The following is a 54,410-nucleotide window of genomic DNA, read 5'->3' on the forward strand; positions in this document are numbered from 1 at the left end:
CCGAACAGATTCGCCGATATCAGGCCCGTTGGGAATCCGACAGGCTGCTAGAGCATTTCCTGTGAGACCCTGTGAATCGGGCAGGCTCTAGCTCCCCACCATGCAGGCGAAGGCCTTCAGCGCTGCGTCGTTGGCCGCCTTCGGCGTGTCGGCGCGGCGCTCGATCAGCGGCTTCTTGTCCAGGCCGTTTACTATCGCCCATCGGGTCGGGTAGGGCAGGTCCAGCCCCACCGCACCGTTGCTGCAGTACACGGCAATCTCGTATCGAACGGGCGTCCACGCCGGACACAGGGATTGCATGGTCAGGCACCTCCACGGGCGGTTGGCGCTGAAGATCCGGCGAGGCCGCGGACGAGACCGAACGCCCTCACCATGTCGCCCGTGAACTCGGGGACCGCGGTCCAGCGCAGGTGGATGGCATCGAAGAAGTCGGCGGCATCCACCGACTGCGAGGAGTTGCCGTCCCAGAACTCGGCCCCGCTTCCGGCCAGGGCTTCGGTGATGGCGGCGTTGAGGCGCCCGAGATACTCGCCCCTGGGGTCGTAGAGCCTCCGCCATTCCGGGTGGAGCGGGGTGGACACCACCATGAAGCGGCGGCCCTCCTGCCGCGACGTCCTGGCGAGCTGCGACAAGGCCCTCAGGCAAGCCGGATCCGCCTCGGCGACCTTGCCGTAGAGCAGGGTTCCCCTGACGCCCTCGCCTCCGAGCGGGCCGCTGCCGTATTTGTCGAAGACCAGCGGATCGATCCTGTCCGCGCCGGAGCGCTTGTCGGCGATCGACAGGGCGTTGCGCGCCAGCGAGACCAGGGAGAAGTAACGGGTGTAGTACAGCCAGGGATTCGCCTGGCCGAAGACGTAGTCGTCCACGTCGCGGCGGTCGAAGAAGGCGGTCGAGGAGGCGGGGCAGCTGTCGAAGTCCTGCGGCGACGCGATGAGCAGCACGTCCCGAACCGTCCCAAAGTGACTGAGCAGCCAATCCGTGGCGTAGGTGGTCTGGTTGATGCTGCGGCCGCACATGCCGCCATTAAAGGGTACCGTCCCAGGCAGGGCGCGCTTCATGGTGTCGCCATCGAAATGGCGCCATGCGACCGATGATCCGACCACCAGCATGGTCGGGGCCTCGGGAGGCTCCTGCCGCATCGAGGCGAATTTCTCATCGATGCAAAGGGAGTTCGTGATGGCCGGGGGCGGCAGGTTGCCGGTGGCCGACAGGCCAAGCAGCGCGCCGTGATAGAGCGCGAACATGGCGACGAGCGAGCCGAGGAAGGCGACCAGGTAGGCCGACCACGTCGGAGCGACATCCGCCTTCGCCAGGGCGGTCATGGTCGCTTCGCCGTCACGCGGCGGTCTTGCTTGCTCACGCATTGCCCGGGCTCCCCGCATAAGCAGCGCCGGCAAGCGGAGTGGGTCCGGTGCTCCTGGCGGCTGCTCCTGCTTCGATGCGGTGCGGAGCCTCGCCGCCGTTGGCCGGAAGGGCGAGCATCCGGCAGGGGCGGCGTGAAGCGGGGGCGTTCGCGGAGACGGGCAGCAGGCACGAGCCGCCGAAGGGCAGCAGGGAAAGCGAGAGCACGGACATCAGGCCAAACTCCGTGCGGATCACCACATGCGGGCATGTGGCTGAACCGGGCAACGGGACGTGGAAGCGCGACCGCTCATCCCGCGAAACGCGGGACGCACGCGCCCTCGGCCGCGAGCGGCACTAGGGCGACAGGAAACCGGGATCTATGGCGGCGCGGATGTCATGGCTGCTGCAGGCTAGGTGAACAATTGCCCAACTCATAATCACAAGTCCGCAGGAGGCCGAGTCGGTTCACAGCCATGGTATCCTGCAACCGCCACTTGCCGCGTGCGGCGCGCTTGGAGTCAGCTTTCCTCGTGACGCACCTGCATTCCTCCATTCGCGGATGGTTCTCCTGCGCCCGCGGCGAGGTGTCGCGCGACTCGTGGTTGCTCTCGCCTTGATGCTGGATGCGATCGGCTTTTCGGTCATCGCCATTGCTCATAGTTCTGATCAGTGCTTTCTCTCGGGGCTCCACCGTTGGGCAGCCCCCTTTGAGGCTGAGTGAGCGAATTGCCTCCCCAGCTCTCCCTGCACCGGCGTCATTGCGTGGCCTGGGCCGCCGTCTTGCACAAGCCCTTGACCACGACCTACGCCGCCTCGAACCAACATCGACATGCGGGCTTGCTCGTTTGCCTGAATGCTTGGCTTAAATACCCTGGATAGTGATGGCATGGAGTTGCGGACAATGAGAAATTTTATCGCTGTGCCTATAATAGTGCTCGGCGTCTCCATAACCGTAATCGCCGCATTATTGGACTACATCGGCGGGCTCGTGATGGGGCTCGGCTGTATCGTCGCTGGCGACTCGCCCAACGATAAGTTTTGGCTGAAAAGGACGCATCAGGAAGACCGGCACTTCAACTCCTAGCCTGCGGCGCCGGCAGCGCCTTGCATGGCGATCGGCGGCGCTGTCGCTGGGGCTGGCGATGCCGGCAGCCCACGGTGCTCCACCGCCATCTTGCTGGAGCGCAGGCGCGACACCGATTGGCGGCCGCTCCCGTTGGTTGTCATGAAAGGAGGCCGCATCGTCTTCCTGGCGTCGCCAATTGCCGGGCCAACGGGGTGGGGGAACGAGCCCATGGCGGCAGGACGCGCGTTCGGGCGTAAGCAAGGATAACACGCGTGCCCTTTGAGGGCCGGCAGCATGGCGTCGCAGCGGTCCGCGACTGCATCTGTAGAGCGCTGCGCACGGCATAGGCGCCCTGCATATGCCTCTCCCTGCAAACCATTCTCATTTCGGCCGGACCAGATCACCCGCGGATCGCTTCCGTGCGGTCGGATTGAGGTCGGCGGCGTGATGGATGGCCGTGGCGGAGAAGCGACAGGGCGGATCGGTGGCGGCCTCGGTGGCCACCCGGCTGGCACGGCCATGCCTGTTCATTCCGGCGGAGGACATGCGGCGCGGCAACGCCCTTCTCAGATTTCCGTCGCCTGCGTTTTTTTTGGCTCACTGCGGAACATCCTTTCTCGCCCGTTGTTGTCTCCGGATTACCCAAGCCGCTGACGTTGGACCAAGAGGCTGCGATAACAGGGAGGCGTGGATGAGCGACACCGTAAGGTCAGAAGGACCCGGCCGAAACTCAGCGACGTCCGATGGGAATCCGTTGCGGCATGCGGCGGAGCAGGGCCAGGTCGCTGCTGCCGAGATCGGCTCGCAGGCGAGCGCCACGGCCAGCCAGATCCGTGACGTGGCCCGCGACGCGGCGTCCGACATCAAGGCGGAAGGCGCTGACGTAGCCGAGGCTGCGAAGGACCGTGCGCTCGGCTTTGCCGAAGAGCAGAAGCGAGTCGGCGCCGACCATGCGGAGGGCCTCGCACGCGCGGTCCATGGCGCTGCGGACGAGCTGGAAGGCACCTCGCCGCAAATCGCGCAGTACGTGCACGACGCTGCCGCCGCGATGGACGGCTTCGCCCGAACCTTGCGGGACAACAGCCCGGGTCAGCTCATGGGCTATGCGGAGGATCTCGCCCGGAACCGTCCGGTCGCCTTCTTCGGTGCCGCGGTCCTGGCCGGCTTCGCGCTGGCTCGTTTCGCCAAGAGCTCGGCCACCGACGCCCAACAGGCCCGGCTGGGACCCGAGCGGCAAGCTCCGGGGCGAACCGCGGCGAGCGGCCGGCCGACGATGTCGGGCGCGCCGGGCTGGGTCCCGCCGGCCCCTGGACGCTCGAGCGACGATGCGATCCAGCCCGCATGGCCTGCCACCACGGCTGCCGCATCTCTCGGCGGCGCTGCGGCTCGGCCCGCTGCGCCAGCGGGCAACCGCGACCCGCTTAACGAAACCGGCTAACGAGGGGCAGGCCATGCAAGACAATACCCGTTCCCCGGATCGCTCGATGCCGGAACTCTTCAGTAGTGTCATCGGCCAGATATCGACGCTGTTCCGGAAGGAAATTCAGCTGGCCCGGGCTGAGGTCGGCGAGAAGGTCGGTCATGCCGCCGGAGCCATCGCGCCGATTGCTGCAGGCGGCGGCCTGTTGCTCGGTGCATTGATCCTGCTGCTTTTCGCGTTCGCCTCCCTGCTAGTCTACTTCGACATCCCGATCGGCTGGGCGCAGCTGATCACCGGCGTGGTCGCGGCGCTTGGGGGATACATCCTGATCCGCAGCGGGATCTCCCGGCTGCAGGCATCCAGCCTCACCCCCAACCGCACGGCACAGCAACTGTCCAAGGATGCCCAAGCGGTAAAGGAGCAGGTGCAATGAGCAGCGCAACAGACCCGAACGGCCGCTCCAGCGCCGAGATCGAGCGCGAGGTCGAAGCCACGCGCTCCAACCTCACCAGCACCTTGGAGGAGCTGCGCGATCGCGCCTCGCCGGGCCAGCTGTTCGAGCAGGCCCTGGATTACGCCCGCACATCGGGCGGTGCGGAGCTGGTCCGCAATCTCGGCCGGTCGGTGCAGGACAACCCGCTGCCGCTTGTGCTGATCGGTGCGGGCATCGGCTGGCTCATGTTCACCGGCAACAACCGCGCCGCCGCGGCGCAGCCCGGTCCGGGCTACAGGGCCGACCATACGCCGCGTTCCAGCTCGCGCTTCCGGGTCTATGAAGGCGTGGAGCAGAACCAGGTCATGGGCGATTACGGCGACGCTCCCCTGTTCGAACGCGCATCCGATGCGAAGGATTCGATCGGTGAGCGGGCAAGGTCGGCCGCCGGCGGGGTGGGCGACAGCCTCGCCAGCGCCGCCGGCCAGGCCGCTGATCGTGCGAGCTCGACCTACAACAAGATCACGGGGGCGGCGGACCAGGTTGTCGACAGCATGCAGGGCGCCGCGACCACGGCCATGAACCGGGTGTCGGTAGCGGGACAGAACGCAAGGGACCAGATCGATGACTTAGGCACCAGCGCCCGGCAGGGCCTTGGCTGGCTGATGCGCGAGCAGCCCCTGGTTCTGGGTGCCATCGGCGTGGCGCTCGGGGCTGCGATCGGTTCGTTGATCCCCGCTACGCGGGCGGAAGATCGCCTGATGGGCGAGACCCGCGACGCGGCGGCAGGCCGTGCCCAGGCCGCTGTTCAGGAAGGCTACGAGAAGGCGAAGGAAGTCGCAGGCGACCGCCTGGAAGCCGTCACGGCTGCGGTGAGTGAGGCGGGCGGTCAAGCCAAGCAACAGGTGACCGGCAATGCCGGTGGGCAGGTGGGCATTACCTTGACCGAGGCCGCGCAGCAGGTCCGACACGCGGTACGGGAGGCAACCCACGACGTCGCGGAAGAGGCCCGCAATACCTTGGCCGCCGGCGAGGCCGGCAAATCCAATCCGACGGCAGACTCCGGCGAGCCGCGGCGAAGCGGGATGCCCGGCAGCGAGCCGATGTCCACGCCCTCCCGTTCCGGACCGGTCTGAGCTTTCGGCACAGGACTGGAATCGGCAGTATGTCGGCCGGGCTCACGCCCGGCCGAATGCCGTTTTTGAGGTTCTGACCGGCCGGTCGTTGGACCGCACATCCCAGTCACACGGTCGGCAGCGGACGCGTTGACCGTGTGACTGGGATGGCGGCGAGCACGAAGCAATCGACGGGGCTGGACGGCGGAGCCAAGTGGCCAGCTTCGGCCCAATCAATCCGGCGCGGGTCTGCGCGGCCGGCAGGGACGCGATCTGGATAGCCTAACGCGATCGATGGTTACGGATACTGCGAGGCCTGCGCCACTGCGGCTCCGCCACGGCCATGGTGCAACTCCGGCAGGCGGGGCGGCGGCTCGCAGCAGGCATCCGCTAGCGCCTGGCGCCCGGCCAGCCTGCGGTCGACCGCGCCGCCGTCGGCCAGACGCCGGGGCCAGCGCGGAGTGGCTAGCCAGGGCGGGAGGTCGTGCGGCTGGTCAGCCGCAGCCAGATACGACCAGTGGGCCACCCCGTGGCGGGCACCATGACGGAGCCGTCACCGCTCCGCCTCGGGAAGCGGTGGCGGCGCGGTGCCGGCCAGCAGCGCATTGCGTGCGGCGGCGAGGATGGCGCCGCCGCCCCGCTCGGGCCGCAACACCAGCAACAGCATCGAGCGGCCCGTGACGATGTAGGGATGGCCGAATTCGAATGGCTCCGGCTCCTCCAGCTCCGGCCGGTTCGTGTCGATGAGCAGAAGCCAGCGTTGGCCGGCAGGGGGTTCGGGCAGCGAGAATTCCACCGCCTCGTGGTACGCGTTCAGGACCAGGAGCAATGTCGCATCCGAGGCGGGGCGGCGGATGCCGGAGGCCTGGGCGCGCCCGTCGAGCAGCATGCCGAAGCAGCGGGTGTTCGGGTCGTCCCACTGCTCGCCTTCCATCTCCGTCCCATGTGGCGTCACCCAGGTGACATCCTTGACGCCCAGCTCCTCGTTGCTGGCGCCGGACAGGAAGCGGCTGCGGCGCAGCACCGGGAAAGCCTGCCGCAGGGCGACCAGCTTGCGGGTGAAGGCGGCGAGATCCCGGCCCTGGGCGTCGATGCCGGCCCAATCTATCCAGTTGAGCTCATTGTCCTGACAGTAGGTGTTGTTGTTGCCCTGCTGGGTGCGGCCGAATTCGTCGCCCGCGAGCACCATCGGCGTCCCCTGCGAGAGCAGCAGCGTCGCCATCATGTTCCGTTTTTGCCGCTCGCGCAGCGTCCTGATCTCGGGGTCGTCCGTCGGCCCCTCGGCGCCGTAGTTCCAGGACAGGTTATGCGAATGGCCATCGCGATTGTCCTCGCCATTGGCCATGTTGTGCTTGTCGTTATAGGAAACGAGGTCGTTCAGCGTGAACCCGTCATGGGCCGAGATGAAGTTCACGCTGGCCCACGGCTTGCGGCCGCGACGGTTGAATTTGTCGCCGGAGGCAGTGAGCCGCGCGGCGAGTTCCGCCGCCATGCCCTCATCGCCCTTCCAGTAGGCGCGAACGGTGTCGCGGAAGCGGTCGTTCCACTCCGCCCAGCCTGGCGGGAAGCCGCCGACCTGGTAGCCGCCCGGCCCGCAGTCCCAGGGCTCCGCAATCAGCTTCACGCGCGACAGCACCGGGTCCTGCCGGCAGGAGTCGAGGAAGCCGCCGCCCTCGTCGAAGCCATGCGGCTCGCGCCCGAGGATCGTCGCCAGGTCGAAGCGGAAGCCGTCGACGCGCATCTCGGTGGCCCAGTAGCGCAGGCTGTCCGTCACGAGCTGCAGCACGCGCGGATGCGAAAGGTTGACCGTGTTCCCGGTGCCGGTATCGTTGATGTAGTAGCGCTTCTGGTCCGGCAGCAGCCGGTAGTAGCTGGCGTTGTCGATACCCTTGAACGACAGGGTCGGCCCGCGCTCATTGCCTTCGGCGGTATGGTTGTAGACTACGTCGAGGATCACCTCGAGCCCCGCATCGTGGAGGCGCGCCACCATCTCCTTGAACTCGGAGAAGGCGAAGGCCGGGTTGCGGGCATAGCGCCGCGCCGGCGAGAAGAAGCTGATCGTGTTGTAGCCCCAGTAATTCGTCAGGCCCTTGTCCACCAGCGGGCCGTCGTTGACGAAGGTATGTATGGGCAACAACTCGACCGAGGTCACGCCGAGGCCGCGCAGGTAATCCACGACCTCGGGCGCGGCGAGGCCGGCATAGGTGCCGCGCATCTCCTCCGGCAGGTCGGAGCGGAGCTTGGTGAAGCCCCTCACATGGGTTTCGTAGAAGATGGTGCGGTCCCAGGGAACGCCCGGGCTGCGCTCCCGCCCCCAGCTGAAGGCCGGGTCGATGACGCGGCCCTTCGGCATCAGGCCGGCGCTGTCGCGCTTATCGAAGGTGAGGTCGTCCCCGGTCTCCAGCGTATAGCCGAAGATCTCCGGCCCCCATTGGAGCTCGCCGACAATGGTCCGGGCGTAGGGGTCGAGCAGCAACTTGTTGGGGTTGAAGCGATGCCCGGCCTCCGGTTCGTAGGGGCCGTGGACGCGGTAGCCGTAGATCGTGCCGGGCCGGGCATCGGGCAGGTAACCATGCCAGACCTCGTCCGTATATTCCGGCAGTTCCAGCCGCTCCAGCTCCGTTTCGCCTGCGTCGTCGAAGAGGCAAAGCTCCACCTTCGTGGCATGGGCGGAGAAGATGGCGAAGTTCACGCCGAGCCCGTCCCAGGTCGCCCCCAAGGGGAAAGGTGAGCCCTCCCTGACGCGGGATTTCCGCATGATTTGCGGCGCCGGAAGCTCCACCCGGGTATCCATGCCCTTATTCCCCTTGCACCTGAGCCGCAGCAGAACAGGGACACGGCGCTTTCGTTCCAGGCATTGGACCGTTTTCCCCCAAGTTCCGTCCGCGGAGCCTGGGACATCCTCGCTGCCCGGCGGAACGGCCGGGATGGCTTGCCGATGCGCTGGTCCCGGGCCCTGCGGGTCCGCTGCGGCCATGCTACTCTTCCTCTGGCGGCCGCTGCGGTCTGGCGGACGACGCCGCCGGGCCGGGCGCCGATGCTGCTCCTCGTGGCCTCTGGCGCTGATCCCGGCCGGGGAGGCGGTGCCCGCAGCCCCTGCTGATGGCAGCGGAGATGCCTATGGGGCCGCTTCCCACCGCGTGCAGAACGCCTCGACATCGGCGGACTGGAGATCGGCCAGGCGCTGCATGATCAGCTTGAACGGCCAGTCCCACCAGGCGATGCGGTCCAGCCGCTCGGCGATCGATGGCGGGAACCGGCTCCGGATGGGCCGCGCCGGCATGCCGCCGACGATGGTGCAGGGCGCCACATCCCGCGTGACCACGGCACCGGCCGCCAGCACCGCGCCGTTTCCCACGCTGACCCCCGGCAGCACCGTGACCCCGTGCCCGATCCAGACATCGTGGCCGACCCGCACCCGGTCGGCCCTGCGGTTCCGGAAGAACCCATGGTCGCGCTCCGCAGCCGCATCTTCACGGCCGCGGGTCTCGTGCCGGCAGCGAAGAACAGAACCTCTCCCCTGCGGATCGTCCGGTCCGCGATCAGCCGGCCGTCGCTCCACTAGACCGACCGGAAGCTGTCCGATGCATAGGCGATGGCGTGCTTCGGAATCGGGGCAGGGGCGCTGGAGGTGGTCGGCTGGTTGCCGGCCCAGCTGGTAGATCCCTGCCTCGAACCTTGTCGCCGTGTGTGGCCTTGCTTCGATCTCCGCGCCCCAGCTCTGCGCCACGGACATGCACTGGGCGCCGAAGCCGCGGAAGCCGATCAAGCTACCCACCCTGCCAATGCCATTCCGAGGACGAAGCCAGGCCGGCGAGGGGAGCATCGGCGGCGGCCTTGCAGGGCGGCGCATGGCGCATCACAGCCTGGGGGAAGGAATGGATGCATGCGCCGAGGGCTGCAGGATCGCAGGCCGCCGCAGGCATCCTTCGCGCTGGTTGCGGCGGTTGCCCTCCACCTCGACGTCACCGAGGCCTGGTGCAGGCATGCGGCTCGGCCGACGGCGCCCGTCCCGCTCGGTTCGGCAGGCCAGGCGAGGCGGGAGGGCACAGGCTTCGCAACCCGGGTCCCGCGGCGGAAGCCGGGCGGCGATGGCGGCCCCACCCGGCCTCGGCCTGATGGTCCCCGGTGACGCCCGGCGGCAGCCCCTCGCCACGTGGGGCCGCCAGGCGTGCACCCGGCGGGAGCCGCTGCGCCGTTAGGGGCTCAGCATCCAGCGCCGCGGGGCCGGGTGGGTTCGTGGTTCACGGCGATTGCGCCAGGCTGGCGCCCAGCGGGGCGCGCAGCACGTACTCGACGCCGCCGGGCGCGAAGCTCAGGGTGGCCTCACCCCCGATCTGGCGCGGCAGGCCCTGCTCCAGCAGCCGCGACCCGAAGCCCCTTCGGACTGGCACCTCGACGGCGCGCCCGCCGCTTTCCCGCCAGCGCAATTCCAGGGCGATGCCGCCATCCTGCGCGCCGCCGACCCTGCGCCAGGTGACGTCGACGCGGCCGCCCGGCGCGGACAGCGCCCCGTGCTTGGCCGCGTTGGTGGCGAGCTCGTGCAGGGCCATGTGCAGGGCGATGGCAGCCTCGGGCCGCAGCCGCACGTCGGGACCCTGCAGGGCAACGGCTGGGTCGGCGTCCCGGCCCGCATGCGGGGCCAGGGTGCGCCGGATCACCTCACCGAGGGAGGCGCCGCGCCAAGCCTCCCGCGTGAGCAGGTCATGCGCCTGGGCGAGTGCCAGGAGCCGCGCCTGGAACGCCGCCAGGAAATCGGTCGACCCTGTCGTGGTCCGCGCGGTCTGGCTCGCCACCGACTGGGCCGCGGCGAGGGCGTTCTTGACCCGGTGGTTCAGCTCGGCCAGCAGCAAGGCCTGGGCGGCTTCCGCCTCCTTCCGCGCGGTGATGTCGCGCGCCAGCCCGGCGGCCCAGCGAATCCGCCCCTCGGGATCGCGCACCGGGAAGCCGACGTCCCGCACCCAGCGCAAGGCGCCGTCCGCCGCCCGCAGGATGCGGTACTCGATGTCGCCGCGCTCGCCTCTGAGCGCCGTGCCCGGCAGGGCGGCGAGCACCCGGTCCCGGTCGTCCGGATGGATCATGTCCGCCCATCGCCCGAGGTCGGCCATCACCGCCTCCCGGCTCTCGCCCCACAGCTGCTCGAATGCGGGACTGATGTATTCGAGGTCGCCGGTCCGGGCGTCCACCATCCAGACCACGTCGGGCGTCATCTCGGCGAAGCAGCGGAAGCGCGCCTCGCTGGTGGACAAGGCAAGCTTGGCCTGCCAGGCATCGTCGATGTCGGTCGAGGTGCCGAACCAGTGCTCGGTGTCGTCCTCCCCGCCCCAGCGGAAGTCCCGCAGGGGCAGGGCATGGGTCACGAACCACCGCTCGGTGCCATCGCGGCCGAGCAGCCGGTGCTCGACCAGCAGCTCGCCGGAGACGACGGCGTCGCGCCATGCCTGCATGACCCGCTCGCGGTCCTCGGGGTGAATCGCCCGCTCCCAGCCAAGTCCGGCGGATGCCTCCTCCGACAGACCGGTGTGCTCGGTCCATCGGCGGTTGGCGAAGCGCCAGTCCCCACCCGGGCGGGAGCTCCAGACCAGGTGGGGAACGGTATCCGCGATGGCGCGGAGCAGGGCATTGGCAGCGGCCAGCTCGGCGGTGCGCGCCTCGACCTGCTCAAGGGCACGGCCGGCGCCGCCAAGCACGGCTCTGGCTTCCTTCAAGGCGGTCTCCAGAGCCTGCACCTTGGCTTCGGCCGCGCGGCGGGCCGCGGCCTGGGCGGCGGCTTCATGCCGCTGCTCGGCGAGCAGCGCTTCGGTCCCGGCCAGCCTGGACCGGAGCGCCTGCGCGTTCAGGTACCGCATGCTCCTGCCGGCTGCCGGATGCGTCTCGAGCGATTGGCCCGGTATCCCACCACGCAGCGTCGCCTCAGCCCCATCGCCCGCCGGGTCCCTGCCTTCGCCGTCCGGTTGTCCGGCGCCATGCCTCAAGCGGCCGTGCTCTGGCGGGGTGCCGCCGGGTTTGCTCATCGTGACGTCCGGCCCTGGCTGCAGCCCAAGCAGCGTCCCGCGCTCCCGCCTGGGTTGTGGGTTCGCTCGCCCCATTAAGGCATTTGTAGCCCAGCAAAGGGAAGGCAAGACCTTCCCGGAGTCCTCGAGGGCAACATGCAACCGACTGTGGGTGCCTTTCTGGTGCTTTGCAGCCTGTGTCATGAGCACCAACCGAGCGTCGGCGCGATCGGCGAGCGCTTCTTCGTACGGAAGCGTTCACAAGGGCGGGTCCCGCCCGACATGGGCTTGCAGCGCATGCGGCCGCATCACGATCCGCAGGTGCCGGGGGTGATCCAGGATGCTGCGATGCCAACCGGGCGGACCCGGCGCGACAGCCAGGATGACCGGACCCCCGATCCGCAGGACGAGGCCTGGCCGTGATGACCGGGAGCCCCCGCCGCGCGCTAGATCGACAGCCGCAGTTGCGGCTCCGCGTCCCTCGGCTGGTCGTTCAGCGTCGAGAGCGTGACGCCGAGGAGCCGCACGCCCTTCGGCACGGGAAAGAGCGGCTCCAGCAGCGCGAGGCTCACCCGCTCGAGCTCGTCCTGGCTTGCGATCGGCGCAGCCGCCGTCCGGCTGCGCGTGGCCTGGCTGAAATCGGCATACTTGACCTTGAGGGTCACCGTGCGCCCGCGGATCCCGGTGCCGTCGCAGCTGCGCCAGACCTTGTCGATGATCGGCTGCAGCGCCGCACGGGCCGCGCCCAGCGTCAACAAGTCGGTGGAGAAGGTGTTCTCGGCGCCGACCGACTTGCGGATCCGGTCGGGCCGGACCGGGCGGTCGTCGACGCCGCGGGCGACCCAGTAGTAGTAGGCGCCGGCCTTGCCGAAATGCTGCTGCAGAAAGGCCAGGGTCTGCGCCCGCAGGTCGAGGCCGGTGTGGATCCCGAGCCCGTTCATCCTGGCCGAGGTCGCCGGGCCGATGCCGTGGAACCGGCCGACCGGCAAGGCTTCGACGAAGGCGGGGCCCATGCGGGGCGTGATGACGAACAGGCCGTCGGGCTTGCGGTGATCGGAGGCCAGCTTGGCCAGGAACTTGTTGTAGGACACGCCGGCCGAGGCGGTCAGCCCGGTCTCCTCCCTGATCCTGGCGCGGATGCGCTGGGCGATCTCGGTGGCGATGGTGATGCCCTGCAGGTTCTCGGTGACGTCGAGATAGGCCTCGTCCAGCGAGAGCGGCTCGATCAGCGGCGTGAACTCGGCGAAGATGCCGCGGATCTGCGCCGAAACCGCCCGGTAGAGGTCGAAGCGCGGCGGCACGAAGACCAGCTCGGGGCATTTGCGCCGGGCCGTCACCGAGGGCATGGCCGATCGCACGCCGAATCTGCGGGCCTCGTAGCTCGCGGCGGCCACGACGCCCCGCTCCCGCGAGCCGCCGACGGCAACCGGCAGGCCGCGCAGCTCCGGGCGGTCCCGCTGCTCGACCGAGGCGTAGAAGGCGTCCATGTCGATATGGATGATCTTGCGCGGCCGCGCCGCCTCGGCAGCGGCGCCCCCGCAGACGGCGGCTCGGCCCAGGCCTTCCTGGTCGGTGTCGGCGTCGGACAAGGTCGCCCCTTCAGGTTGCGGCCGGCGCCCCGTCCTGCTTCTCGCCGCGGGCGACCACGATTAGGGAGCCGTCCGGCAGGGGCCGCTGCAGCTCGAGGGCCTCCCCGGCTGGCGCCGTCAGCCACTGCTCGACCTCCTCCGGCGTGGTCAGGATGACCGGCATGGCCTTGGGATGGACGGCGCCGACCTCGGCATTGGCCTCCGTGGTCAGGAAGGCGAAGAGGTCTGCGGTGACCTCGCCCTCCTTGACCTTGCGGACCGAGGTCCAGCGCGTCCAGATGCCGGCGAAGGCGGCGAGCGGCCGGTCCTCGCCGAGGGCGAACCACACCGGCGGGCGGCTGCCGTCCGGCATGGCCTGGTGCTCGGAGAAGCTGGTGAAGGGCACGACGCAGCGGCTCTCCGTGCCCAGCCAGCGGCGCCAGTGCGGCGACCCGGTGTTGCGGACATTCGTCACCCCGGGATCGGTCTTCCTGCCCTTGAGGGCAAAGGCCGGCGACGGCATGCCCCAGCGGGCCATGGCCAGCTCACGGCCATCGGGCTGGTTGCGCACGATCGGCGCGGCATAGTCCGGGAACACGCCGGGGAGCGGCGGCAGGTTGCCGGCCCGGTCGGTCACCGCGCGGGTGAACTCGCGGATCGCCTGTTGGCCCTTGGTGATGCTGTAGAGGTTGCACATGCTGTGGTCCTGCCGGGGCGGGTGCCCATGGTATCGGCCTGGCGGGAGCTCCGGCTACCGTCGGCCGGCATGAGTTCGAGGCCGTGGCAGCCCGCCGGACGATGCGGTGCCACCCGACGCCCGGGGATCGCCTTGGCGGCGAACCGCCGCCCCTCGACGGATCGGCCCGGCGTCGCCAAGGCCATGCGCCGCCGTCCTGCCCTGCCATGGCCTGCAACGGCGCGGGGTTGCTTCGCAAGGCCCGACAGGACCGCTGCGGCGGCGCCGGCCCAGGTCTTCCCGAGGGCCGGCCTGGCGGGCCGTATCGGCTTGTGTAGACGCTCGGGGTGCGAGGGCGCAGGGTAGCCGCAACCGCCCGCATCGCTGCGGGCGGACCCACGGGAAGAGAGGCGGCTGCCCCTGCCTGTCCCGCGAGGAGCTGTGCGTGATGTCCACTTCAGCAGCGGCGGCGGCGCCCAACCCGCGCAACCGTCTTCTCCAGGCCTTGCCGCCGAAGGAGTTGGCCCAGCTCTGGCCGCAGCTGGAGCAGGTCGAGCTGCACTTCCGGAATGGCCTGCAGGCTCCGGAACAGCCGATGCCGGCTGCCTACTTCGTCGAGAGCGGGATCGTCTCGATGATGGCAACCCTGGAGGATGGCGACGCCGCCGAAGTCGGCATGATCGGACCGGAGGGCCTGGTCGGGCTGCCGCTGCTGCTCGACGATGGCCGCGACGATCTGGAGGGCGTCGTCCAGGTCCCCGGCTCGGCCCTGCGGCTGCCAACCTCGGCATTCCGGGAGGCGTTGGACGGCTTGCCGTCGCTGCGGCGCCTGCTGAACCGGTATGCCCTGGTCCACCATGGGCAGGTGGCGCGCACGGCAGCGTGCAACGGGCGGCACCACACCGACCGTCGGCTCGCTCGCTGGCTCCTCATGGCGCATGACCGGGTCGAAGGCGACGCCTTCTCGATCACCCACGAGATGCTCGGCATGATGCTGGCGGTGCGCCGCGCCGGCGTCACCGTGGCCGCCGGCGCGCTCCAGAAGGCGCGCCTGATCCGCTATGCCAGCGGGCGCATCGCCATCACCGACCGGCCCGGCCTCGAGGCCGCATCCTGCGAGTGCTACAGCGTCCAGCGCCGCGCCCAGGAGCGGCTGTTCGGCCACCCATGATGACGCCGGCCCCGATGACGGGTCAGGCAGGTTTCCGGATGAGTTCGCCGTCCTGGGCCTTCCACCGGCAGCGCCCAGTGAGTCCTTCCAGGCGCTCTTGGCTATGCTGCATCGCTCGGCGGACCGCCGCTGTCGTGGGGTTCCCTGGGCGATGAGCACTGTGAACAAACCCCATCGCCGATGCAGATGAGTTTCTATCACAAGTAATATTCAGCAAGGCGTACTTATTGCGCATGGCTGCTGAGTGCGCCCCCAGGTCGTAAGGCAATCTCCTGACGCTTTTTATTTTGCGTGCTGTTCCGCATCCGGCCTGGTTCCTGCCTGGTAGGGCAGTTGGGTCCATACGGCCCAGGAGGAAGACATGGCACACGATACCTACGTCCAGGACGGCAAGCTGCTCTACTCGACCGACCTGACGGCGCTGAACAACTCGGGCGTCGACGGCCGGGCTGTCCTGCTGATCGACCAGGATGCCCGCACCCTGACCGTCGACATCCAGGCCAGCGGCCTGGAGCCGGGCCCGATGCACATCCAGCACATCCACGGCTTCGCCGACGACACCGATGCCAGGTCGCCCACCATCGCCCAGGACAGCGACGGGGACGGCTTCGTGGAACTGGCCGAGGGCCTCGCCACCTACGGTCCGATCCAGCTCAACCTCACGCTGAACCCCGAGAACTCCGCCCACGACCATGGCATGGATGGCCACGACCACACCGACGAGGCGATGTTCCCGACGGTCGGCGCCGACGGCATGCTCAGCTACCACGAGGTCTTCACCTTCGCGGCCGACGACCCGAACGCGAGTGCGATCTTCGACGGCATCACGCCGCTCGAGGCCAAGGAGATCGTCATCCATGGCCTCACCACCAACGCCAACCAGGGCGCGGGGACGCCCGGCGAGGTCGACGGGACGGACGGCTACAAGCTGGTCCTGCCCGTTGCCTCCGGCGAGCTGAACGGCGTGGCCCCGGCGGCCGATGTGCTCGCGGCCGTGAGCGACCTCGGGCTCAACCCGAACGACGTGGTCGACTGGAATGCCATCGCTGCCCACGTCACCGAGAACTTCGAGGCGACCGGGCACTGGTACCTCTGACCCGAGGGGCAAGCCGGGGCGGCCTTCGTTCGCCTTGGCTCGCGGAGGCCGCTGCAGCCCGGTGTTCGGCCGGGCGAACTCCCATCGGGTGATTGCACCTCCAGGGAGTTTACCTCAGCCGCCTGACCCTGGCGGGCCGCGCGAGCGGCCCGCCCGGTGGGAGGTGTGGTCCATCAATGCCTGCGAGGCGCATTGCAGGCCTGGATGGACCCCAGCTCTCGCTGCCGCCGGCGCGGGAGACGGGACGGACGCGCGCTTCGGCCTCCCTCATGACCGGGGAGCGAAGGATCGTCATGTCCGATGCGAAGGGCCCTCAGCGGACGCGGCCCCCTCCGGATGGGGGCCGTGGCGATCCGGGCGCCGGTGGCCGCCACTGCCGTTGGCCTGGCCATCATGACCATCCTCGGCAGGCAGGAGCCGCGGCGCGACCACGTCACCGGCCTGATGGCGCACCGGGCCGATAGCGGCCGGCGCTACCCCCTGGCCGGGTCGGAGACCAGCGCCAGCGCCTTGGCCGCATCGATCCGCCCGTCATAGAGGGCACGGCCGATGATGACGCCCTCGATCCCTTCGGCGGCAACCGCCGTCAGCGCGGCGAGGTCGTTCAGCGAGGCGACGCCGCCGGAGGCGATGACCGGGACGCGCACGGCCCGCGCCAGGGCGAGCGTCGCCTCCAGGTTCACGCCGCCGAGCATCCCGTCGCGGTCGATGTCGGTGTAGATGATGGCCGCCGCCCCGGCATCCTCGAAGCGCAGCGCGAGTTCCTGCGCCGGCATGGTGCTGATGTCGGCCCAGCCTTCGGTCGCCACCATGCCGCCGCGGGCATCGATGCCGACGGCGATCTGGCCCGGCCAGGCGCGGCAGGCGGCGAGGGCGAAATGCGGATCCTTCAGCGCCGCGGAGCCGAGGATGATGCGCTTCACCCCCTGGTCCAGCCAGGCCTCGACCGAGTTCATGCTGCGGATTCCGCCGCCGAGCTGCACCGGCAGGCCGGGGCTGGCAGCGAGGATGGATTGCACCGCCGCGGCATTGGCCGGGCGGCCGGCGAAGGCGCCGTCGAGGTCGACCACATGCAGCCAGCGGAAGCCGGCGGCGGCAAAGAGCCTGGCCTGGGCGGCCGGGTCGGCGGAATAGACCGTCGCCTCGCGCATGTCGCCGCGCTTCAGCCGCACCACCTGGCCGGCCTTGAGGTCGATCGCGGGGTAGAGGGTGAGGCCCATCGGTTATGGCACCATGTGTTCCGTGCGGCGGCCGCGGCCGGGCTCCAGCAGCTTGTAGTAGTATTGCCCTGCGACCGTCTGGCCCCGCACCCTGGCATAGACCGGGTGGCTACCCCAAAGCACGTAGCCGAGCGCCTGGAACAGGGCGATCGCGGTCTGCTGCGTTTCCCGCACGTCGAGGTTGAGGACGCGGTGGCCGAGTGCCGCGGCGCGTTCCTCGACCTTCTGGATCAGCAGGCGCGCCAGGCCATGGCCGCGGCCATAGGGGGCGATATAGGCGTGGGTGAGATGGGCGGAGAAGGCCTGCGCCTCGTTGTTGCGGTGCGGGCGGACGAGCTGGGCGCTGCCGACCACCATGCCGTCGAGGCGCGCCACGAAAAGCTCCCGCTCCGGCACCAGGAGGACGCCGCGGAAATGGCGCTCCAGCGCGGCGCGGCCCTGCGGCTCCACCCAGCCGAAGCCGCCGCCCTCGATGATGGCGGCGTCCGTCGCCTCGCAGAGCTCGGCGATGTCGTGGTCGTCCAGCTCGGTGACGCGGTCGACCCGGAGCTCGGCGATCGTCCCGCTCATGGCTCCCACCGGAGGAAGTTGGCGAGGATGCGGAGGCCGACGGCCGCGCTCTTCTCCACATGGAATTGCGTGCCGGCGACATTGCCGCGGGCGACGATGGCGACGACCGGGCCGCCATAGTCGGTGGTGGCGGCGACCTCGTCCTCCCCGGCGCCGCGCAGGGCGTAGGAATGGACGAAATAGGCATGCTCGCCGGGGCGGATGCCGTCCAGCAGGGGGTGCCCGCCGGGGGTGAAGGCGAGGGTGTTCCAGCCCATCTGCGGCAGCGGGAGGGGGGCGCCGTCGGCACCCTTGGGGTCCATCGGCGCCATCTCGCCGGCGATCCAGCCGAGACCGGGGGTCGTGCCGTGCTCGAGGCCGCGCTCGACCATGATCTGCATGCCGACGCAGATGCCGAGCAGGGGCACGCCCCGGCCGCGGACGCGCTCCTCCAGCACCTCCACCATGCCGGGGAGGGATTGCAGGCCGCGCATGCAGGCGGCGAAGGCGCCCTGGCCGGGGAGGATGAGGCGGTCGGCCGCCGCGGCCTCGGCGGCGTCGCGGGTGATTGCGGCTTCCACCGTCTCGCCCGCCATCTCCGCCGCGCGGTCGAGGGCGCGGAGCACGGAGGCGAGGTTGCCCGAGCCCGGGTCGATGACGGCGACCCTCATGCCCGGGCGTCCAGTGCGCGCAGCAGGGCGAGGTCGGCATCGCGCTCGGCCACGACGCCCGCCTGGCGCCAGCCGCGGCGGCCGAGCGCCGCGCGGCGCAGGTCCTCCGCATGGAAGCCGAGCAGCAGGTGCAGGGCGAGGCCGAGCGGCGAGAGCATCCAGGCCGGGGCGAGGGCGAGCAGAAGGGCCATCGTGGCCAGGTAGATCACCGATTCCAGCCAGAGTCGGTACGCCAGCAGCCAGGGCAAGCCGAGGAGGAAGGCGAGCCAGGCGAAGCGCTCCGGCACCAGGGCGGGCAGCCGGGCCTCCAGCGTCGCGGGGCGACCTTCCGGAAGGGCATGGACGGTCCACACGCGCATCAGGCCTCCAGGACCCCCTTGGTGGAGGGGATGGCGTCCGGCGAGCGCGGGTCGGTCTCCACGGCCATCCGCAGCGACCGGGCCAGCGCCTTGAAGCAGGCCTCGGCGACATGGTGCGCGTTGGTACCGGCCTTCAAGGTGACATGCAGGGTGATGCCGGCGTTAAAGGCGAGAGCGCGGAAGAACTCCTCGAACAATTCCGTGTCCATCTCCCCGATCTTGTCGCGGGCGAAGGGCACGCTCCAGGCGAGGAAGGGCCGGCCGGAGATGTCGACCGCGGCCTCGGCCAGGGCCTCGTCCATCGGCAGCAGGGCCTGGCCGTAGCGGCGGATGCCACGCTTGTCGCCCAAGGCCTGGCGGAGCGCCTGGCCGATGACGATGCCGACATCCTCCGTCGTGTGGTGGAAGTCGACATGCAGGTCGCCCTTGGCCTCCACCTCGAGGTCGAACAGCGCATGCCGGCCGAGAGCCGTCAGCATGTGGTCGAGGAAGCCGATGCCGGTCGCGGCGCGGACCTGGCCGGTGCCGTCCAGCGCGAGGCGGACAGTGATGGCGGTCTCGGCCGTGCTGCGGGTGATGACGGCGGTGCGAGGAGCAGACATGGACGCGGGCATAGCGGATGCGGGCCCGGGGGGAAATGGGGAGGTTGTGGCGGAGGAAGGTTCTACCCCCGCCAACCGGCGGGGGTAGTTGCCCCGGGCGCGGCAAAGGGCCACATCGGCGGCTATGTCGAATCATTCCCCCCATGCCGCGCCCGACCTCGTCGGCTGGCACGGCACCACCATCCTCTCGGTCCGCAAGGGCGGCCTTGTCGCCATGGCGGGCGACGGGCAGGTCTCGCTCGGGCAGACCGTCGTCAAGGGCAATGCGCGGAAGGTCCGCCGGATCGCCAGCGGGCGGGTGCTCGCCGGTTTCGCCGGCGCCACGGCCGATGCCTTCACCCTGCTCGAGCGGCTGGAGGCGAAGCTGGAGCGCTTCCCCGACCAGCTGGAGCGCGCCTGCGTCGAGCTTGCCAAGGACTGGCGGAGCGACCGCTACCTGCGCCGGCTGGAGGCCTTGCTGTCCGTCGCGGATGCCAAGCGCAGCCTGCTGCTGACCGGCCAGGGCGACGTGCTGGAGCCGGAGGATGCCGTGATCGGCATCGGCTCGGGCGGCAATTTCGCCCTCGCCGCGGCCCGCGCCCTGCTGCCGGTCGAGGGGCTCTCGGCCGAGGACATCGTCCGCCGCGCGATGACGATCGCGGGCGACATCTGCGTCTACACCAACGGCAACATCGTCGTCGAAACCCTGGAAGCGGCCTGAGATGAGCACGGAAACCGTCAACCTCTCGCCGCGCGAGATCGTCTCAGAGCTCGATCGCTACATCATCGGGCAGAATGATGCGAAACGCGCGGTCGCCATCGCGCTGCGCAACCGCTGGCGGCGGCAGCAGCTGCCCGATGCCATGCGGGAAGAGGTGGTGCCGAAGAACATCCTGATGATCGGGCCCACCGGCTGCGGCAAGACGGAGATCGCGCGGCGGCTGGCCAGGCTCGCCAACGCGCCCTTCCTCAAGGTCGAGGCGACCAAGTTCACCGAGGTCGGCTATGTCGGCCGCGACGTGGACAGCATCATCCGCGACCTCATCGAGGTCTCCATCACCCAGACGCGGGAGCAGTCCCGCCGCGGCGTGCAGGCCAAGGCCGAGCTGGGCGCCGAGGAGCGGCTGGTGACGGCCCTCGTCGGTGAGGGCGCCTCGGGCGAGACGCGGATGAAGTTCCGCCGCATGCTGCGCGAGGGCCAGCTCGAGACCCGCGAGGTGGAGGTTCAGGTCGCCGACCAGGGCAACGGCATGCCGATCGGCATGATCGACCTGCCGGGCGCCCAGGGCATCCAGATGCAGAACATGCAGGAGATGCTCGGCAAGATGTTCGGCGGCAGGACCAAGCCGCGGAAGATGACGGTGGCCGAGGCGCGCGCCGCGCTCATCAAGGACGAGGCGGACAAGCTCGTCGACCAGGAGGCGCTGACGCGGGAGGCCATCGCCAATGCCGAGAACAACGGCATCGTCTTCCTCGACGAGATCGACAAGGTGGCGCGCAGCAGCGGCGAGGGCGGCGTGCGCGGCGGCGGCGACGTCTCGCGCGAGGGCGTGCAGCGCGACCTGCTGCCGCTGATCGAGGGCACCACCGTGACCACCAAGCACGGGCCGGTGAAGACGGACCACATCCTCTTCATCGCCTCGGGCGCCTTCCACCTGTCCAAGCCCTCCGACCTGTTGCCGGAGCTGCAGGGGCGGCTGCCGATCCGCGTCGAGCTCGGCGCGCTGACGCGGGACGACATGCGGCGCATCCTGACGGAGCCGGAGCATTCGCTCATCAAGCAGTACACGGCGCTGCTCGGGACGGAGGGCGTGGCGCTCGACATCACCGCGGATGCGGTGGAGGCGATCGCCGACCTCGCCACCGACATCAATGCCAAGGTCGAGAACATCGGCGCGCGGCGCCTGGCGACGGTGATGGAGCGGCTGCTGGAGGAGATCTCCTTCAGTGCCAGCGACCGGCCCGGGGAGCAGGTGCCGGTGGATGCGGCCTATGTGCGGGACAAGGTGGCCCCGCTCGCGGGCAGCGCCGACCTCAGCCGCTACATCCTTTGATCCCTCCCCACGACGGGACCCTGCGCTGCGGGCCTCGGTCCTGCCTTTCAAGGCAGGGCCGGGGAGGGGCATCCGGGGACGGCCTGTAGATGGCGGCCACGCGTGCCAGCCTCGCCTCGCTCGGCTTGCTGCTGCCCTATCTGCGGCCCTATTGGGGGCGGGTGGCGCTGGCCGGGCTGGCGCTGGTCGCGGCGGCGGGGCTGACGCTCGGGCTGGGGCAGGGGCTGCGGCACCTCGTCGACGAGGGGTTCTCGGCCGGCAGCGGCGCGGCGCTCGACCGGACGGCGCTGGTGCTGTTCGGCCTGGTCGCGGCGCTGGCGACGGCGACCTGCGGACGGTTCTTCCTCATGTCCTGGCTCGGGGAGCGGGTGGCGGCCGATCTGCGGCGCCGCGTCTTCGAGCACCTGCTGACGCTCTCGCCAGCCTATTACGAGCGGGCGCGGACGGGCGACATCCTGTCGCGGCTCACCGCCGATATCGCGCTGCTGCAGTCGCTGACGGGCTCCGCCATCTCGCAAGGCATCCGCAACATCCTCACCGGCGCGGGCGCCTTCGCCATGCTGCTGGTGACGAGCCCGAAGCTGGCCGGGATCATCGCCGTCGTCGTGCCGATGGTGGTGCTGCCGATGATCGGCTTCGGGCGGCGGGAGCGGCGGCTTTCCCGGACTGCCCAGGAGCGTGTCGCCGATCTCGGCCACACGGCGGAGGAGGTGCTGAACGGGCTGCGGGCCGTGCAGGCCTTCACCCACGAGCCAGTCGACCGGGCGCGCTATGCGGTGCAGGTGGAGGACTCGGTCGGCGCGGCGCTGCGGCGGATCGGGACGCGGGCGCTGCTGATTCTGGTCGTCATCCTGCTCGGCTTCGGCGCCGTCACCTTCGCGCTCTGGGTCGGCGGGCAGGACGTGATCGCCGGGCGGATGACCGGGGGCGAGCTCTCGGCCTTCGTGCTTTATGCGGTGATGCTGGCGACCTCCGGGGCGAGCCTCAGCGAGGTCTGGGGCGAGGTGCAGCGCGCAGCCGGTGCGGCGGAACGGCTGCTGGAGGTGCTGGCGGAACGGCCCGCCGTCACCGCGCCGGCGGCGCCTCTGCTGCTGCCGCCGCCGCGCGGACGGATCGCCTTCGAGGAGGTCGTGTTCCGCTATCCGACGCGACAGGACCGGGCGGCGCTCGACCGTTTCTCGCTCCAGGTGGAGCCGGGGGAGACGGTGGCGCTGGTCGGGCCCTCGGGGGCGGGCAAGACCACCGTCCTGCAGCTGCTGCTGCGCTTCTACGACCCGCAATCGGGGCGCATCCGGCTGGAGGGCGCCGACATCGCGCGGCTCGACCCGGCGGCGCTGCGCGGGCGGCTCGGGCTGGTGCCGCAGGACCCGGTGATCTTCAGCACGACGGCGCGGGAGAATATCCGCTTCGGGCGCCCGGACGCCTCGGATGCGGAGATCGAGGCGGCGATGCGGGCGGCGGCCGCGGACTTCCTCGAGGCGCTGCCGGAGGGGCTGGACACGCATCTCGGCACCCGGGGGGTGACGCTGTCCGGCGGGCAACGGCAGCGCGTCGCCATCGCCCGCGCCATCCTGCGCGACCCCTCGGTGCTGCTGCTGGACGAGGCGACGAGCGCGCTGGATGCGGAGTCCGAGCGCGCGGTGCAGCAGGCGCTGGAGCGGCTGGCGCGGGGGCGGACGACGCTGGTCGTCGCGCACCGGCTGGCGACGGTGCGGCAGGCGGACCGGATCGTGGTGCTGGAGGGCGGGCGGATCGTCGCCAGCGGCACGCATGCGGCTCTGGTGCAGGAAGGCGGCCTCTACGGGCGCCTGGCGACGCTGCAGTTCGGAGCGTGAGCAGGCGGCGCTGAGCTTGAAGCGGCCTCCGTGAGCCGAGGCGAACGGGGGCCGTTCTAGTACAGCCCCCCCAGGCCCCGGTCCAGGCCGACGGCGGTGCCCCGTGCTGGATCCTCCTCCGGCGGCCGGGCGGCATTCTCGGTGCCCGGCCGGAAGGCCTCGGTGATCGACCCGCCATCCGCCTGCACCCGCACCAGCGCCACGCCCGGCGGCGTGCGGAAGGGCACGGCCGGGCTGCCGCGCAGCGCCGCCTCCAGCACGTCATGGAAGATCGGCGCCGCATTGCCGCCGCCGGTCTCGCCGTTGCCGAGCGTCCGCGGCTCATCGAACCCCATCCAGACGGCGACCACGATGTCCGGCGTGAAGCCGACGAACCAGTTGTCGACATAGTCGTTGGTCGTACCGGTCTTTCCGGCGATCGGCCGGTTCAGGCCCTTGCCCGCCGCCGTGCCCGTGCCGCGCTGCACCACGCCGGTCAGCAGGTTGACCATCTGGTAGGCCGCGATCGGGTCGGTGATCTGGCGGCGGTTGTCGGCCAGCTCCGGCGGTCCCGCCTGCGGGCCCGAGGCCGTGCAACCCGCGCAAGCGCGGGTGTCGCTGCGCCAGATCACCCGCCCGCGCTGGTCCTGCACGCTGTCGATCAGCGTCGGCGTCACCTCGCGCCCGCCATTGGCGAAGGCGGCGTAGCCGGCGGCCATGCGCAGCACCGTCGTCTCGCCCGAGCCGAGCGACATCGCCAGGTAGCGCGGCATGTTGGGGATGACGCCGAAGCGCGCCGCCGTCTCCGCCACCTTGTCCATGCCGACCTCCTGCGCCACCCGGATGGTGACGAGGTTCAGCGACTTCTCGAGCGCGGTGCGGATGGAGACATAGCCGTTGCTCACCGTGTCGCCGTAATTGCCCGGCCGCCAGATGCCCTGCGGCGTGTTGATCTCGATCGGCGCGTCGAGGAAGCGCTGCGTCGGCGGGATGCCCGCCTCCAGCGCCGGCAGGTAGACGAAGGGCTTGAAGGAGGAGCCGGGCTGCCGCTGCGCCTGGGTGGCGCGGTTGAACTGGCTCTTCTCAAAGGACCAGCCGCCGGCCATGGCCAGCACGCGCCCGGTCGCCGGGTCGAGGGCGACGATGGCGCCCTCCACCTGCGGGATCTGCCGCAGCGAGAGCCGCTCCGGCCGCGCCGGGACGCGGCCCTGCGCGACCTGCGCCGGCTGCAGCTCGACCAGGACGACATCGCCCGGCGCCAGCACCTCCTGCATCCGCCGCGGCGCAGGGCCGAGCCGCCCCTCGCCGAGCGCCCGCCGCGCCCAGGCCGCCTCCTCGAGCGGCAGGGCGGCGGTGCGCGGCTGCGCCGGCCCGCGCGGGTCGGGCCGCTCGATCCAGCCGAGCTTCGCCTCGCGGTCCCGGACCTCGAGCGCCACGGCGAGCTTCCATTCCGGCATGGCGCCGCCCGGCCGCTGGGTGGCCTCCAGCGCCGGCAGCCATTCCGTGGCATTGGCCGAGATCCTGGCCACCGGCCCGCGGAAGCCGCCGCGCCGCCGGTCATAGCCGAGCAGCCCGGTGCGGAGCGCGCCCTCGGTCGCCGCCTGCAAGGCGGGGTCGAGGCTGGTGCGGACGACGAGGCCGCCCGTCGTCGTCTGCTCCGGCCCGAAGCGCGTCGAGAGCTCGCGCCGCACGTCCTCGGTGAAGTATTGCCCGACCGGCAGCACCTCCGGCCGCCGCATCGGGCGGGGGACGATGGGCTCGGCCTTGGCCGCCGCTGCCTCGGCGGGGCTGATGGCATGGTCCTCGGCCATGCGGTCCAGCACCCAGTCGCGGCGGGCGCGAGCGGCCTCGGGGAAGCGCATGGGGTTGTAGTTGTTCGGCGCCTTCGGCAGCACGGCGAGGAAGGCGGTCTCGCCCAGCGTCAGCTCGTCCAGCCCCTTGTTGAAATAGGCCTGCGCCGCCGCCGCCACGCCATAGGCCTGGTAGCCGAGGAAGATCTCGTTCAGGTAGAGCTCGAGGATGCGGTCCTTCGGCAGCGTCTCCTCGATGCGGATGGCGAGGATCGCCTCGCGCAGCTTGCGCGTCAGCGTCCGGTCGGCGCCGACCAGCATGTTCTTCGCCACCTGCTGGGTGATGGTCGAGGCGCCGCCGAGCCGCCGCCCGCTGCCGTAATTCTCGACCGCCGTCAGCACCGAGCGCAGGATGCCGATGGGGTCGACGCCATGGTGCTCCCAGAAGCGCTGGTCCTCCGCGCTGACGAAGGCGGCCTGGAGCTTGCGCGGGATCGCCTCGATGGGGATGAAGACGCGGCGTTCGGTGGCGAGCTCGGCCAGTAGCCGGCTGTCGGCGGCATAGATGCGCGACATCTGCGGCGGCTGGTAGTCGGCCAGCCAGCGGTAGTCCGGCAGGTCGGCGGCCACCTGGCGGTAGAGCCCGTAGCCCGCCACCGCCCCGCCCGCGAGACCTATGGCCAGCAGCATCAGCAGCCCGCCGAAGACGCCGCGGAAGGGCGTCCGCCGCCGGCGCTTCGCCTTGGGCGGCGGGTCGCGCGGCGGCGGGGGCGGCGGCGCGATGTCAAGGGTCGGCTCGGGGCGGTAATCAGGCGGCGACATGGCGGTCCCAATACAGCGTCGCGGAGCGGGCGGCCACGCAACCAGGCGAGATATAGGGGCACCTCCCGCCGGCACCACGGAGATGTGCGGGCGGCCTCAGCCGGCCGCCGCCACCGCGCCCGGCGCGCCGAGGAAGCCATGGACCGCCTCCGCCAGCGCCGAGGCGACCTTGGCCCGGTGCGCCGCCCGGTTCAGCGCCGCCTCGTCCTGCGGATTGGAGAGGAAGCCCATCTCCACCAGCGCCGCCGGGACGTCGGGCGCCTTCAGCACGACGAAGCCGGCCCGCCGGTGGGTGTTCGGCAGCAGCGCCACCCGGTCCTCGAGCGAATCCACGACGAGCCGCGCCATGCGCTCGGAGCCGGAGCGCGTCTCCTGCCGGATCAGGCTGAGCAGGATGCGCTGCACCTCGGGCGGGACGCTCGGCAGGCGAAGGCCGCCATTGCGGTCCGCCTGGTTCTCCCGCCGGGCGAGGCCGGCCGCCAGGCTGTCCGTCGCGGTCTCGGAGAGGGTGTAGACGCTCGCCCCCCGCGCCCCCGGCGCGCTGTCGGCATGGAGCGAGAGGAACAGCGCCGCCTCCCGCCGCCTGGCCATCTCCACCCGGTCGCCGAGCGGGATGAAGACGTCGCGCCCGCGGGTCAGCGCCACGCGGCAGCGGCCGGCAGCCTCCAGCTGCCGCTTGAGCTCCAGCGCCGCGGCCAGGGTGATGCGCTTCTCATGCGTGCCCTGGCTGCCGATCGTCCCCGGGTCCCGCCCGCCATGGCCGGCATCGAGCATGACCAGCGGCAGGGTGCCGCGCGGCGGCAGGGCCGCGGTGGCGAATGGCCGGCCATGGGCAAGCCGGGCGAACTCCTCCGCCGGCCCCGGCCGCAGCCGGATGACGAGCTCCCCGCGCGCGGCCGCCACCTGCGGCGGCGCCACGGGCCCGGCCAGAGCCAGGATCACCGTCTGCGTGCCGCCGCTGCCCTCGCGCCGCAGCTCGGCGACGATGCCGGCGCCGGGCAGCCGGTTCGGGCCGCGCCAGCGCTGGTTCGGCAGCTCGATCACCAGCCGCGCCGGGCGCAGCGTGGCGGAAACGCGCCAGGCGATCCCCGGCCCGATCGGCAGGCTGACCCGCGTCTCGCCCTGCGCTGCGCTGAGTCGCGCCTGCGCCGCCGCCGCCTCGGCGAGGCCGGGCAGCATCAGTCCCGCGGCGCCGGCGATCAGCCCGCGCCGCCCCAGCCGCAACCGGCCATCCCCCTCGGTCATCCGTGCCACGCCCCCCAGCGTTGCGGCCCCTATCTAGCCCCTGCCCCATGCCGGGTGAAGCCGCATCGCCAGGCATTGCCGCCTTGTAGGGCGCCGTTATGACCAAAACATGGGCGATGCGGCGCGATGGTGGTCCGGATCACCGCTGCGTCAGCCTTGTGGAAGCCGAACCCCTCCCTTATGGTGCATTGCCCCGGCGGCGCCCGCTGCCGGCGGAGGATTACGGCGCTTCCACGCTGCCAGGCCATGGACCGGATCGGTCCGCCGGGCCTGCGGCGCGGTTCGCGGCGGTCCGGCATGGGGGGCGGCCACCGTCCCCGCGCTTCGCCGGCCCGCCACCCGCCACGGTCCCCCGACAGGCCCCTGGGTCCGCCCCGGGGCATGGCGTCGGTGGGGCTGCCCGGGACGCCGCCTCTGTCGCCATGCGGGACGTGTCGCGTGCGGACCCTTGGCGCCCCTTCCCAATCCTTCGGGGCGTCCCTGGTGCAAGCGTGGCCGACGTCGCCCCAGCCCCGCCCCGCGGGTCTGGCACCGGGGGCGCGAACCCTGGGGTGCCGCCCCGGGCCCATGCCTTGCGCCGCACCGGCGCGGCGGCAACCCGGGCCCCGGCCCCCGCCGGAGGAGGATGGATGGGCGCATGACGCGCGTGCCCTGCCCCCGCGATTGGCCGCCCCAGGCGCCGGTCAGCGGGAGGATGCAGGTCACCAGGATCGAAGCCCGGTGGACCGGAGGGAGGGGCCGCCGTCGCGCAGCCCCCCGCTCCGCGACAGCGGGCCGCGTCGCGCCATCCCTCGCTTCCGGGTCACGCCACCCCGATCCGCCGTGCCGCACCCCGGTGCCGCGCGGCGCGGAGCCCACGCTTCGATGACAAAGCGCATGCTGATCGACGCATCCCACGCGGAAGAAACTCGCGTGGTGGTGCTGGACGGCAACCGGCTCGAGGAATTCGACCTCGAGGCCGCGAGCCGGCTGCCCCTCAAGGGCAACATCTACCTGGCCAAGGTGGTCCGGGTGGAGCCAAGCCTCCAGGCCGCCTTCGTGGAATACGGCGGCAACCGCCACGGCTTCCTCGCCTTCAGCGAGATCCACCCCGACTATTACCAGATCCCCGTCGCCGACCGGCAGCGGCTGATCGAGATGCAGGCCGCCGAGGCCCGCGAGGAGGAGGAGTCGGAGGAGCGCGAGGCCGCCCTCGCCGATGCCCTCGAGGACGCCGCCGGCGAGGCCGGGCCGGCCCCCGAGGCGTCGCCCGCCGAGCCGGAAGCCGAAACGCCCGCCGAGGCAGAACCGGTGCCCGCCTCCGGCAGCCCCATCGAGATCGCCGCCGAGGCGCATTTCGAGGCCAGCTCCGAGGCGGCCCCGGAGCCGGTTGCGGAGCCCGTCCCCGGCGAGGGCGACCAGCCCGACCTCCCCACCCCGCTCGCCAACGGCCCCCTCCGCAACGGCCATGACCATGCGGCCGGCGAGGCGCAGGGCGAGGACGAGAACGGCGAGGAGGAGGACGCCCCCGCCCCCGAGACCATCGGCGGCGAAGGCCCGGAGGAGGTGTCCCGTGAGCGGCGCATCCCGCCCCGCTTCCTCCGCCACTACAAGATCCAGGAGGTCATCCGCCGCCGGCAGATCATGCTGGTCCAGGTGGTGAAGGAGGAGCGCGGCACGAAGGGCGCGGCGCTCACCACCTACATCTCGCTCGCCGGCCGCTTCTCCGTGCTGATGCCGAACTCGCCCCGCGGCGGCGGCGTCTCCCGCAAGATCACCTCCGTCACCGACCGCAAGCGGCTCCGCGAGGTGATCGACGAGCTCGGCCTGCCGGGGGGCATGAGCCTGATCGTCCGCACCGCCGGCGCGCAGCGGCCGAAGCCCGAGATCCGCCGCGACTGCGAATACCTGCTGCGGCTCTGGGACAACATCCGCGACCGCACCATGGCCTCGACGGCGCCCGCGCTGATCTACGAGGAAGCGGACCTCATCAAGCGCTCCATCCGCGACGTCTATGCCCGCGACGTCGAGGAGATCCTGGTGGACGGCGAGAACGCCTTCCAGGAGGCGCGCGAGTTCATGCGCATGCTGATGCCGCAGCATGCGAGGAAGATCCAGCTCTTCCGCGACGGCGGCCTCTTCGCCCGGCACCAGGTCGAGGCGCAGCTCGATGCGATGCACTCGCCGATGGTGCAGCTCCGCTCCGGCGGCTACCTGGTCATCAACCAGACCGAGGCGCTGGTCGCCATCGACGTGAACTCCGGCCGCTCCACCCGCGAGCGGCATATCGAGGACACGGCGCTGCGCACCAACCTCGAGGCGGCGGACGAGATCGCGCGCCAGCTGCGCCTGCGCGACCTCGCCGGCCTCATCGTCATCGACTTCATCGACATGGAGTCGGCCAAGCACGACGCCATGGTGGAGCGCCGGATCAAGGAGGCGCTGAAGCATGACCGCGCCCGGATCCAGGTCGGGCGCATCAGCCATTTCGGCCTGCTGGAGATGTCGCGCCAGCGGCTCCGCCCCTCGCTGACTGAGACCACCTTCGTCACCTGCCCGCATTGCCAGGGCCGCGGCCAGGTCCGCAGCCTGGAGAGCAGCGCGCTGCAGGTGCTGCGCGGCATCGAGGAGGAGGCGGCGCGCCGCCGCTCCGCCGAGATCTGCGTCCATGTCGCCGCCCAGGTCGCCTTCTACCTGCTGAACCGCAAGCGCGAGAAGCTGCAGGCGATCGAGGCGCGCTTCGGCATGTCCGTCGTCTTCGAGCCGGACGACACGCTGATGCCGCCCGCCTTCCGGCTGGAGCGGCTGCGGGCCGCCGAGCCGGGCCGCTTGCCGGAGGCGCCGCCCGCCGCCCTTCGCATGGACTACGCGCCGGAGCCCGAGCCCGAGGCGGAGCCCGAGGCGGAGGAGGTCGCCGAAGCCGCCGCCCCCGCCGAGGCCAGCGAGGCCGAGCGCGCCGAGGGCGAGCGCCAGGAGCGCCGCCGCCGCCGCCGCCGCCGCCGCGGCAACGGCCAGCGGGGCGAGGGCGCCCAGGCGAATGGCCAGGCCGAGGGCGACGGCGAGGATGAGGGCGAGGGCGAAGCCGAGGAGGAGCAGGCCGAGGCGCCCGCCGCCCCCGAGGCCGAGCCCCAGCCCGTCGCCGCGTCCGGGGAGGTCGCCGAAGCACCGGCCGAGGCCGAAATGGATGCCGCCGAGGCCGAGGGCGAGGCCGGCCGCGACGGCCCGCGCCGCCGTCGCCGCGGCCGCCGCGGCCGCCCGGGCCAGCCGCGCGAGGGTGAGGAGGCCGCCGCGCCGGAGGCCGAGCCCGCTCCGGCGCCCCGCCCCGCGCCGCCGCGCTATGTTGGCCCCACCCCAGCCGACCCCTTCGCCGGCCATGTCGACGACATCATGGCCGCGATGGAGGCCGCCGAGGCCGCGGCCGAGGCCGCTGCGGCGGCCCGCCGCTCGGCCCGCGCCGCGCTGCCGCCTGCGCCAGAGCCCGTGGCGGAGGCACCCGTCGCCAGCGAGCCGGTGGCCGAGCCTGCGCCGCCGCCGGTGGAGCCCGAGGCGGAGGCTGCCCCGGTCGCTGAGGCCCCGCCGCCCGTGCCCGACCCCGTGCCGGAGCCGGTCGCGGCCGAGCCCGCCCCGACGCCGGAGCCGGAGGTGGTGCAGGGGCCCGTCATCCAGCCGGTCAGTGTCGATGCGCTCGATGAGGCGGCGCCGAAGCGGCGAGGGTGGTGGCGGCGGTAGTCGCCAGACATGAGAGGGGCTCTGCCCCTCTCACACTCTCCCCGCCAAAGGCCGAAAGGCCTTTGAAAACCTTGAGTTAGCGCCGCGGTGGTGCGTCGGCGCCGGTCAGGTAGCCAGCCAGGCCCAGGGCCAATGCCCCAGCGAGGGTGGCGAAGGCGACGGGCCAGGCCGCCCCCGCCGGCGCCGCGGCGACGGCCCAGCCCGTCGCGGCCGGCAGTGCGGCGCTGCCCAGCGTCTGCGCCAGGTTCACCGTCGTCGCGCCGCGCCCGACCAGATGGTCGGGGAAGAGCGACCGGCCCTGCGCCACCACCACCACAGGGTAGCAGCTCAGCAGGCAGAGCAGCACCAGCAGCCCCGCCGCCACCGGCAGCGGCGCCTCCGGCCAGAGGGCGAGGGCCAGCAGCACCAGCACCGCCCCGCCCGCCATCCCCGCTACCAGCCATTTCCGCGTGTTCAGCCGCCGCTCCAGCGGACCCACGCCGAGCAGGCCGAGCACCAGCGCAAGCCCCATCGCGCCCAGCACCGCCCCGCGCGGCCCCGGCGCCAGCCCATGCACCTCGGAGAGGTAGGGCCCGGCCCAGACGGCGAGCACCGTCGCCATCGCCGCATAGCCGACGAGATGCATGGCCAGCACCGGCAGCAGCCCCGGCGTCCTCCAGACGGTGAGCTGGCCGCGCAGCGCGCCGGCCAACGTCTCACGCGGCCGCGGCGGGGGCGGGCGGTCCGGCGGGTCGTCCCGCACCCAGCCCCACCACAGCGCCGCCAGCCCGAGCGTCAGCCCGGACGAGAGCGCATAGGCCCCGCGCCACCCAAGCTCCGCCGCTACCCAGGCGAAAGGCGCTCCCGCCAGCAATATGCCGAGCTGGCTGAAGGCGAAGACCCGGGCGAGCGCGGTCGTCAGCCCCTCCCCCGCGTGCCAGCGGGCGCAAAGCACCACGCTCGCCATGAAGGAGGCGGCGCAACCGAGGCCGAGCAGGAAGCGGCCGGCAAGGAAGGAGGCGGCATCCGGCGCCAGCCCCTGCGCCAGCGCCCCCGCCGCTGCCGGCAGGCTGAGCGCCGCCACCGTCCGCCGCGGCCCGATGCGGTCGAGTGCCAGCCCCACCGGGATCTGCAGCACGAGCAGCGCCAGGAAGAAGGCGCCGTTCGCCGCGCCCAGCAGCGCTGTCCCGGCGCCGAGGTCGCGCGCCAGCTCCGGCCCGATCACCCCGAGTGCCGCACGGTGGAACTGGCTGGCGCTGGTCATCAGCGTCAGCGCCAGCAGCAGGCGCGCGGCCGGCCTCATGCGGCGATGCCGAGCGCCTCGCCCAGCCGCCGTGCCCCTTCCGGCGTCACCCGCAGCCGGCGTCGGGCCAGCGGGTCGCCCTCCCGCTCCGCCGGGATGCGGGTGAGCCAGTGGCGGCGCAGGCAGCAGGCGGCGATCTCCCGCCCGAGCCCGCCCGAGAGATGCGCCCGCCGCTCCGACCAGTCCATGCAGTCGCAGGCGAAGCGCCGGGCGGTGCGCGCCGCCGCCAGGTCGACGCCGAGCGCGGCGAGGCCGGCCTCGCCCGCCGCAGTCGCCACCCAGCCGCCAGCGGCCGGCTCGATCCAGCCGCGCCCGGTGAGCCCCGCATGCAGCGCGACGCCGAGCCGCCCGGCCAGGTGGTCGTAGCAGAGGCGGGCGGTGCGGAAGGCCTCGCCATGCGGCCAGCGCCGGGCGGGGGAGACGGCCTCGGTCAGGCCGCCCAGCGTCTCCAGCATCGCCGCCACCTCCTCCGAGGCCAGGCGGTGGTAGCGGTGCCGCCCCTGGGGGTGGACGGCGACCAGCCCGCCCTCCACCAGGCGCGCCAGATGCGCGCTGGCCGCGGGCGCCCCGATGCCGGCGACGCGCGCCAGCTCGCCCGCGGTCAGCGCCTCGCCCGCGAGTAGTGCCGTCAGCATGGCGGCGCGCGCCGGGTCGCCGAGGAGCACGGCGGTGGCGGCGAAGGCGGCAGGGCTGGTCATGCGGCGCAGCCTAGCCCGGATCGGGGCGCCGCGCTTCGCCGCGGAACGAAGGACAGGCGGCGCGCGGCGTGGCAGGCTCGGTGCCGGGAGGACCTCCATGATCGCCGTCATCTTCGAGGTCGAGCTGGCCGAGGGCCGCTTCGACGACTACCTGGACCACGCCGCCCGGCTGAAGCCCGAATTGGAGAAGGTGCCCGGCTTCATCTCCGTCGAGCGCTTCCGCAGCCTGACCAACCCGGCCAAGCTGCTGAGCCTCTCCTTCTGGGAGGATGACGCGGCCGTCGCCTGCTGGCGCAACCATGACGCCCATCGCGGCAGCCAGGCGGCAGGCCGCGCGGGCATCTTCGCCGGCTACCGGCTGCGTGTCACGGCCGTGCTGCGCGACTACGGCATGGCCGAGCGGCGGGAGCAGGCGCCGGCCGACTCCCTCGCCCTACACGGCTGGTAGGGCGCCGGGGCATGTCCGGCTCGCGCGGGTTCGCCGGGCAAGCTCCGGCCCGTTGCCTGGTCGGGCCGAGCACCTCGGTCGGATGATCCCGTCCGACCGGGGCTTGCTCGAGCCGCCGCGGCTGGCCATGGCCTGACCCTCCGCCGTCTCGCGCGTCGGGCCGGCGGTGCGGACTAGCCCGGTGCTCCGCCGCGCCTGCGCCACGGCGCCGCAGCGGTCGGTGAATTCCAGGGCGAGGCGGCAGGCCGTGCCATGCGCCTGCCGGCGCCGGTCCGCCTGACGCGAGGCGGCTCACCGGGCCAAGGCCTATCAACCAGCGGGATGGTTCACGGCCGTCAGCGACGTTTATGAAGGCCCAGGAAGCGGGCGATCCTCGTCGGGGCCGCCGCCATCGCCGCCTCCGGCCCGCAATAGGACAGGCGGAGGAAGCGCCCGCCGCGCTCCGCGTCGAAATCGATGCCGGGCGTCGCCGCGATCCCGGCCTCGGCCAGCAGGCGGCGGCAGAAATCGGGGCTGTCATGGGTGAGGTGGCCAATATCGGCCCAGAGATAGAAGGCGCCGTCCGCGGGCGAGAGCCGGTCGAGCCCGGCGGCCGGCAGGCCGGCGAGCAGCGCGTCGCGGTTGCGGCGGTAGCGGGCGAGGTTGGCCTCGAGCTCGGGCCGGCAGGCGAAGGCGGCCTCGGCGGCGACCTGGGCCACATGCGGCGCGTTGATGAAGAGGTTCTGCGCCAGGCACTCGACCGGGCGGACCAGGTCCTCCGGCAGCACCAGCCAGCCGATGCGCCAGCCGGTCATGGAAAAGTATTTCGAGAAGCTGTTGACGACGACGGCGCTCGCGGAATGGGCGGCCGCCGTCCGCTCCTCCACCGTGCCGTAGGTGAGGCCATGGTAGATCTCGTCCGAGACCAGTCGCACCCCCTCCGCCTCGCACCAGCGGGCGATGGCGATGAACTCCTCGGCCGGCAGCATGGTCCCGGCCGGGTTGCAGGGGCTGGCGAGGATCAGCCCGGCTGGGCGGGGGTCGAGCGCCTCCAGCATGGCGAGCGTCGGCTGCCAGCGCGTGGAGGCGTCGCAGGGCAGGATCTGCGGCCGCATGCCGAGGGCGGTCAGGATGTTGACGTAGGGCGGGTAGTAGGGCGCCGCCATGGCCACCGCATCGCCCGGGTCGAAGGCGGCGAGGAAGGCGAGCGGGAAGGCGCCCGAGGCGCCCACCGTCACCGCGATGCGCTCCGCCGGCACCGCGGTGCCGTAACGCTCCGCGTAATGGGCCGAGATGCGCTCGCGCAGCGAGCGGAGGCCGAAGGCCTCGGTATAGCCCATGGGCGCCCCGGCCTCGAGCGCCGCCACCACCGCCTCGGCCGCGCCGCGCGGGGCGCCGGTGCCGGGCTGGCCGACCTCCATCCGGAGGATGCCGAGCCCGTCCGGGAAGGCGCCCGCGGGCAGCGCCGCCGCCCGCGCATTGGCGGCGGCGATGACGTCCATCACCAGGAAGGGCGGCGCCGCGGCCCCGCGGCCGATCTTGAGCGCCATGCCGCTACCGGTCGATGGCGCCGAGGGCGACGCCGGCACCGCGAGGGTCGGTGACGATGGCGCAGCGGTCCGGATAGCCCGGCAGGTAGTTCGGGCAAACGGCGAGCTCGGTCCGCGCCGGCTCGGGCGAGCCGCCCTCGACGGCGTCCCTCGGCGAGGCCGAGCGCAGCAATTGCAGCGCCGCGGGCCCGGCGACGCCGGCCGGCGCCGCCTCCTGCCCGGAGGCCGCGACGGCGAGGCGGAAGCTCTTGATGTTCGGGTTGTAGGCCAGCGCCGCCGAGAGCAGCGGCGGCCGCACCTGGCCGATATTCGGCGCCGGCGCCAGCAGGAAGCCGAAGCCCGGCACCACCCGCCCGGTGCCGAAGAGGTTGTTCACGGTGAAGGCGCAGCTCACCGCGCCGCCGTTGCGGTCGAAGACGACGAGGCCGGTGGAGGCGCCGACCGGCCCGGGCTCCGCCGCCGGCAGGCTGGTGGCGGCGAGAATCGCCCGCGGGTCGCCCCCGCCGCCATTCCCTCCCTGGCGCCAGGCGGCGGCGGCGGCCAGGCCGCGGCGCGCGGCATCGGTGAGGTTCGCCCCGCCCTGGAGGGCGGCGAAGGTGGCGGCAGCCGCCAGCCCGCCATCGGCCGGAGGGGGCAGGAAGGCCAGGCGGTCGCCGTTGCGGACCGGCAGCTCGATCGGCGGGACGAGGTTCGGCAGGCCGGCGCGCAGTTCCTCGAGGGTCAGGCTGCCGCCGGCGGTGCGCGAGGCCTCCTCCAGCCGGCGGGCGAGCGTGCCCTGGTGCAGGTCGCCGACGCCCGCGACGCGGAGCTGGCCGAGCGTGCCGGCGAGCTCCGGCTGCATCATCGTCTCGCCCGCGCCCTTCGGCCGCCCGTCCGGCCGGGCGAAGATCGCCCGCGCCCCGGGGTCGGCGAAGAGCGGGCCGGAGACGGCGGCGAGGTCGGCGGCGAGGCCGCGGCTGACTTCCGTGCCGAAGCGGGCGAGCTGCTCGGCCGGGGCCATCAGCTCCTCGAAGGGCCGGCCGGGGTTGCGGGTGTAGAGGCCGAACAGGCCGCGGGCGAGCAGCGGCACGGCGGCCGGGCGGTCGGCGCCGGCGGGCACCCCGGCGCGGCTGCCGGGGAGGAAGAGCACGGCCTCGGTCGAACCCTTGGCCGGGTCGAAGGAGAGGCAGGCGCCGCCGCCGCCGAGCCCGGCGCGGGAGGGCAGGGTGACGGCGAGGGCGAAGCCGGCCGCCACCGCCGCATCCGTCGCCGTGCCGCCGGAGGCCAGCACGTTGCGGGCGATCAGCGCCGCCGCCGGGTCCTCCGTCGCCACGCCGCCGAGGAAGCCGCGGACGAAGCCCGGCGCGCCGGCCGGCGGGCCGCCGCCGAGGACCGGGGAGAGGAGGTTGTTCACGGTGCCGCAGCCGGGGAGGGCGAGGGCGGCGGCCAGCAGGAGGAGGCTGGCCCGCCTGAGGCCGCTGGCGCTGGTGGTCATGCTGCTGCCTGGTCCCCCTGCCGAAGGCGGCGCGGGGCCAGACATTGCCCCCGCGCCGCGTCGATCCAGGCGCGGCCATAAACGCCTTCGTCATCACCGGCAACCGCTGTTGATTCCGGAAGGCCGGGCTAGACTGGCCGCCGATCCTCGGGAGAGTGCCGGTTTGAAACGCATCCTCGTCGCCCTGCTGGCCCTCGGCCTGGTGGGCACCGCCGTCGCCCAGGGCTTCACGCCCGAGCAGCGGCAGGAGATCGTCGCCATCCTGCGCGAGGCGCTGGTGCGGGACCCTGGCATCTTGCGCGAGGCCATGGCCGCGGCGGAGCAGGCCGAGCAGCGCGACCGCGAGGGGGCGACGCGCCTCGCCATCGCCATGCAGGGCGACGCGCTGTTCCGCGACCCGGCGGACCCGGTGAAGGGTAACCCGCAGGGCACCGTCACCATCGTCGAGTTCTTCGATGCCCGCTGCGGCTACTGCAAGCAGATGCAGCCGGCGATGGAGCAGCTGCTGCGCCGCCAGCGCGACGTGCGGCTGGTGCTGAAGGACCTGCCGATCCTCGGCCCCGCCAGCGTGCTGGCGAGCCGCGCGCTGATCGCCGCCCAGCGCCAGGGCCGGTATGCCGAGCTGCACGAGGCGCTGATGAAGCTGCGCGAGGACCCGACCGAGGCCGTGCTGCGGCGCGAGGCGGAGCGCGCCGGGCTCGACTGGACGCGGCTCAGGCGGGACATGGACGATGCCGGCATCCAGACGCGGCTGAACGGCAATATCCGCCTCGCCCAGGCGCTCCGGATCGAGGGCACGCCGGCGCTGGTCATCGGCGAGGCGCTGGTGCCGGGCGCCGTCGACCTCGCCACGCTGGAGCGGATGGTGGCGGAGGCGCGGCGGGGGGGCTGAGGCGGTGGCCCATTTCATCTGCCAGGCCTGCGCCGTCCAGTTCGCCGAGAGCGCGGCGCCGCCCCCGCATTGCCCGATCTGCGAGGACGAGCGGCAATTCGTCCCGGCTCGCGGCCAGTCCTGGACCACGCTCGAGGCGCTGCGCGGCGGCCACAGCAATGCCTGGCGGCAGCTGGCGCCGGACCTCCTCGCAGTGCAGACGGTGCCCGCCTTCGGCATCGGCCAGCGCGCGCTGCTGGTGCGGACGCCGGGGGGCAACCTGCTCTGGGACTGCATCGCCCTGCTGGACGATGCGACGGAGGCGATCATCCGCGGGCTCGGCGGGCTGGCGGGGATCGCCATCAGCCACCCGCACTACTACTCGACCATGGTGGAATGGGCCCGCGCCTTCGGCGTGCCGGTCTGGCTGCATGCCGATGACCGCCAGCATGTGGCGCGGCCCGACCCCTGCCTCCGCTTCTGGGAGGGGGATGCGCAGCCGGTGCTGCCGGAGGTGGTGCTGCACCGGCTCGGCGGGCATTTCGCTGGCGGGGCGGTCGCCCATTGGTCGGCGGGGCGGGGGGCGCTCCTTTCGGGCGACATCCTGCAGGTGCTGCCGGACCGGCAGCATCTCGGCTTCATGCGGAGCTATCCCTGCCTGATCCCGCTGCCGCCGGCCAAGGTGCGGCGGATGGCGGGCTATTGCGGCCGGCTCGGCTTCGACGCGATCTACGGCGCCTTCCAGGACCGGGAGATCGTGACCGGGGCCAAGGCGGCGCTGGCCCGCTCGGCGGAGCGCTACTGCGCCTGGGCCGCGGGCATGGTGGAGCCCTGAGTCGCCGCGGCCGCCCCCCGGATTGCCGGCGCCGCTCCCGCGTATAGGATGCGCCCCGGGAGACATCTGGAATGGCGCAGCTCGGCGAGGCCTTGGGGCTGCTCGACCGGCTGGTGGGGTTCGACACCACCAGCCGCAACAGCAACCTCGATCTGATCCGCGACGTGGAGGCGTGGCTGGCGGCGCATGGCATCGCCAGCCGCGTCACGCTCGACGCGGAGGGCCGCAAGGCCAATCTCCAGGCCATGGTCGGGCCGCGCGTGGCGGGCGGCGTGGCGCTCTCGGCGCATGTCGACTGCGTGCCGGTCGATGGCCAGGACTGGAAGGCCGATCCCTTCCGGCTGCGGCGCGAGGCGGGGCGGCTGATCGGCCGCGGCACCAGCGACATGAAGGGCTTCGCCGCCTGCGCCATCGCCATGATGCCGGCCTTCGCCGCCATGGACCTCGCGCGGCCGGTGCATCTCTGGCTGACGCATGACGAGGAAACCAATGCCGCCGGCGCCTGGCGCCTGGCGACCGAGCTGGAGCCCGACCCGCTGCCTGGCTGCTGCATCGTCGGCGAGCCGACGGGCATGGCGCCGGTGATCGGCCACAAGGGCTATGCGAGCTGGGATGTCACCGTGACGGGCCTCTCCGGCCATTCCTCGCGTGCCACCGAGACGGCGAATGCGCTGCATGCGGCGGCCGAGGGCGTCGCCTTCCTCGCGCGCCGGGCGCGGCTCTTCGCCAGCTCCGGGCGGCGGGCGGAGGGGTTCGAGCCGCCCTTCACCACGGTGCATGCCGGCACCTTCCGCGCCGGCAGCATCCTCAACATCGTGCCCGACCGGGCCGAGCTCACCTTCGAGGTGCGGACGGTGCCGGGCGACGATGCCGAGGCGGTGCTCGCCGAGTTCACCGCCTTCATGGAGGGCGAGGCGATGCCGCCGCTGCGCGCGGTGCATCCGGCGGCGGAGCTGCGCATCGCGCCGCGCTCCGTGCTGCCGCCGCTCGACCTCGCCGAGGATGCGCCGCTCACCCTGCTGGTGCAGCGGCTGACCGGGCGCAATGCCGCCGGCCGCGTCAGCTACGGGACCGAGGCGGGGGTTTACCAACGCGCCGGCATCCCCACCATCGTCTGCGGACCCGGGCACATTGCCCAGGCGCACCAGCCGGAGGAATGGGTGGCGGAGAGCGAGATCAAATCCTGCCTCGGCTTCCTCGGCCGCCTCGCGGGGATGCAGGCGGGGTGAGCGTGGCGCGCAACCAGCCTGCGGCCCAGGGCGGCACCGGCATCCTGCGCCTCGAGGTGCGGATCGAGGCGCCCGACCTGCGCCCCTTCCTCGGCGGCAATGCCCTGCCCGGCGTCTGGAGCTTCGCCGCCGAGGCGCCGGGGCCGCATGTCGCCGTGGTCGCGCTGACGCATGGCAACGAGATCGCCGGCGCCGTGGTGCTGGAGCGCTGGCTGCGCGCCGGGCTGCGGCCGGTGCGCGGGCGGCTCTCCCTCGTCTTCGCCAATGTCGAGGCCTTCGCCCGCTTCGACCCGGCCGACCCGACGGCGAGCCGCTTCATCGACGAGGACATGAACCGGCTCTGGGACGAGGAGACGCTGGAGAGCGGCCGCCGCTCCGCCGAGCTGCGCCGGGCGCGGGTGCTGCGGCCCTTCTTCAATGGCGTCGACATCCTGCTCGACCTGCATTCCATGCTCTGGCCCTCGGACCCGCTGATGCTGGTCGGGCGGTCGGTGCGGGCGGCGGAGCTGGCGCTCGGCCTCGGGGTGCCACCGCTCGTCGTCTCGGATGAGGGGCATGCGAGCGGGCGGCGGCTGATCGACTATGCGCCGCTCAGCCAGCGCCCCGCGATCCTGGTCGAGGCGGGCGCGCATTGGGAGGCGGCGACGGTTGCCACCATGGAGGCGACGGCGGCGGCGCTGCTCCGGGCGAGCGGCGTGGTGGCGCCGGGGGACCCGGTGCTGGCCCCGGTGCCGGCGGAGCGGCCGAGGCCGCGCCTCGCCCAGGTGACGCGCACCATCTGCGCCCGCACCCCGGGCTTCGCCTTCGTCCAGGCCTTCCGCGGCGGCGAGGTGGTAAAGCGGCGCAACACGCTGATCGCCCTCGACGGCGAGATGGAGATCCGCGTGCCGCATGACGACTGCCTGCTGGTGATGCCGAGCCTCCGCACCATGCCGGGGCAGACGGCGGTGCGGCTGGCGCGCTTCGTCGGGTGACGCGGAGCGCGTTCCGTCCGGCCCGGCGCACGGACCCCGCTTCCTCTGGTTGCTTGGCCGGGCCATGCCTCCGGTCGGGTGATGCCAGCCGATCGGGCTTTGCTCCGGCTCGCCGGATTTACGCCCCTGGCCGTTCCGGCCTTCGGCGGCCGGGCTCCGTCAGCCCTCGGGCAGCGGCTCGCCCTCGCGCGCCTCGCCATGCTGCGCGAGCAGGGCGAGCATGGCGCGCGCCGCCGCCTCCACCGCCTCCGCCTCGGTGCCCTTGGCCACCAGCGCGACGCCGCCGCCCTTGCCGCGGTAGTAGGGGTAGCTGCCGAGGTCGAGCGCCGGGTGCTGCCGCTGGATCGCTGTCAGCCCCGCCGCGATCTGGCCCTCATAGACATAGTCGGCATGGACGGTGCGGGAGAGGATCGGCCGGCCGCGCTCGAGGCTCGGCGCCAGCGCCTCGAACATGGAGCGCATGATGCGCGGCACGCCCGCCATCACATGGACGTTGCCCATGCTGAAGCCGGGCGCCGTCGTCTCCGTGCAGCGGATTGGCACCGCGCCGCGCGGCAGCGTCGCCATGCGCAGCCGGGCCTCGTTGAATTCGACCGGCGGGTCGCGCCGCGCGTAGTCGGCGGCCATGATGGCGCGCGTCTCCTCATGCACCTCCCAGGGCACGCCGAAGGCGCGGGCGATGCACTCGCTGGTGATGTCGTCATGCGTCGGGCCGATGCCGCCCGTGGTGAAGACGTGGGTGAACTTCGCCCGGCACTCATTGACCGTGACGATGATCGTCTCCGGCACGTCGGGGATGACGCGGGCCTCGCGCATCGGGATGCCGAGCTCGCCGAGGCGCGTCGCGAGGTGCTGCAGGTTGGCGTCGCGGGTCCGGCCCGAGAGGACCTCGTTGCCGATGACGAGCAGGCAGGCGGTGGGGTTGTCGGTCATGGAGGCTCCCGAGCCTGGACAGGTCCCTGGAGCTTAGCCCTCGGCGAGACGGAGCGTCACCGCCTGGCGCACCGCCGGGTGGCGGAGGCCGATGCGACCAGGGGCGATGGCCTCCTGCCAGCCGCTCGCCCTTGCATGGCGGATGAGGCGGGAGGGCAGGACGATGACGCCGGGCTGGGCGCGGCGGCTCGAGACCTGCACCTGGTCGGCGTCGAACTCGACCCGCCAGCCCTCGCGCTGAGCCAGGCGGAGGAGGGTGGAAAGGACGGACCAGTCGGTCTTCGGTCGGGCGGCTTCCATGCGACCCGTTAATGCCTGGAAGGGTACCGGCGTTGCCTCGCCCGCGAATTCGTGCAGCACACCGGCGCGAGTCATTTGCCCTGGCTTCACCGATCGGGCATGAGCGGGCCCCACGCCCCCGTGACTGCCGACAGGACCGACCGAGCGATGCGCGTGCTCTTCGTCCACCAGAATTTTCCCGCCCAGTACCGCCATGTCGCCCGCGCCTTGGCGCGGCGGCCGGGGATGCAGGTGATCGGGCTCGGCGAGAATCCGGGGGAGCCGCTGCCGGGGGTGCAGCACCTGCGCTACAAGGCGCCGCCCCCGGGGGCGAAGGAGACGCACCGCTATGTCCGCCGCTTCGAGAGCGCGGTCTATCGCGGGCAGCAGGCGGCGCGGGCGGCGCTCAGCCTGAAGGAGCGGGGCTTCACGCCGGATGTCGTCTGCTGCCATCCGGGCTGGGGAGAGGGCCTCTTCCTCCGCGACGTCTGGCCAGAGACGAAGCTGCTTTACTACTGGGAGTTCTACTACCACTCGACCGGCGCCGATGTCGGCTTCGACCCGCCCGGGCAGATCTCGATGGACGATGCCTGCCGGGTGCGCATCCTGAACGCCAACCACCTGGTCTCGCTGCAGGTGGCGGATTGGGGGCAGACGCCGACGCAATGGCAGGCCAGCCGCTTCCCCGACTGGGCCCGCGCGCGGATCTCGGTGGTGCATGAGGGGGTCGACACCCATGCCATCCGCCGGCGGAAGGGTGTGCGGATCACGCTGCCCGATGGCTGCACCCTGGCTGAGGGCGACGAGGTGGTGACCTTCGTCGCGCGGGGGCTCGAGCCCTATCGCGGCTTCCACGTCTTCATGCGCGCCCTGCCGGAGATCCTGGCGCGGCGGCCGGCGGCGCGGATCGTCTTGGTCGGGGGGGAGGAGCCGCATTACGGCAGCAAGCCGCGCGAGGGCGAGAGCTGGAAGACGGTGCTGCTGGCCGAGCTCGGCGGGCGGCTGGACCTGTCGCGCGTCCACTTCACCGGCAAGGTGCCGCACGAGACGCTGCTCGGCCTGCTGAGCCTCTCCATGGCGCATGTCTACCTGACCTATCCCTTCGTCCTCTCCTGGTCGATGCTCGAGAGCATGTCGCTCGGCTGCCTGGTCATCGGCTCCGCCACCGCCCCGGTGCAGGAGGTGATCGAGCATGGGAGGAACGGCCTGCTGGTGGACTTCTTCGCGCCCGACCGGCTGGCCGAGACGGTGGTGCGCGCGCTCGAGGACCCGGCCGCCCATGCCCCGCTCCGCGAGGCGGCGCGGCGGACGGTGGTCGAGCATTACGACCTGGACAGCGTCTGCCTGCCGCAGCACCTGGCGCTGATCGACGCCGTTGCCGCGGGGCGCCGCCCGGCGTTGGGCTAGGGCTTCACAACATCGTGTTTAACCTCTGGTTTGGTAACATTGTGTTCAGGGGAGAGGGGTTAAGATTTCGGGCGTGACAAGTCGTGTTGCGCTGCACACAATGGCGCTCATCAATCTGTGATTGACGGCCGAGGTCGCTGGCGGCTGCGGGAATGCCCTAGGGGATTGGCATGGAACAGCTCGGGCTCGGGATCATCGAGACGGACGTCGGCTTCGGGCGGAAACTGGCCAATTTCTTCGACCAGCACGGCTTCCCAGCCGAATTGCACCCGGACCCGAAGCTCCTGCTGGCCCGCCTGCCGAACCGGCCGCCGAGCGTCATCCTGCTCGGCGAAGGGGAGAAGCCGGCCAGCGCGCTGCACACCCTCCGCCGGATCCGCGAGCTGTCCGTCATCCCCTGCATCATGCTCGCCAGCCGCGGCGACGACCTCAGCGAGATCGTGGTGCTCGAGGCCGGCGCCGACGACATGGTGGACCGCGACCTGCCGCCGCACGCCCTGCTGGCCCGCATCCGCGCCGTGCTGCGGCGGGGCGCCTGGGGCACCGTCCAGGCGGAGCCGGCGATCGGCGTGGATGGCTGGCGGCTGATCCCCCAGCGCCGGCAGCTACTGCGGCCGGACGGGTCGGAATGCGCCCTCACCACGGCTGAGTATGACCTGATGTGCCTGCTGGTGGAGCATCGCGGCAAGCCGATCAGCCGCGACACCGTCGCCCGCGCCGTCTTCCGCCGCCCCTTCCGGGCCGAGGACAGGACCGTCGACAACCTCGTGCTCCGGCTGCGGCGGAAGCTCGGCCTGGCGCAGTACGACTGCATCAAGACCGTGCGCGGCGCCGGCTACCTGTTCGCCGGCTTCGCCGATTGCGGCCTCAGGGTCGCCTGATCTTCGCCCTGTTTCCGGCCAGGTTTCCGGTGTAGGTCGCCGCAAACACGACGGAGAACTCCTGTGGCGATCGTGCCGGTCATCTTGTCAGGCGGAACGGGGACGCGGCTCTGGCCGCTCTCGCGCGAAGGCTACCCCAAGCAGTTCTGGGCCCTGCTCGGCCACGAGACCATGCTGCAGCAGACGGCCGGCCGCGCCATGGGCGCCGCATTCGCGCCGCCCGTCGTCGTCTGCAACGAGGCGCATCGCTTCCTCGTCGCCGAGCAGCTGCGCGAGGCGAAGGTCGCCGGGCCGCGCATCCTGCTCGAGCCGGCCGGCCGCAACAGCGCCCCGGCCATCGCCGCCGCCGCCCTGCTGGTCGCCGAGCAGTCGCCGGAGGACGTGATCTGGGTGAAGGCGGCCGATGCCGCCATCGCCGACGTGCCGGCGCTGCATGCCGCGCTGGAGAAGGCGGTGGTCGCGGCGCGCGCTGGCCGCATCGTCACCTTCGGCATGCGGCCGACCGCGCCTGAGACGGGCTACGGCTATATCGAGCCGGGCGCCGAGCTGGCCGAGGCGCCGGGCGTCATGCGGCTCGAGCGCTTCATCGAGAAGCCGGATGCGGCCAAGGCAGCCGACCTGGTCGCCGATGGCCGGCACCTCTGGAACAGCGGCATGTTCGTCGCCACCGCCGCGACGCTGCTCGCCGAGCTGAAGCGCTTCGCCCCAGAGGTGGTCCGCAGCGTCGGCGCCGCCATGGCCGAGGCCAAGCGGGACCTCGACTTCGTCCGCCTCGGCGCGGCGGCCTTCGGCGCGGCGCCGGCCATCTCCATCGACTACGCGGTGATGGAGAAGACCACGCTCGCCGCGGTGGTGCCGGCGGATATCGGCTGGTCGGACCTCGGCTCCTGGGCGGCGCTCTGGGAGGCGGGCGAGAAGGACGGGCAGGGCAACGTCGTCAGCGGCCCGGTCTCGCTGGTCGATGCCGAGGGCTGCCTGGTGCGGTCGGAGGGCATCCTCACCGGCGTGGTCGGGCTGAAGGATGTCGTCATCGTCACCACCGACGATGCGGTGCTCGCCATGCCGCGCGAGCGGGCGCAGGACGTGAAGCGGCTGGTCGACCAGCTCCGCCGCGCCGGCCAGAAGGAGGCGACGGCGCATCGCCGCGTCTACCGCCCCTGGGGCAGCTATGAGGGGCTGATCCAGGGCGACCGCTTCCAGGTCAAGCGCATCCAGGTCCGGCCGGGGCAGAAGCTGTCCCTGCAGAAGCACTTCCACCGCGCCGAGCACTGGGTGGTGGTGCATGGCACGGCCATCGTCCACCGCGACGGCGAGAACGTGCTGCTGCGCGAGAACGAGAGCATCTACCTGCCGCTCGGCTGCGTGCACCGGATGGAGAATCCGGGGATGATCCCGCTGACGCTGATCGAGGTGCAGGTCGGCTCCTATCTCGGCGAGGACGACATCGTCCGCTTCGAGGACACCTACGGGCGCACCTGATCGAGGAAGGCTGGCCGCGCCGCGGGGTCGAAGGCGATCCCCTCGGCGCGGAGCGAGGCCGCCAGCGCCTCCTCCGGCATCCGCGCATGGCGGACCAGGAGGCGGAGGTAGAGGCCGACGAAGGCCGGGCCGTGGCCGGCGCTCTCGCCCTCCGCCGTGCTGGTCATGGCATGCGCCAGCTCGTGCAGCAGGACCCAGCTCGGCAGCTCGGGCGGCGCCTCGATGGCGAGGCGCGTGGCCCGCGCCACGGTGCGCCGGGCCTGGCGGGGCAGGGGCCGTACCCGCGGCGGGAAGCGCAGGCCCTCCGCCGCCCAGACATGGTCGACCAGCGGTTGCAGCCGCGCGAAGGGAACGAGGGAGGTGTCGCGCGGCGCCACCACCCGGTCCTCCCAGGCATAGAGGCGGCGGGCCGCCGCGTCGTCGCGGCTCATGTCAGGCGGCGGGTGCCCGGCCCGGCGCCGACCGGGCGGTTCAGCCCGACGCGCCCGCCGGCCTCCGCGCCATGGCCCCAGGCGCCGCGGTCCCGCACCGTCGCCGTGCTGGTCACGCTGCGCAGGCGGATGCCGAGGCCGCGGAAGCCCTCCTCCACCTTTCGCTCCTTCACCAGCACCAGGGCGGTGCCGGTGGAGGTCGTGGCCTGCCGCGCCGCGGCGGCGGCCTTGCGCTCATCGGCCATGGCGTCGAGGCGCTTGGCCACCCGGTCGGCGAAGCCGTAGCGGAAGCTGCGGAGGATGGCCTGGCCGGGCAGCGGGTTGCCGCGATAGGCCGGGCTCCGGCGGTAGCGCGCCTCCTCGAAGGCGAGCGCGCCCTCGATGACGCGGAGCAGGTACTCCGCCATCTGCACATCCGGCTCGAGGCCGTAGAGGACCAGGTCCTCCCGCCCGTCGGTCCAGCCGCGGCATTCGCAGAGGCGGAGCACGGAGGGGAACAGCCAGCGCAGGGCGATGCGGCCCGGCCCCTGGACGGGGAGGCGCGCCTGCACGCAGGCCTCCTCCCGCAGCTCCACCTCGCCCATCGAGAGGCCGTAGACCTCGAGCAGCTCGCCGACCTTGGCCGCCGCCGCCATCGCCTCCGCCTCGGAACAGCCGCGCTCGACGGTCTTGGCGGCGAGGGCCCGGATGCGGGCCTTCACCTTGGCGAGTTCGCTCTGCTGGTCCATCCCGGCCAGATGAGGCGGCGGCCGGGCGATGGTCAAGGCCGGCCTCGCAGGGCTAGGCTCGGCGCCGCGAAGGAGGACGCCATGCTCCGCTACCGCTTCGACCATGTGCATCTCCGCAGCCCCGATCCGGAGGCGACCGCGGCCTGGTTCGAGGCGATGCTGGGGGCCGAGGTCATCCGCTCCGTCCAGCAGGGCAAACCGCGCATCGACATGAAGGTGGGCGGGCAGGATGTCTTCCTCATCGAGGCCGATGCCGCGGCGGCCGCGCCGCCCTCCGCGCCTCATCAGGGCATCGACCATTTCGGGCTGAGCGTCGAGGGCCTGGACGAGGCGGTGGCGGAGCTGAAGGCGAAGGGCGTGCGGTTCACCATGGAGCCGAACTCGCCCCGGCCCGGCATCCGCATCTGCTTCCTGCGCGGGCCGGAGAACATCTCGATCGAGCTGCTGGAGCGCAGCCCTGCCTGACCGCCATGGGGCGATGCGCTGGCGTTGTCTCGCAGCCCCGACATGGCTAGCCTGCAGGCCAATGGCGCGGCACGCGCCGTCCTGGAGGAAAGATGACGTCCCACGCTTCCTGGCGCCTGGCGATGGCCGGCGCGTTGTCCCTGTCCCTCGCGGCTCCGGCGCTGGCCCAGCAGGCCGCCGCCCCACCCGGCTGGGCGCAGGGGCGCCCGGCGGAGCAGGCGAACAGCTCCCTGGCCCCGCACGCCCCCCGGCTGACGGCGACCCCCGCCGACCGCATCCCGCTCGACGCCATCCGGCTGCCGGAGGGCTTCAAGGCCGAGCTCTGGGCCGCCGGCATGCCGGGCGCGCGGATGATGGCGCGCGGCGAGGACGGCACGGTCTATGTCGGCACCCGCACCATCGGCCGTGTCTATGCGGTGAAGGATGACGGCGGCGCGCGCAGCACGCGCATCCTCGCCCAGCGGCTGGACAACCCCAACGGCGTGGCGGTGCGCGACGGGGCGCTCTACGTCATCGCGGTCAACCGCGTGCTGCGCTACGACAACATCGCGCAGAACCCGAATGCCGAGCCGGTGGAGCTGACGGAGGCCTTCGCCCTGCCGACCGAGGCGCATCACGGCTGGAAATTCGCCGCCTTCGGGCCGGACGGCAAGCTCTACATGAATGTCGGCGTGCCCTGCAACGTCTGCACCTTCGACGAGAACCGGCATGCGCTGATCGTGCGCTACAACCCGGACGGGTCCGGGCGCGAGGTGATGGGGCACGGCATCCGCAACTCGGTCGGCTTCGACTGGCGGCCGGGGACCAACCTGCTCTACGCCAGCAACAACGGCCGGGACTGGGCCGGCAACGACTCGCCCGAGGACACGCTGCACCGGCTGGCGCGCCCGGGCGAGCACCACGGTTTCCCCTATTGCTCCGGCGCCGCGTGGCAGGACCCCGGGCATACCGGGCGGCAATGCTCCGAGTTCCCGGCGCCGGTGGCCCTGCTCGGGCCGCATACGGCGCCGCTCGGCATGCGCTTCTACACCGGCGCGATGTTCCCCGAGGCCTATCGCGGGCGGGCCTTCATCGCGCGCCACGGCTCCTGGAACCGCGATGCGAAGAGCGGCTTCGACGTCGTGACCGTGGCGTTGAACGAGGACGGCACGCAGGGGCGGGTGGAGCCCTTCCTCACCGGCTTGCTGGATGCCGCCGGGAACAGCTTCAAGGGCCGGCCCACCGATGTGCTGGTGATGCCGGACGGCTCGCTGCTGGTCTCCGACGAGCAGAACGGCGCGATCTACCGCATCACCTACCAGCGGTGACCGGCTTGCGGGCCCTGGTGCTCGGGCTGGCGCTGATGGCGCCGGCCCTGCCCGCCGCGGCGCAGGATGCCGCGGCGGAACGCGGCGCGGCGCTGGTGGCGGCGCGCCAGTGCGGCGCCTGCCATGGCGAGCGCGGCGTCTCGGCGACGCCCGCGATCCCGTCGCTGGCCGGGCAGCAGGCGGAGTTCATCGCCCTGCAACTCGTGCTGTTCCGCGAGGGGCTGCGCGACGTGCCGGCCATGCAGGCGCCCGCCGAGGGGCTGACGGATCAACAGGTGGAGGAGCTCGGCGCCTATTTCGCCGCCCTGCCCCATGCGGCGGCGCCGGACCGGGCGCCGCGCCAGGCCGCGGCCTATGACAGCGGGGCGGCGCTGGCGGAGCAGCTGCGCTGCGGCGTGTGCCACCTGCCGGGACTCGTCGGGCAGAACCAGGTGCCGCATATCGCGGGCCAGCGCGAAGACTACCTGGCCGACACGCTGAAGGCCTACCGCGACAGCAAGCGGCATGGGTCGGATACGCAGATGAACGGCGTGGTGCAGGGGCTGAGCGACGCGCAGATCGAGCAGATCGCGCATTACGTGTCGCAGCGCTAGGTTTCCGTCTGCGAAGACCTTGGGTTGGCCCACGGGCTTCGCCGACAGCCAGGCCACGAGGGCCGGTGCGCGACATCGGCCTGCATGAGCGGGGCGGACCCCGCTTCGTCGAGGCCACCGGCAGCGTCAGCTGCGCGGCGCCGCGGCGCGCGCCAGCCGGTCGTTGATCGCGGCGCCCAGCCCGGTCTCCGGCACCGGCATGGCGGCGATGCCGCGGCAGCCCTGGGCGGTGCCCGCCTCGTCCAGCCAGCGCAGCCCGGCGAAGAGACGCGCGGCCGCCTCGCGCAGGTCGCCCGCCGCGGAAAGGTTCCAGGCCAGCGCCGCGCCGGGCAGGGGCGGGCCGAAGGCCAGCAGCGCCTCGTCCGCCGCAACCGTCGTGGCGCCGAGGCGCACCGGCAGGCCCGGGGCATAGTGGGAGAGTAGCATCCCCGGCGAGCGCAAGCTGGCCGTCCTTGCCGCGGCGGACAGGGGCAGCGTGCGGCCGACCGGGCCGAGCGCCGCCTCGATCGCCTCCACCGGCACGCCGCCGGGGCGGAGCAGGACGGGGCCTGCGCCGGTGAGGTCGAGCACGGTCGACTCGACGCCGACCGCGCAGGGCCCGTCATCCAGCACCGCCGCGATCCGCCCGCCGAGCCCGGCCAGCACATGCTCGGCCGTCGTCGGGCTCACCTGGCCGGAGCGGTTGGCCGAAGGCGCCGCCACCGGCACGCCTGCGGCGCGCAGCAGGGCGAGGGCCGTCGGATGCGCCGGCACGCGCACCGCCAGCGTGTCGAGCCCGGCGCCGGCCAGCAGGTCCACCCGGCATTCCGGCCGGCGCGGCAGCACCAGCGTCAGCGGCCCCGGCCAGAAGCGGGCGGCGAGCAGAAGGGCACGGTCGTCGGCGCGCACATCGGCGAAGGCGGCGTCCGCATCGGGGTAGTGGCAGATCAGCGGGTTGAAATGCGGCCGGCCCTTGGCCTCGAAGATGCCGGCGACGGCGCGGCCGTCATGCGCATCGGCGCCGAGGCCGTAGACCGTCTCGGTCGGGAAGGCGACGAGGGCGCCCTCGCGCAGCAGGGCGGCGGCGCGGTCCAGCATGGCCGGCGTCAGCCGCTCCGTCATGCGCCGCGGCAGATGAAGTCGGGGTTGCGCCAGCCCGCCTTGCCGTAGCGAAGCGGGGCGCCGTCCAGCAGCGTCACCGCCCCGCCGGCGGCCTCGACCAGCGCCTGGCCGGCGGCCGAATCCCATTCCATGGTCGGGCCGAAGCGCGGGTAGAGGTCCGCCGCGCCCTCGGCCACGCGGCAGAATTTCAGCGCGGAGGAGGCGCTGCGCCGCTCCGCCACCGGCCGGCCGGCAAGGAAGGTGCCCATGCGCGGATCGTCGGCATAGTGGCGGCTGGCGAGCACCGTCAGCCCCTCGGGCGGCGGGCGGCGGGCCCGGATGGGGCGACGCGGCGCCGCATCCTCCTTCCACGCCCCGGCGCCGAGCAGGCCGCCGAAGACCTCGCCCGTCGCCGGCAGGGCCAGCGCGCCGAGCACCGCCCGGCCCTCCCGCACCAGGCCGATGCAGACGGCGTATTCCGTGCGGCCCTTGGCGAAGTCACGCGTGCCGTCCAGCGGGTCGACCAGCCAGAAGGCCGGGCAGACCGCCGTGACATGGCCGGCCGCCACCTCCTCCTCCGCCACCACGGGGATGTCGGGCCGGGCGGCGCGCAGGCCCTCGACGATCAGCGCCTCGGCGACGTGGTCGGCCTCGGTGACCGGGCTTTCGTCCGACTTGCGGTCCACCGCGAAGCCGGCGCGGCGCACCGCCTCGATCGCGGCCGCGGCGCGGCGGGCGAGGCCGGCGGCAAGCTCCAGCAGGGATGCATCGTCCATCCCCCGAGCTTTACCCGCCCGGCCCGTCTCCCGCCAGCGGCGGAGGGTGCTATCTTTCCCGGCAGACCCCTCAGCCCGGAACCCCAGCCGCATGATCGACATCGCTTTCGTGAAGCCCGCCCTGCCCCGCCATGGCGCGTTGGTGCTGCCCATTGGCGAAGGGGCGGAGGCCCTCGGCGGGCTCGCGCAGGAGGTGGATGCGGCGTCCGGCGGCGCGGTGCAGCGGGCGCTCACGGCAGCCAACTTCAAGGGCCGCAAGGGGCAGAGCTGCACCATCTGGGCCCCGGCGCTGGCCGATGGCGCCCCGGGGCCGGCCCGCATCGTCGCCATCGGCCTCGGCAAGGAGATCACGCCGGAAGCCGCCGAGGCCGCCGGCGGCGCGCTCTACGGCCTTGTCCAGGCGGAGCGCGAGGCGGTGGTCGCCGCCGAGGCGCTGCCCGCCCCGGTGGCCGCCGCGCTCGGCATGGGCCTGCTGCTGCGCAGCTACCGCTTCGACCGCTACCGCACCACGGAGAAAGAGGAGGACAAGCCGAAGCTCGAGCGCCTTTCCATCGCCACCGACGCGGCGAGCGCGGCGAAGGCCGCCTGGGCGCCGCTGCGCGCCGTCGCCGACGGCGTCTTCCTGACGCGGGACCTGGTGAGCGAGCCGCCGAACATCCTCAACCCGCCGGAGATGGCGGAGCGCTGCCGGGCGCTGGAAAGCCTCGGCCTCACCGTCGAGATCATGGGGCCGAAGGAGCTGAAGAAGCTCGGTATGGGCGCGATCCTCGGCGTGGCGCAGGGCAGCGTGCAGGAGCCGCGCATGGTGGTGCTGCAGTGGAACGGCGCCTCCAAGGGCAAGAAGGCCCCGGCGCAGCGCCCGGTCGCCTTCATCGGCAAGGGCGTGACCTTCGACACCGGCGGCATCTCCATCAAGCCCGCCGCCGGGATGGAGGACATGAAGTGGGACATGGCCGGCGCCGGCACCGTGATCGGGCTGATGGCGGCGCTCGCGGGGCGGAAGGCGAAGGTGGATGCGGTCGGCCTCGTCGGCCTGGTCGAGAACATGCCGAGCGGCAGCGCGCAGCGCCCGGGCGACGTGGTGACGACGGCGAGCGGGCAGACCGTCGAGGTCATCAACACCGATGCCGAGGGGCGGTTGGTGCTGGCCGATGTCATCCACTACTGCCAGACGCGCTTCGCCCCGCGCTTCATGGTCGACCTCGCCACGCTGACGGGCGCCATCATCATCGCCCTCGGCCACGAGCATGCCGGCCTCTTCAGCAACGATGACGAGCTGGCCGGGCAGATCATGGCGGCGGGCCGCGCGGTGGGCGAGGCCTGCTGGCGGATGCCGCTCGGCGAGGCCTATGACAAGCAGATCAAGTCCGACATCGCCGACATGAAGAATGTGGGCGGGCGGCCGGGCGGCTCGATCAGCGCGGCGCAGTTCATCCAGCGCTTCGTCGACACCAAGGCGGGGCCGATGCCCTGGGCGCATCTCGACATCGCCGGCACGGCCTGGAGCGGCAAGGACCTGCCGACGGCGCCGAAGGGGGCGACGGCCTTCGGCCTCCGCCTGCTCGACCGTATGGTCGCCGAGCATTACGAAGGCTGAGCCGCGCCCCATGCTGACAGTGAAGCTGCGGCGGGCGCCGCGCGAGGATGCGCGGGCGCCGCTCGCCCTGCCGCTGCCGGAAGCCGCCGCGGTGCCGGCCGCGCTGCGGGCGGCGGCGGAGGCGGCCGGCTTCACCGGCGCGGCGGGCCAGGCGGTGCTGCTGCCGGAGCGGGGGGTGATGCTGCTCGGCACCGGCGCCGCGCGGCGCCCGCTCGACTGGGAGGAGGCCGGGGGCATCGCGGCCGCCGCCGCCGGGGAGGCGCGGCGCTTCGCCATCGATGCGCGCGGGCTGGCGCCGGCGGACGCGGCCGCGCTCGCCGCCGGGGCCTGCCTGCGCGCCTGGCGCTTCACCCGCTACAAGGCGGAGCCCCAGCCCGGGCCGCGCCGGCTCGACCTGCTGGTCGACGATCCGGAGGCGATGGCGCCCTTCTGGGACCGGGCTTCGGCCGGGGTGCGGGGCTGCCTCCTCGCCCGCGACCTGTCGATGGAGCCGGGCAATGCGCTGACGACGCGCGCCTTCGCCGCCCGGCTGGAGGCGCTGGCGGAGCATGGCATCGGCGTCGACGTGCTCGGCCGCAAGCGGCTGGCGCGGGAGGGGCTGGGCGGCCTGCTCGCCGTCGGCGGGGGCAGCGAGAACCCGCCGCGCCTCGCCGTGCTGCGCTGGCGGGGCAGCGTGGCGACGGCGCCCGTCGTCTTCGTCGGCAAGGGCATCTGCTTCGACACGGGCGGGATCAGCATCAAGGGCGCGGCGGGGATGGAGGCGATGAAGGCCGACATGGCCGGCGCCGCGGCCTGCGCCGGGGCGGTGCTGGCGCTGGCCCTGCGGCGCTCCCCGGCGCCGGCCGTCGCCATCCTCGCCCTGGCGGAGAATGCGGTGGGGGCGGAGGCCTACCGGCCGGGCGACGTGCTGCGCATGGGCTCCGGCCGCACCGTCGAGGTCATCGACACCGATGCGGAGGGGCGCCTGGTGTTGGCCGATGCGCTGCACTACGCGCAGCGCTTCAAGCCCCAGGCGGTGCTCGACCTGGCGACGCTGACGGGCGCGATCGTCACCGCGCTCGGCCATCACCGGGCGGGGCTGTTCGGCACCGACGACCGGCTGCTGGCCCAGGCCCAGGCGGCGGGGGAGGCGGTGGGCGAGCCGCTCTGGCCCATGCCGATCGGGGCGCGGCACCGCGAGGACCTGGCCAGCGCCATCGCCGACCTCAAGCAATGCGCGACCGGGCGGCGGCAGCCGGATGCCTGCCATGCCGCGGCCTTTCTGCGCGAATTCGCTGGCCCCGCGCCCTGGGCGCATCTCGACATCGCTGGCGTCGACGACCGGCCGGAGGCCGCGGCGCTCGGCCCGCGCGGCCCGAGCGGCTTCGGCGCGCGGCTGCTCGATGCGCTGGTCGCCATGTATTTCGAGCACTGACCGTCCGATGACCGCAGCGCCGCCTGGCGCGGAGGTCTGAATCGGCCGGTGGAGGGTATCGTCCGATGACCGCAGCGCCGCCTGGCGCGGAGGTCTGAATCGGCCGATGGAGGATTGAGCATGGCGGAGGTCGCCTTCTACCACCTGACGCGCCTGCCGCTCGAGATGGCGCTGCCGAAGCTGCTCGGCCGCGTGCTCGGCACCGGCGGGCGGGCGCTGGTGCTCTGCGGCAGCGAGGAGCGGGTGGCGGCGCTCGACGACGCGCTGTGGAAATCGACGGATCCCGACTGGCTGCCGCATGGCACGGCGAAGAGCGGCCATGCCGCCATGCAGCCGATCTGGCTGACGGCGGAGGATGCGCCGGCGCCGAACGGCGCCCGCTTCCTCGTGCTGGTGGACGGGGCGGAGAGCGCGCGGGTCGCGGAGTACGACCGCGTGCTCGACCTCTTCGACGGCGCCGACGAGGCGGCCGTCGCCGCCGCCCGCCGCCGCTGGAGCGCGGCCAAGGCGGCGGGGCATGCGCTCTCCTACTGGCAGCAGGGCGCGCGGGGCTGGGAGAAGAAGGCCTAGCCGCCCTCCAGCCGGATCCCGGTCAGTTCCACCAGCGCCTGCCAGCGCTCGACCTCCGCCTTCTGGAAGGCCGCGAATTCCGCCGCGCGCAGCGGCGCCGGGGCGAAGCCGAGGGTCGCCAGCCGCGCCGCCATGGCCGGCTCGGCGAGGATGCGGGGCAGGGCCTCCGAGAGCCGGTCGATGATCGGCGCGGGCGTGCGCGCCGGGGCCCAGAGGCCGAACCAGGCATCGACGGCCATGCTGGGCGCGCCCGCCTCGGCGAAGCTCGGCACGTCGGGGAAGTCGGGCAGCCGCGCCGGGGCGCCGATGCCGAGAGCCCGCAGCCGCCCCTCCCTCACCAGGGTCATCACCTGCGGCCAGGTCGAGACGAAGAAGTCGACGACGCCCGCGATGGTGTCCGTGGTCGCCTGGGCGCCGCCGCGATAGGGGATGTGC

49 protein-coding genes (1 of these 49 running past the window's edge) are annotated in these 54,410 nt (G+C 72.5%); 24 read left to right on the forward strand and 25 right to left on the reverse strand.

The genetic code is table 11. From position 1 onward, the window contains the following. Positions 1–87: 87 nt before the first annotated feature. Entirely contained in the window at positions 88–252 is a 165-nt protein-coding gene (locus AC5JJ1_RS11240) for a hypothetical protein (protein ID WP_495785211.1), read from the reverse strand. 50 nt (positions 253–302) lie between these two features. After that, positions 303–1,322, reverse strand: a complete 1,020-nt coding sequence (locus AC5JJ1_RS11245) for a hypothetical protein (RefSeq protein ID WP_495785212.1) — start codon at positions 1,320–1,322, stop codon at positions 303–305. Positions 1,323–3,101: 1,779 nt separating this feature from the next. Here AC5JJ1_RS11245 and AC5JJ1_RS11250 point away from each other — a divergent pair. From AC5JJ1_RS11250 to AC5JJ1_RS11260, 3 genes are read left to right on the forward strand one after another with little or no spacing between them, the layout of a single operon-like run. Continuing rightward, a complete protein-coding gene (locus AC5JJ1_RS11250; protein WP_495785213.1) occupies positions 3,102–3,848 on the forward strand; it encodes a hypothetical protein in 747 nt (248 codons plus the stop codon). A 13-nt stretch (positions 3,849–3,861) separates the two neighbouring features. Beyond that, positions 3,862–4,263: a phage holin family protein gene (locus AC5JJ1_RS11255; protein ID WP_495785214.1), complete on the forward strand. Its 402-nt coding sequence runs from the start codon at positions 3,862–3,864 to the stop codon at positions 4,261–4,263. Beyond that, positions 4,260–5,399 (forward strand): DUF3618 domain-containing protein, encoded by a 1,140-nt coding sequence (locus AC5JJ1_RS11260; RefSeq protein WP_495785215.1) that lies wholly within the window; start codon positions 4,260–4,262, stop codon positions 5,397–5,399. Before AC5JJ1_RS11255 ends, AC5JJ1_RS11260 begins: the two co-directional genes overlap by 4 nt. 532 nt (positions 5,400–5,931) lie before the next feature. On the opposite strand, the gene glgX is transcribed toward AC5JJ1_RS11260, so the two are convergent. From glgX to AC5JJ1_RS11275, 3 genes are all read right to left on the reverse strand, one after another. Beyond that, positions 5,932–8,172: a glycogen debranching protein GlgX gene (gene glgX, locus AC5JJ1_RS11265; RefSeq protein WP_495785216.1), complete on the reverse strand. Its 2,241-nt coding sequence runs from the start codon at positions 8,170–8,172 to the stop codon at positions 5,932–5,934. Between the two features lie 324 nt (positions 8,173–8,496). Beyond that, complete coding sequence (locus tag AC5JJ1_RS11270; RefSeq protein WP_495785217.1) at positions 8,497–9,147, reverse strand: DapH/DapD/GlmU-related protein; 651 nt, start codon at positions 9,145–9,147, stop codon at positions 8,497–8,499. Positions 9,148–9,622: 475 nt separating this feature from the next. After that, positions 9,623–11,227: a sensor histidine kinase gene (locus tag AC5JJ1_RS11275; RefSeq protein WP_495785218.1), complete on the reverse strand. Its 1,605-nt coding sequence runs from the start codon at positions 11,225–11,227 to the stop codon at positions 9,623–9,625. Positions 11,228–11,539: 312 nt separating this feature from the next. On the opposite strand from AC5JJ1_RS11275, the gene AC5JJ1_RS11280 reads away from it, so the two are divergent. Further along, positions 11,540–11,794 (forward strand): hypothetical protein, encoded by a 255-nt coding sequence (locus tag AC5JJ1_RS11280; protein WP_495785219.1) that lies wholly within the window; start codon positions 11,540–11,542, stop codon positions 11,792–11,794. Between the two features lie 23 nt (positions 11,795–11,817). Here AC5JJ1_RS11280 and dinB read toward each other — a convergent pair whose 3' ends face one another. Then, positions 11,818–12,930 (reverse strand): DNA polymerase IV, encoded by a 1,113-nt coding sequence (dinB, locus tag AC5JJ1_RS11285; protein WP_495785345.1) that lies wholly within the window; start codon positions 12,928–12,930, stop codon positions 11,818–11,820. Between the two features lie 40 nt (positions 12,931–12,970). After that, complete coding sequence (locus tag AC5JJ1_RS11290; protein ID WP_495785220.1) at positions 12,971–13,636, reverse strand: SOS response-associated peptidase; 666 nt, start codon at positions 13,634–13,636, stop codon at positions 12,971–12,973. Positions 13,637–14,063: 427 nt separating this feature from the next. Here AC5JJ1_RS11290 and AC5JJ1_RS11295 point away from each other — a divergent pair, with 427 nt between their 5' ends. Continuing rightward, positions 14,064–14,786 (forward strand): Crp/Fnr family transcriptional regulator, encoded by a 723-nt coding sequence (locus AC5JJ1_RS11295; RefSeq protein ID WP_495785221.1) that lies wholly within the window; start codon positions 14,064–14,066, stop codon positions 14,784–14,786. A 361-nt stretch (positions 14,787–15,147) separates the two neighbouring features. Then, positions 15,148–15,882, forward strand: a complete 735-nt coding sequence (locus tag AC5JJ1_RS11300) for a CHRD domain-containing protein (RefSeq protein WP_495785222.1) — start codon at positions 15,148–15,150, stop codon at positions 15,880–15,882. A 473-nt stretch (positions 15,883–16,355) separates the two neighbouring features. Here AC5JJ1_RS11300 and hisA read toward each other — a convergent pair whose 3' ends face one another. From hisA to hisB, 5 genes are read right to left on the reverse strand one after another with little or no spacing between them, the layout of a single operon-like run. Beyond that, positions 16,356–17,102, reverse strand: a complete 747-nt coding sequence (gene hisA, locus AC5JJ1_RS11305; RefSeq protein WP_495785223.1) for a 1-(5-phosphoribosyl)-5-[(5-phosphoribosylamino)methylideneamino]imidazole-4-carboxamide isomerase — start codon at positions 17,100–17,102, stop codon at positions 16,356–16,358. 3 nt (positions 17,103–17,105) lie between these two features. After that, positions 17,106–17,672 (reverse strand): GNAT family N-acetyltransferase, encoded by a 567-nt coding sequence (locus AC5JJ1_RS11310; protein ID WP_495785224.1) that lies wholly within the window; start codon positions 17,670–17,672, stop codon positions 17,106–17,108. Beyond that, entirely contained in the window at positions 17,669–18,322 is a 654-nt protein-coding gene (gene hisH / locus AC5JJ1_RS11315) for an imidazole glycerol phosphate synthase subunit HisH (protein WP_495785225.1), read from the reverse strand. Before hisH ends, AC5JJ1_RS11310 begins: the two co-directional genes overlap by 4 nt. Beyond that, complete coding sequence (locus tag AC5JJ1_RS11320; protein ID WP_495785226.1) at positions 18,319–18,681, reverse strand: hypothetical protein; 363 nt, start codon at positions 18,679–18,681, stop codon at positions 18,319–18,321. The genes hisH and AC5JJ1_RS11320 overlap by 4 nt, the downstream gene beginning before the upstream one ends. After that, positions 18,681–19,283 carry an imidazoleglycerol-phosphate dehydratase HisB gene (hisB, locus tag AC5JJ1_RS11325; RefSeq protein ID WP_495785227.1) on the reverse strand — a complete coding sequence of 201 codons (603 nt, stop codon included), beginning with the start codon at positions 19,281–19,283 and terminating at the stop codon, positions 18,681–18,683. Before hisB ends, AC5JJ1_RS11320 begins: the two co-directional genes overlap by 1 nt. A 124-nt stretch (positions 19,284–19,407) precedes the next feature. On the opposite strand from hisB, the gene hslV reads away from it, so the two are divergent. The 3 genes from hslV (at position 19,408) to AC5JJ1_RS11340 (ending at position 23,151) form a co-directional block, all read left to right on the forward strand. Further along, a complete protein-coding gene (gene hslV, locus AC5JJ1_RS11330) occupies positions 19,408–19,983 on the forward strand; it encodes an ATP-dependent protease subunit HslV (protein WP_495785228.1) in 576 nt (191 codons plus the stop codon). Between the two features lies 1 nt (position 19,984). Continuing rightward, complete coding sequence (hslU, locus tag AC5JJ1_RS11335) at positions 19,985–21,316, forward strand: ATP-dependent protease ATPase subunit HslU (RefSeq protein ID WP_495785229.1); 1,332 nt, start codon at positions 19,985–19,987, stop codon at positions 21,314–21,316. An 89-nt stretch (positions 21,317–21,405) separates the two neighbouring features. After that, positions 21,406–23,151: an ABC transporter transmembrane domain-containing protein gene (locus AC5JJ1_RS11340; protein WP_495785230.1), complete on the forward strand. Its 1,746-nt coding sequence runs from the start codon at positions 21,406–21,408 to the stop codon at positions 23,149–23,151. A gap of 56 nt (positions 23,152–23,207) precedes the next feature. Here the strand turns inward: AC5JJ1_RS11340 and AC5JJ1_RS11345 are convergent, their stop codons facing one another. Together AC5JJ1_RS11345 and AC5JJ1_RS11350 are read right to left on the reverse strand one after the other, a co-directional pair. Next, positions 23,208–25,742: a penicillin-binding protein 1A gene (locus tag AC5JJ1_RS11345; RefSeq protein WP_495785231.1), complete on the reverse strand. Its 2,535-nt coding sequence runs from the start codon at positions 25,740–25,742 to the stop codon at positions 23,208–23,210. Between the two features lie 96 nt (positions 25,743–25,838). Next, positions 25,839–26,987 (reverse strand): N-acetylmuramoyl-L-alanine amidase family protein, encoded by a 1,149-nt coding sequence (locus tag AC5JJ1_RS11350; protein ID WP_495785232.1) that lies wholly within the window; start codon positions 26,985–26,987, stop codon positions 25,839–25,841. Positions 26,988–27,851: 864 nt separating this feature from the next. On the opposite strand from AC5JJ1_RS11350, the gene AC5JJ1_RS11355 reads away from it, so the two are divergent. Further along, positions 27,852–30,695 carry an Rne/Rng family ribonuclease gene (locus AC5JJ1_RS11355; RefSeq protein WP_495785233.1) on the forward strand — a complete coding sequence of 948 codons (2,844 nt, stop codon included), beginning with the start codon at positions 27,852–27,854 and terminating at the stop codon, positions 30,693–30,695. Between the two features lie 76 nt (positions 30,696–30,771). Here AC5JJ1_RS11355 and AC5JJ1_RS11360 read toward each other — a convergent pair whose 3' ends face one another. Both AC5JJ1_RS11360 and AC5JJ1_RS11365 read right to left on the reverse strand, forming a co-directional pair. Next, entirely contained in the window at positions 30,772–31,977 is a 1,206-nt protein-coding gene (locus AC5JJ1_RS11360; RefSeq protein WP_495785234.1) for an MFS transporter, read from the reverse strand. Then, complete coding sequence (locus AC5JJ1_RS11365; protein ID WP_495785235.1) at positions 31,974–32,675, reverse strand: ArsR/SmtB family transcription factor; 702 nt, start codon at positions 32,673–32,675, stop codon at positions 31,974–31,976. The genes AC5JJ1_RS11360 and AC5JJ1_RS11365 overlap by 4 nt, the downstream gene beginning before the upstream one ends. Positions 32,676–32,772: 97 nt before the next feature. On the opposite strand from AC5JJ1_RS11365, the gene AC5JJ1_RS11370 reads away from it, so the two are divergent. Further along, positions 32,773–33,123: an antibiotic biosynthesis monooxygenase family protein gene (locus tag AC5JJ1_RS11370; RefSeq protein WP_495785236.1), complete on the forward strand. Its 351-nt coding sequence runs from the start codon at positions 32,773–32,775 to the stop codon at positions 33,121–33,123. A gap of 335 nt (positions 33,124–33,458) precedes the next feature. Here AC5JJ1_RS11370 and AC5JJ1_RS11375 read toward each other — a convergent pair whose 3' ends face one another. Next, positions 33,459–34,652: a pyridoxal phosphate-dependent aminotransferase gene (locus AC5JJ1_RS11375; RefSeq protein WP_495785237.1), complete on the reverse strand. Its 1,194-nt coding sequence runs from the start codon at positions 34,650–34,652 to the stop codon at positions 33,459–33,461. A 4-nt stretch (positions 34,653–34,656) separates the two neighbouring features. After that, entirely contained in the window at positions 34,657–36,126 is a 1,470-nt protein-coding gene (locus AC5JJ1_RS11380) for a gamma-glutamyltransferase (RefSeq protein WP_495785238.1), read from the reverse strand. Between the two features lie 163 nt (positions 36,127–36,289). On the opposite strand from AC5JJ1_RS11380, the gene AC5JJ1_RS11385 reads away from it, so the two are divergent. The 4 genes from AC5JJ1_RS11385 to AC5JJ1_RS11400 all read left to right on the forward strand — a co-directional run bounded on the left by AC5JJ1_RS11385 (position 36,290) and on the right by AC5JJ1_RS11400 (position 40,035). Continuing rightward, entirely contained in the window at positions 36,290–37,018 is a 729-nt protein-coding gene (locus AC5JJ1_RS11385) for a DsbA family protein (RefSeq protein ID WP_495785239.1), read from the forward strand. 4 nt (positions 37,019–37,022) lie between these two features. Continuing rightward, the gene (locus AC5JJ1_RS11390) at positions 37,023–37,832 is read left to right on the forward strand and encodes an MBL fold metallo-hydrolase (protein ID WP_495785240.1); all 810 of its coding nucleotides are present in this window, start codon (positions 37,023–37,025) and stop codon (positions 37,830–37,832) included. Positions 37,833–37,903: 71 nt separating this feature from the next. Next, positions 37,904–39,061, forward strand: a complete 1,158-nt coding sequence (gene argE, locus AC5JJ1_RS11395) for an acetylornithine deacetylase (RefSeq protein ID WP_495785241.1) — start codon at positions 37,904–37,906, stop codon at positions 39,059–39,061. Next, positions 39,058–40,035, forward strand: a complete 978-nt coding sequence (locus AC5JJ1_RS11400; RefSeq protein ID WP_495785242.1) for a M14 family metallopeptidase — start codon at positions 39,058–39,060, stop codon at positions 40,033–40,035. Before argE ends, AC5JJ1_RS11400 begins: the two co-directional genes overlap by 4 nt. A 159-nt stretch (positions 40,036–40,194) precedes the next feature. Here the strand turns inward: AC5JJ1_RS11400 and AC5JJ1_RS11405 are convergent, their stop codons facing one another. Next, complete coding sequence (locus AC5JJ1_RS11405) at positions 40,195–40,968, reverse strand: competence/damage-inducible protein A (RefSeq protein WP_495785243.1); 774 nt, start codon at positions 40,966–40,968, stop codon at positions 40,195–40,197. A gap of 33 nt (positions 40,969–41,001) precedes the next feature. Then, the gene (locus tag AC5JJ1_RS11410) at positions 41,002–41,343 is read right to left on the reverse strand and encodes a hypothetical protein (protein ID WP_495785244.1); all 342 of its coding nucleotides are present in this window, start codon (positions 41,341–41,343) and stop codon (positions 41,002–41,004) included. Positions 41,344–41,367: 24 nt separating this feature from the next. On the opposite strand from AC5JJ1_RS11410, the gene AC5JJ1_RS11415 reads away from it, so the two are divergent. From AC5JJ1_RS11415 to AC5JJ1_RS11425, 3 genes are all read left to right on the forward strand, one after another. Then, the gene (locus tag AC5JJ1_RS11415) at positions 41,368–42,654 is read left to right on the forward strand and encodes a glycosyltransferase family 4 protein (RefSeq protein ID WP_495785245.1); all 1,287 of its coding nucleotides are present in this window, start codon (positions 41,368–41,370) and stop codon (positions 42,652–42,654) included. Between the two features lie 170 nt (positions 42,655–42,824). Next, positions 42,825–43,535: a response regulator transcription factor gene (locus AC5JJ1_RS11420; RefSeq protein ID WP_495785246.1), complete on the forward strand. Its 711-nt coding sequence runs from the start codon at positions 42,825–42,827 to the stop codon at positions 43,533–43,535. A 63-nt stretch (positions 43,536–43,598) separates the two neighbouring features. Beyond that, on the forward strand, positions 43,599–45,014 hold the full coding sequence (locus AC5JJ1_RS11425; protein WP_495785247.1) for a mannose-1-phosphate guanylyltransferase/mannose-6-phosphate isomerase: 1,416 nt from the start codon (positions 43,599–43,601) through the stop codon (positions 45,012–45,014). Here AC5JJ1_RS11425 and AC5JJ1_RS11430 read toward each other — a convergent pair. Both AC5JJ1_RS11430 and AC5JJ1_RS11435 read right to left on the reverse strand, forming a co-directional pair. Beyond that, positions 44,999–45,445, reverse strand: a complete 447-nt coding sequence (locus AC5JJ1_RS11430; RefSeq protein WP_495785248.1) for a hypothetical protein — start codon at positions 45,443–45,445, stop codon at positions 44,999–45,001. The two genes, AC5JJ1_RS11425 and AC5JJ1_RS11430, sit on opposite strands and share 16 nt — an antisense overlap. After that, positions 45,442–46,278, reverse strand: a complete 837-nt coding sequence (locus tag AC5JJ1_RS11435; RefSeq protein ID WP_495785249.1) for a DUF7168 domain-containing protein — start codon at positions 46,276–46,278, stop codon at positions 45,442–45,444. Before AC5JJ1_RS11435 ends, AC5JJ1_RS11430 begins: the two co-directional genes overlap by 4 nt. On the opposite strand from AC5JJ1_RS11435, the gene AC5JJ1_RS11440 reads away from it, so the two are divergent. From AC5JJ1_RS11440 to AC5JJ1_RS11450, 3 genes are all read left to right on the forward strand, one after another. Then, positions 46,255–46,638: a VOC family protein gene (locus AC5JJ1_RS11440; protein WP_495785250.1), complete on the forward strand. Its 384-nt coding sequence runs from the start codon at positions 46,255–46,257 to the stop codon at positions 46,636–46,638. The two genes, AC5JJ1_RS11435 and AC5JJ1_RS11440, sit on opposite strands and share 24 nt — an antisense overlap. Before the next feature lie 92 nt (positions 46,639–46,730). After that, positions 46,731–47,945, forward strand: a complete 1,215-nt coding sequence (locus AC5JJ1_RS11445) for a PQQ-dependent sugar dehydrogenase (RefSeq protein ID WP_495785251.1) — start codon at positions 46,731–46,733, stop codon at positions 47,943–47,945. Then, complete coding sequence (locus tag AC5JJ1_RS11450; protein WP_495785252.1) at positions 47,942–48,538, forward strand: c-type cytochrome; 597 nt, start codon at positions 47,942–47,944, stop codon at positions 48,536–48,538. Before AC5JJ1_RS11445 ends, AC5JJ1_RS11450 begins: the two co-directional genes overlap by 4 nt. Before the next feature lie 126 nt (positions 48,539–48,664). Here AC5JJ1_RS11450 and AC5JJ1_RS11455 read toward each other — a convergent pair whose 3' ends face one another. Together AC5JJ1_RS11455 and cysQ are read right to left on the reverse strand one after the other, a co-directional pair. Then, positions 48,665–49,639 carry an L-threonylcarbamoyladenylate synthase gene (locus AC5JJ1_RS11455; protein WP_495785253.1) on the reverse strand — a complete coding sequence of 325 codons (975 nt, stop codon included), beginning with the start codon at positions 49,637–49,639 and terminating at the stop codon, positions 48,665–48,667. After that, on the reverse strand, positions 49,636–50,394 hold the full coding sequence (gene cysQ, locus AC5JJ1_RS11460) for a 3'(2'),5'-bisphosphate nucleotidase CysQ (protein ID WP_495785254.1): 759 nt from the start codon (positions 50,392–50,394) through the stop codon (positions 49,636–49,638). The genes AC5JJ1_RS11455 and cysQ overlap by 4 nt, the downstream gene beginning before the upstream one ends. A gap of 91 nt (positions 50,395–50,485) precedes the next feature. On the opposite strand from cysQ, the gene AC5JJ1_RS11465 reads away from it, so the two are divergent. The 3 genes from AC5JJ1_RS11465 to AC5JJ1_RS11475 all read left to right on the forward strand — a co-directional run bounded on the left by AC5JJ1_RS11465 (position 50,486) and on the right by AC5JJ1_RS11475 (position 53,975). Beyond that, positions 50,486–51,991: a leucyl aminopeptidase gene (locus AC5JJ1_RS11465; protein WP_495785255.1), complete on the forward strand. Its 1,506-nt coding sequence runs from the start codon at positions 50,486–50,488 to the stop codon at positions 51,989–51,991. A gap of 10 nt (positions 51,992–52,001) precedes the next feature. Next, positions 52,002–53,405: a leucyl aminopeptidase family protein gene (locus tag AC5JJ1_RS11470; RefSeq protein ID WP_495785256.1), complete on the forward strand. Its 1,404-nt coding sequence runs from the start codon at positions 52,002–52,004 to the stop codon at positions 53,403–53,405. 120 nt (positions 53,406–53,525) lie between these two features. Further along, positions 53,526–53,975 carry a DNA polymerase III subunit chi gene (locus AC5JJ1_RS11475; RefSeq protein ID WP_495785257.1) on the forward strand — a complete coding sequence of 150 codons (450 nt, stop codon included), beginning with the start codon at positions 53,526–53,528 and terminating at the stop codon, positions 53,973–53,975. Here AC5JJ1_RS11475 and AC5JJ1_RS11480 read toward each other — a convergent pair. Next, a protein-coding gene (locus AC5JJ1_RS11480) for a Bug family tripartite tricarboxylate transporter substrate binding protein (RefSeq protein ID WP_495785258.1) crosses the window boundary here: on the reverse strand, positions 53,972–54,410 show its 3' end. It continues 533 nt past the right edge of the window; 439 of the gene's 972 nt are visible here — the last part of the coding sequence; its start codon lies beyond the right edge, outside the window; its stop codon occupies positions 53,972–53,974. The two genes, AC5JJ1_RS11475 and AC5JJ1_RS11480, sit on opposite strands and share 4 nt — an antisense overlap.

This window comes from Belnapia sp. (assembly GCF_059504005.1).

What these genes read in the sequence shown, in the direction of transcription:
- AC5JJ1_RS11455 (WP_495785253.1), bottom strand. Translation starts at nt 49,639, where the DNA reads ATGACGGAGCGGCTGACGCCGGCCATGCTGGACCGCGCCGCCGCCCTG.
- AC5JJ1_RS11290 (WP_495785220.1), bottom strand. Translation starts at nt 13,636, where the DNA reads ATGTGCAACCTCTACAGCATCACCAAGGGCCAACAGGCGATCCGCGAG.
- AC5JJ1_RS11345 (WP_495785231.1), bottom strand. Translation starts at nt 25,742, where the DNA reads ATGTCGCCGCCTGATTACCGCCCCGAGCCGACCCTTGACATCGCGCCG.
- AC5JJ1_RS11250 (WP_495785213.1), top strand. Translation starts at nt 3,102, where the DNA reads ATGAGCGACACCGTAAGGTCAGAAGGACCCGGCCGAAACTCAGCGACG.
- AC5JJ1_RS11380 (WP_495785238.1), bottom strand. Translation starts at nt 36,126, where the DNA reads ATGACCACCAGCGCCAGCGGCCTCAGGCGGGCCAGCCTCCTCCTGCTG.
- AC5JJ1_RS11430 (WP_495785248.1), bottom strand. Translation starts at nt 45,445, where the DNA reads ATGAGCCGCGACGACGCGGCGGCCCGCCGCCTCTATGCCTGGGAGGAC.
- AC5JJ1_RS11340 (WP_495785230.1), top strand. Translation starts at nt 21,406, where the DNA reads ATGGCGGCCACGCGTGCCAGCCTCGCCTCGCTCGGCTTGCTGCTGCCC.
- cysQ (WP_495785254.1), bottom strand. Translation starts at nt 50,394, where the DNA reads ATGGACGATGCATCCCTGCTGGAGCTTGCCGCCGGCCTCGCCCGCCGC.
- AC5JJ1_RS11320 (WP_495785226.1), bottom strand. Translation starts at nt 18,681, where the DNA reads ATGCGCGTGTGGACCGTCCATGCCCTTCCGGAAGGTCGCCCCGCGACG.
- AC5JJ1_RS11365 (WP_495785235.1), bottom strand. Translation starts at nt 32,675, where the DNA reads ATGACCAGCCCTGCCGCCTTCGCCGCCACCGCCGTGCTCCTCGGCGAC.
- argE (WP_495785241.1), top strand. Translation starts at nt 37,904, where the DNA reads ATGGCGCAGCTCGGCGAGGCCTTGGGGCTGCTCGACCGGCTGGTGGGG.
- AC5JJ1_RS11350 (WP_495785232.1), bottom strand. Translation starts at nt 26,987, where the DNA reads ATGACCGAGGGGGATGGCCGGTTGCGGCTGGGGCGGCGCGGGCTGATC.
- AC5JJ1_RS11360 (WP_495785234.1), bottom strand. Translation starts at nt 31,977, where the DNA reads ATGAGGCCGGCCGCGCGCCTGCTGCTGGCGCTGACGCTGATGACCAGC.
- AC5JJ1_RS11410 (WP_495785244.1), bottom strand. Translation starts at nt 41,343, where the DNA reads ATGACTCGCGCCGGTGTGCTGCACGAATTCGCGGGCGAGGCAACGCCG.
- AC5JJ1_RS11255 (WP_495785214.1), top strand. Translation starts at nt 3,862, where the DNA reads ATGCAAGACAATACCCGTTCCCCGGATCGCTCGATGCCGGAACTCTTC.
- AC5JJ1_RS11440 (WP_495785250.1), top strand. Translation starts at nt 46,255, where the DNA reads ATGCTCCGCTACCGCTTCGACCATGTGCATCTCCGCAGCCCCGATCCG.
- AC5JJ1_RS11310 (WP_495785224.1), bottom strand. Translation starts at nt 17,672, where the DNA reads ATGAGCGGGACGATCGCCGAGCTCCGGGTCGACCGCGTCACCGAGCTG.
- AC5JJ1_RS11260 (WP_495785215.1), top strand. Translation starts at nt 4,260, where the DNA reads ATGAGCAGCGCAACAGACCCGAACGGCCGCTCCAGCGCCGAGATCGAG.
- AC5JJ1_RS11420 (WP_495785246.1), top strand. Translation starts at nt 42,825, where the DNA reads ATGGAACAGCTCGGGCTCGGGATCATCGAGACGGACGTCGGCTTCGGG.
- hslU (WP_495785229.1), top strand. Translation starts at nt 19,985, where the DNA reads ATGAGCACGGAAACCGTCAACCTCTCGCCGCGCGAGATCGTCTCAGAG.
- AC5JJ1_RS11465 (WP_495785255.1), top strand. Translation starts at nt 50,486, where the DNA reads ATGATCGACATCGCTTTCGTGAAGCCCGCCCTGCCCCGCCATGGCGCG.
- hisH (WP_495785225.1), bottom strand. Translation starts at nt 18,322, where the DNA reads ATGAGGGTCGCCGTCATCGACCCGGGCTCGGGCAACCTCGCCTCCGTG.
- AC5JJ1_RS11475 (WP_495785257.1), top strand. Translation starts at nt 53,526, where the DNA reads ATGGCGGAGGTCGCCTTCTACCACCTGACGCGCCTGCCGCTCGAGATG.
- AC5JJ1_RS11405 (WP_495785243.1), bottom strand. Translation starts at nt 40,968, where the DNA reads ATGACCGACAACCCCACCGCCTGCCTGCTCGTCATCGGCAACGAGGTC.
- AC5JJ1_RS11295 (WP_495785221.1), top strand. Translation starts at nt 14,064, where the DNA reads ATGTCCACTTCAGCAGCGGCGGCGGCGCCCAACCCGCGCAACCGTCTT.
- hisB (WP_495785227.1), bottom strand. Translation starts at nt 19,283, where the DNA reads ATGTCTGCTCCTCGCACCGCCGTCATCACCCGCAGCACGGCCGAGACC.
- AC5JJ1_RS11245 (WP_495785212.1), bottom strand. Translation starts at nt 1,322, where the DNA reads ATGACCGCCCTGGCGAAGGCGGATGTCGCTCCGACGTGGTCGGCCTAC.
- glgX (WP_495785216.1), bottom strand. Translation starts at nt 8,172, where the DNA reads ATGGATACCCGGGTGGAGCTTCCGGCGCCGCAAATCATGCGGAAATCC.
- hslV (WP_495785228.1), top strand. Translation starts at nt 19,408, where the DNA reads ATGTCGAATCATTCCCCCCATGCCGCGCCCGACCTCGTCGGCTGGCAC.
- AC5JJ1_RS11375 (WP_495785237.1), bottom strand. Translation starts at nt 34,652, where the DNA reads ATGGCGCTCAAGATCGGCCGCGGGGCCGCGGCGCCGCCCTTCCTGGTG.
- AC5JJ1_RS11355 (WP_495785233.1), top strand. Translation starts at nt 27,852, where the DNA reads ATGACAAAGCGCATGCTGATCGACGCATCCCACGCGGAAGAAACTCGC.
- AC5JJ1_RS11435 (WP_495785249.1), bottom strand. Translation starts at nt 46,278, where the DNA reads ATGGTCGAAGCGGTAGCGGAGCATGGCGTCCTCCTTCGCGGCGCCGAG.
- AC5JJ1_RS11470 (WP_495785256.1), top strand. Translation starts at nt 52,002, where the DNA reads ATGCTGACAGTGAAGCTGCGGCGGGCGCCGCGCGAGGATGCGCGGGCG.
- AC5JJ1_RS11415 (WP_495785245.1), top strand. Translation starts at nt 41,368, where the DNA reads ATGAGCGGGCCCCACGCCCCCGTGACTGCCGACAGGACCGACCGAGCG.
- hisA (WP_495785223.1), bottom strand. Translation starts at nt 17,102, where the DNA reads ATGGGCCTCACCCTCTACCCCGCGATCGACCTCAAGGCCGGCCAGGTG.
- AC5JJ1_RS11370 (WP_495785236.1), top strand. Translation starts at nt 32,773, where the DNA reads ATGATCGCCGTCATCTTCGAGGTCGAGCTGGCCGAGGGCCGCTTCGAC.
- AC5JJ1_RS11275 (WP_495785218.1), bottom strand. Translation starts at nt 11,227, where the DNA reads ATGCGGTACCTGAACGCGCAGGCGCTCCGGTCCAGGCTGGCCGGGACC.
- AC5JJ1_RS11445 (WP_495785251.1), top strand. Translation starts at nt 46,731, where the DNA reads ATGACGTCCCACGCTTCCTGGCGCCTGGCGATGGCCGGCGCGTTGTCC.
- AC5JJ1_RS11300 (WP_495785222.1), top strand. Translation starts at nt 15,148, where the DNA reads ATGGCACACGATACCTACGTCCAGGACGGCAAGCTGCTCTACTCGACC.